We start from the raw sequence: 57,671 nt of genomic DNA on the forward strand, positions 1-57,671 counted from the left end.
TTCATATACCCAATAATTCCCAATCAATAATGGGAAATATTCAATGGAGGGATCCATTTGGGGATCTTCAATTTCTCTTTCACATCCCAATATCAATCCAGAAGTGAAAAGCAGATAAAAAACAAGACGGAAATTGTGTTTCATGAACCCCTAAAAATAGAAGGATTCTATCAAAAAACCTTCTTTCCAATGAATCCTTCCTGATATTTACCTTCCCAAAACTGAATTGTTTTTACCTTAGCGGAATAATTTCAAAAAATGGCATTAAGTACTTTTGTAAAAATAGGTGGTATCACCAATCTGAGTGACGCACGCTACTGTGCAGGAATGTATGTTGACGTATTGGGTTTTTGTTTGGAAGAAAGTTCAGACAAATTTGTTCACCCCACCCAATTTGAGGAGATAACCGGATGGATTTCAGGAATAGAACTGGCCGCAGAGTTTGAATCCGAGGAAGCAGATTACATCCTTCAGAAATTGGAGAAATACCCAAATATTTCCTGGATCCAACATCAGCGACTGGAAACCCTAGTGGAATTGGCTGATTCTGGTAAAAACTTAATCTATGAAGTCAATGTCAATGAGCTAAAGCATTTAGAAAATCAGGTGGCCGATCGTCTAGCCAATTTGGATATTTTTATGTTGGTCCGTGGTCCTCATGATAAATTGACTAAAGAAGAGGAAGAGATTATTTTAAAGATTTCTGATAAAGCATCTGTTATTTTAGGCTCGGGAATTTCCGAATTCAATGTAAAGTCACTTGTATCAAGTCTCAATTTGTATGGAATCGCATTGGAAGGTGGAGAAGAAATCAAACCGGGATTAAAGGATTTTGATGAATTGGCAGACATCTTAGAAGAATTAGAAGTAGAAGATTAAATACATGCAAAAGGCTCCTTTCGGAGCCTTTTGCGTTTACATTTCAAATAAGTCAGATTTTTTATACGGACTATGATCTCCTGCAAAGAGGGAGCCGTCCAAAAAACGATGGGAAATCCCTATGTCTTTTAATTCCATCAAGTCATGTTCTGTCAACTTAACATTGATAGAATCAAAATTCTCCTTAATTCTACTTTGGTTAATCGATTTTGGAATCACTATTACATCTCGTTGAATAGACCAAGCAATCAATACCTGTCCTGCAGAAACACCTTGACGATTGGCTATTTCTTGTACTACTGGATTGACCAATAATTTAGGATCGTTTTTATGCCTCTCAGCTCTAGAATCTGAGGTACCCAAAGGACTATAAGCAGTCAAAAGAATTTCATGGTCTCTACAAAACTCTACCAATTTTTCCTGTGGAAGAAATGGATGCATTTCAATCTGATTCATTTCAGGGCCTTCTCCTTTCATTTTCAGCAATTCTTTCAGCTTAGCCTGATTGAAATTAGAAACTCCAATGTGCTTTGTCTTACCCAATTCTTTTTGCTCTTGCATGGCTTCCCAAGTCTGAGTCAAAGGCACATCTTTATAGGTATAAAATTCTTCTCGAGTTCTAGCAAAACCAACACCATGCTTAAAGGCCACAGGCCAATGCATTAAATACAAATCAAGATAATCTAGGCCCAGTTCTTTCAAAGACTTTTCTAAAGCCGGCCCCACGTCTTCATGTCTATGAGAATCATTCCAAAGTTTTGAAGTGATGAATAGGTCTTCCCTTTTCACCAACCCAGCCTTGATAGCATCAGCTATTCCCTCTCCCACTTCTTGCTCATTGCCATAAGCAGCAGCACAATCAATATGCCGATAGCCTGCTTCGATTGCCCAAAAAACAGCTTGTTTTACTTCACCAGGGCTACTTTTCCAAGTTCCCAACCCCAGGATTGGAATTGGATCTCCATTTCTGAATTGTAAGTTTTTCATTTGTTTCAAAAAGAATTTTAAATCATATACGAAATGACAGCATGTGTCATCCTATAAATCTTACTTTTTTCTCTAGATAATTTTTAAATCGATTCATTACCCATAAATGAATCTTTGCTTGGGTATTCACATAAATAAACCAAGGTAATCGAGGAACAAAATCATGGATGGCAGTTAGAATATACCTGTCATCCAAAACACCCCGAAATTCAAGCCAACCAGAATCATATCTCTTGACTAGCCATCCACCTGATATGTAAAATAATTCCCTGTGCTGATCACTCCTATCATGTACAGGAGTTAATTCCAACATTGGCATTCTTCCATTCATTAAGAAAAAGCCTACCCCTTCCTGACCACTCATTTTTCCATTGATCAGAAATTTAAAAAACCAGGGCAACCAGACTCTATATCTCTTGGCAACCCAAGGTATCGAATAGCCTGATTCATTAGAAAGTCGCTGGATACTTCTAACTGTATTTTTTATCCCCTTTCTCTTATAAAAAGTGGGCAAATATGGTTTTTCATTAGAATTAATGGCTTCTGAAACAGATTCCTCATAATTGAGATAATCAATTTTTTTATCCTTCAGAGCCAGTTTAGGGTTTACTGTCAGCGTATGCTTCAAACTTTCAACCAACGGAGAAACCAACTGTGATGGACTTTCCCCAAAAAGACCAACCCAAAATTTACTCAAGCCTAAGGAAAAGAAAGGTACCGATAAGATCATTCTTTTTTTACCTAAAACTGTCGCCGTTCTTTCAAGCATTTCCCGGTAAGTCAATATTTCAGGACTTCCGATTTCGATTGCTTGATTGTAAACATTTGAATTTCCAATACAGTGATCTAATATAGTCAAAGTATCCCGAAGGGATATGGGTTGTGTCTTACTTTCTGTCCACTTTGGGCAGATCATCAGGGGAAGTTTTTGAACCAGATTTTTAATCATATCAAAGCTTGAACCACCCGGTCCAACAATGATTGATGCTCTTAAGGCCGTCAGGTTGTTTCCTCTCGAACCCAAGACTTGTTCTACTTCCAGTCTGCTTCGGATATGTCTGGAAAGTTTCTCTTCGAAATTATCCGGAATAATCCCTCCTAAAAAAATGATCTGACGGACTCCATTTGCCTTTGCTGCCCTACTAAAATTATCTGCCAGTAATAAATCAGTATCTTCAAAACTCCCTTGATTCAATCGAGTGGAAGAATTCATAGAATGCACCAAATAAATTGCCACATCTACTCCCTTGAGTGCTTCTACCGTGGAAGAAATTGAATACAGCTCTACTTGTCTCCACTCTACTTCCGATTGCAAATTTGCTTTTACCTTTCTCCTACTCAGACCAATAATATCATATTGATCGTGATAATGATGAATAAACCATCGTCCGATATATCCACCAGCTCCAGCTATTGCAACTTTCAGCTTTCTATTTTCGCTTTGGGTAGTAGGCATAAAAAAAGGGATTGAATATATTTTTAACTTCAATCCCTTCATTCTGTTTATTTCTTTACCATCTATTTTTCTTGAGCCAAAGAAAAAGCTGCTGTTGTGGTGAAATACTTGGTAATCATATTCGGAACCTCCCAGTCTGGCATATTTCTACTTTCATAATATTCCAAAAACTGCTCAGTCACTTGAGCAAAGTGTGCTTCATGACCATTGTGGTATTCCTCAGGGATCTTCACCTCAATTAGTCCAGATGATTTTTCTTCCAAAGAAATTCCAGGATACTTAGCCTGTAAAATTTCAGAGACCGCTTTTTCTAGTGCCTCTTTATTTTCTCCCAAAAGCTCTACATAAAGAGCCGGCTTATAATTTTCCTCAGCACCTTGACGGATAATTAGATTAGCTTTGGTTCCTCTCATTTTACTGTAATGAGTATCGGCTGTTCCTTCTGGAGCTTGAAAATTCCAAATAACAGAGACTTTTGCATGAACTCCTTTCAAGGTATAATTCATCACTCCATTTGCCAAGACGTCCAGTTTGCCATCTTGACCAAAAGGAGCCGTTTTACCGGTAACTTTTTCGTATTGTTCGGCATTCAAGGAAGTTGGTAACAACTCGGCTTCGAGCATAGCCACGTCTGTGGTATCCAATATTTGCTCTGGGAAAAGCTCCCACTGTACCAAATCTACAAGGTGGGTCGTCACGTCGACAATTCCTGAACCTTCGATTTCAGTGTCAAAAAACCATTCTGGTCTGATCAACGGCTGACCGGAAACATATTTAAAAAAGTGATGAACTGATTCTTTTGTAATAGCTGGGTTATCTAATGTTCCTGTTTCCACAGTTCCAAAAACACCTTCAATCATGGAAAGCTCTCGCTGCAATTTGGTAGTAATCTCAAATCGCTCAGTCATGATATCATAAAGCAAAAGGTCTTGCTTTTCTGCAGAATCAAATGCTTTCAAAAGCTTTTTAAACCCATCATGATTAATCACCAAAGGCTTATCAGCATAGACATTGATTCCATTATCAATAGCAGCAGAGATGTAGTCAATTTTCCGATCATTCTTCCCTGCTACCACCATCACATTTCCAGGTTTTCGAGAAATCATCTGATTGACGAAATCCGGCCCTTCATAAATTTCCAGTTTCCAAGCAGTTGGATCTTCAGAACGAGTATTATAGGATTCAATTCTTTTGAGATATTCCTGTAATTCCTCCCCTTCAGGTGCAAAGACATGAATCGTAGAATCAACATTTGGATACATGGATTTATGAATCAGTCCAGCATGAAAATGTCCCGGATCCAAAGTCATAATTTTCACCTCCGTATTTGATACTTCAGTTTCATCTTTCATTTCAGGTGAAGAACAAGCTGAGAAAATAAGGGCTCCTAAGAGCCCTATTTGTAGTTTTTTCATATTATAAAATAATCTAATTCAATCAGACATTGACATAATCAGTTCCCCAAGGTCGTCTTTGAGGTCTACTTAGATAAGTATTTGCTTCAGGGTCATTAATGAATTCTTCCTTCACAGGATCCCAAGCCAATTTTCTACCCAACTTCATAGCAATATGACTTACCAAGCAAACAGAACATGCTCTATGGCCTATTTCTACAGGGGAAAGCAATTCATTATTCCCTTGAATAGCACCCAGCCAGTTACCATGGTGTTCGGTACTTTTTGTCAAATGAATTTCATCTGGTCCAATTACCGAAGTTAAGATTTTTGGATCAGAAGCATCAAGAGCTTTTGCATTGTTATCCTGAGCAACTGGATCAGAGGATGAAGCTTGGTAACTACCTCTCGATACCCAAATCCAACCATCAGAACCTTCGTAACGGATACCATTTGGATAGCCTCCAGATGTAAATACATTCACGCCATTGTCATATTCTTGTTTGACCATGAAATCTCCATGAACATTCCACAGACCAGATCTTGGAAATTCAGCAACGGCTTCAACATATCTCGGGCCTGTCAATTCGGTATCCATACCCCAGGCTGCTGAATCATAATGATGTTGACCCCAACCTGTAATCATACCTGCACCGTAATTTTCAATTCTCAACCAGCCTGGTCTACTGTAATCATGCTGAGGGTGTACTCCGATTTCAGTATATGGTACTTCTGGAGTGGATCCTAACCACATGTCAAAATTCAAATTAGAAGGAATAGGCATCTCAGGAGCTTCAGGACCTGCAGGATCTCCAGGAAGACCAATTCTTACGGTATGTAACTTGCCAATTCTTCCATTTCTTACTAATTCAGCCGCAATTCGGAATTGCTCGCTGGATCTTTGCTGGGTTCCAAGCTGTAGGACTACTCCGGTTTTATTCACAACATCTACTAATTGACGACCTTCTTTAATCGTCAAGGAAGTTGGTTTCTGTACATAAATATGCTTTCCTGCCAATGCTGCTTCCATTGCAGGTTGAGAATGCCAGTGATCGGGAGTTGAAATAACCACGGCATCGATATCTGGATTCAAAAGCATTTCACGGTAATCTCCATATTGCTTTACATCAATATAAGGAGTGCCCATTTTCTTGGTATAGTATTCTTCTACATACTTCTTACCATCAGCCATCCTTTTACTATCCAAATCTGAAACAGCAATGATTCTAGCTTCATCGTGTCTCCAAGTTCCTGGCATATCATGATCTCTCGCAATCCTGCCACATCCTATTTGACCTATATTGATTTTATTACTAGGGGCATTTTTACCGAAAACAGAAGCGGGTACGATAGTCGGGAATCCGAAAGCGGCACCTGCTACAGCCGTTTTCATAATAAAGTCTCTTCTTTTCATAATTTGTGAAAAAGGTATTAGATAAATTTAAGGGTTTCTTATTTAACGAAGGCTCTCCAATAAGCCTCAGCCTCCTCAGCACTCATGGTTCCATCAAAAACAATCATTCTGTACTTCAGGCTATATTTTTTATTAGGTAGAATCTCCCAAGATTCATGGCGAATAGGAGTAAATTCCACAAAGACATTTCCTTTTCTGTCGTAATTTTCTTCTGGCCAAACTCTTAAAGGCTCAGGATGAGCTTTGTTGGTATTATGACTTAATATTAACAATCCGCTTGTTCCTTCTGGAGCATCTGTTTCACCCGTGATTAATACCCATTTAGCTTCACTGCTATCGGCATTTTTGCGGTCTTTTCCTTCGGAAGTCAAGATCACACTATTATCAGATCCCCACACTTCTGTGGCTCTGAATCCTAAACCTCCTCCATATCTATAGTCATCCAATAGTATTCCTCCCGGATTTTTGGTAGAAATCGTCGAGGTGTAATCCACCATGTATCGCCCTTTGTCAGCAGGCTTTACTTTGATCCTTAAATCCTCCTCGATTGCGATCTTTTGAGATTCGGGAGCTTTCAGATCATAGTGATTTTGACGGACATTCAACTCCGCAGCACCACCTGCTTGCTTTTTGGAAATAACATGAGAAAAGTCCACTCGGCCCTTTCCATCTCCCAAATTCCAAAAATCCACTTCCCGCCCATCAATAGTCGCTCTAGTCCAAGGGCCCCAAATCCCATAGTGATGGTAATGATCCTTGGGCTGGATTCTGGTTAAGACCTGACCGCTTGGTGATGTGAGTGGATGGATAAATCCAGATTTACTGTAGTCTTCTTTAATTCCTTCAGGAACTGGAACTTTGGATTTTTGATAGGTCAAAACAGTCTGACCATCGATAGTAAAATCAACTCCATCAGGAGTCTCATTCATGGCTACTTTTTGCGAAAACGATAGCGTAGAAAAAAGTAGAAAAACAGGTGCTAGAAGTAATTTCCTTTTGAAATTCATGCAAGATTCAGGTTATTAGGCATTCGAATTCAAGTTATAAATTCTCTATTAAAACCCATTTAAAGTTTAATTGAATACCCCATGAAGAAATCTATTTTCTACGGAATCGTTTTCCTCTTAAGTGCACAATTTAGCTTTGGACAAAGCATGTCTGAAGTTGAATTGACTGATGCATGGAAGGATAAAATCTATTCTCTGGCTCCAGAGAAGCCTACTTTTCCAACTTCCAAACCAAAAAAGGTTCTAGTTTTTTCACTACACACTGGATTCGTTCATTGGGTAAATCCTCACACAGAGGAGATGTTCAAAATCTTGGGTCAAAAAAGTGGTGCTTTTGAAGTCACATCTAGTACTGACATCGACATGTTTGAAAAATCAAATCTGAAAAATTATGATTTGATCGTTTTGAACAACACCAATTCCAAACCTGAATACAGAAACCTTTTTGTAGACAAACTAAGTGAAGACCAGCATTCTGATAGTGTTGCCGTTTGGAAAAAAGCAGGAGAATTGGAGAATAACCTGATCAACTTTGTGAAAAAAGGAGGAGGTTTATTTGTCATTCATGGAGGGAATACCACTTTCAACAATTCTCAGGAATTCTCTGAATTATTGGGAGGAAGCTTTGATTATCATCCTAAACAACAAGATATCAAGGTAAGATTGGTTGATCCGAATCACCCATTAGTGCAAGCATTCCCGAAAGATGGATTTGTTCATTTTGATGAGCCTTATTTCTACAAAAACGCTTATGAGAATCTTGATTTCAAACCTCTTTTGTATTTCAACAATGCTGAAATTGAAGGTCAGAGAAAAGAAAAAGAATTGAAGGATGGAGTGACTTATGTGGCTTGGATCAGAAAAGAGGGAAAAGGTCGGGTGCTTTATAGTTCACCTTCTCACAATGCCCAAAGCTTCGAAAACGCAGATTTGCTTCAGTTTTTCTTAGACGGAATGCAATACTTAGTCGGAGATGTCAAAGCCGATGACAAGTCAATCGGAAAATAAAAACAAAAAAGGGTACAGAAATCAATTTCGTACCCTTTTTCAAATATATTTTTTGGCAATTAAGCCTTCTTTACAAATTCACTTTTCAAGGCCATTGATCCAAAGCCATCAATTTTGCAATCAATATTATGGTCTCCTTCCACTAGCCTGATACTTTTCACTTTCGTTCCTGCCTTAATCGGCTTTGGAGCTCCTTTCACAGGAAGATCTTTTACAATCACTACAGCATCGCCATCCGCTAACTGAGTTCCGTTGGCATCTTTGACAATCAGTCCTTCTTCAACTTCTTCCTCAGATGAAGGAATCCATTCATAAGAACATTCAGGACAAACTAACTTATCGTCCATTTCATATCCATACGGAGAACCGCAGGAAGGGCAAGGAGGTATATTCATGGCGGCAAAGATACGCTTTTTTGGAAGCTATTCCTTTGCAAGTCCTCAATGAGTCGGCATATAAGAATGGATGATGGACTCTGCTGCAATTCTACCAGAGCGCATAGCAGCGTTAATTGATCCATTTAACAGATAATCTCCAGCCAAATATACCTGATCGGTAATCTGACATTCACTTATCGGAATACTGTATTTCAAATCGTCCAAAACAGGCAAAGCATAAGGAATATGATACAAATGAACGAACTTGAAGTATTCGCTTTTCACTCCAGAAACTTCTTCTAATTCATTTTGAACTTCTTGAATCAACTCTTTGTCATCCAATTCATTTTCCAAAACCGTAACAGAAAGTAACGCTCTACCATTTTGACTGTATTCTTCGGAAACATCATCCATGAAAACCAGATTATTTACCAATTTTCCATGAGGCAACAATCCTATCATTGGCCGAGCCAAAAAAGACTTTTGCAAAGAAAAATAGAGATTAGTAACCTTCCTAGGAGAAGCAAACTGACCCTGAAGCTGTTTCATGATTTTATCTGGTTGCACAGCGATAATTATCCTATTTGCATGCAGCTCATCCCCATTTTTCAGTTGGATTTTATCTCCTTGAACTTCCTCTACAGGACTATTGAAGAAAATCTGAGTAGTGCTCAATTGCCTTCTCAACATTTCTGCCACCTCTCCCATTCCTTTAGCCGGAATCGCTGCATGTCCCATGGAAAACATTTTGAAAACATACTCAAACATCCTGGAGCTGGTATTCAAATGCTTTTCTAGGAAAATACCTCTGAAAAAAGGAGTGAAAAAATTAGTGATAATCTGATCCGAAAAACCATACTTTTTGAGATATTGGTGCGTTGGGATCGAAGGAGAGTCAAAAATCTCTTCAAAGGTCTTTTTCTTCAATTCTTGCGTCAAAGAAAACATTTTAATCTTATCCAGTAGAGTTCCAACTTTAGAAAAAGCCATCCCCATAACCTTCAAAGGGTTTCTAAGAGGATCCGTGATGATATAGGATTCCTTCCCATCCATTATTACAGCTCCCGGATCAAAAGTCTTCAGGTTTAAAGCCTGAAAATCCAAATACTTTTTTGCCTCTGGATAGGCTGTATTGAGTACCTGAAACCCATGATCTAATAAAAATCCGTCCACTTCATCCGTTTTCATCCTTCCCCCAACACGACCTGAAGCTTCCAAAATAATTGGAGAAAAACCTGCTTTTTCTAATTCCAAAGCAGCTACTAATCCGGATAAACCGGCACCGATGATATATATTTTATCTTCTTTCATATTTAAAGGCTGGGTAAAAACATTAAGATTTCTTAAAAAACGAAGAGTTATAGGAATCCTAAAGAGGTAACCAGAAAGTGTTCAAAGAGTTTTGAAGAATTTCCATTTTTCAAATCCACCAATGGCAATGCATTGGAGCAGGAATTTTGTAAAATCGCAATAAATCACCTAAACATGAAAAAAATAGCCTTACTTCTATTATTTATTGCCTTTGCATTTCAAACTTCTTTTTCTCAAACCTACTTTCCTGAAAAAGGAAACTGGGAGAAGAAATCACCGACAGATTTGGGACTTAACTCCCAAAAGGTTCAAGAAGCCATCGATTTTGCGATTGCTCACGAAAGTGATGCTAATCCAAATTTGAAAATCGCTCATTACGAATCAGCTTTCGGTAGAGAACCATTCGGTTATCCTGTTGGTCCTATGAAGACTCGTGGTCCAGCGACGGGATTGATTATTTACAAGGGATACATTGTTGGCCAGTGGGGAGAGCCTAACAGGGTCGATTTGACATTCTCAGTTGCAAAGAGCTTTTTATCTACCACAGCTGGGTTAGCAGTAGCTGAAGGATTAATCCAAAGCGAGCAGGACTTGGTTTACCCTTACATGGCACCAATTTACCCTTATGAGCCAGCCAAGCTAATAGTGAATAAATCGGATCACTTAATGGACGATGATGTATTTGAACTTTTTGACACAGATCATAACAAAACAATCGCTTGGAATCATCTATTGAGACAAACTTCAGATTGGGAAGGAACTCTTTGGGGAAAACCGGATTGGGGGGACAGACCAGCTGAAGGAGTTGCTGAAAAAAGAGCAAGACCACAAAACAGTCCAGGTTCCAAATATGAATACAATGATACCAGAGTGAATGTCCTGGCTTTGGCACTATTGAATGTATGGAGAAAACCGTTGCCAACAGTCCTGAAAGAGAAAATCATGGATCCTATCGGAGCAAGTGATACTTGGAGATGGACAGGTTATGAAAACTCCTTCGTGATTATTGATGGTCAAATCATGCAATCTGTAAGTGGCGGTTCACATTGGGGAGGTGGAATGATGCTTTCTGCTTATGATCAGGCAAGATTTGGATACCTAACAATGAACGAAGGTAATTGGGCTGGAAAACAATTGATTTCCAAAGATTGGATTGCAAAATCTAAAATCCCAACCCCTGCCAATCCTGGATACGGATTTATGAATTACTTCTTAAATGAAGATCAAAAACAAGTTCCTGCTGGTCCAAAATCAGCTTTTCTACACATCGGAGCAGGAACGAATATGATTTATGTCGATCCAGAAAATGAATTGGTAATCGTAGCTAGATGGATTCCTAATAGTGATAAAGCGGAATTGGTTAAGAAAATCTTAGAAAGCCTACCTCACTAATTCAAATGATTTCATAAAACAAAACCCCGGCGGGGAGCCGGGGTCAGGAGTGATTTAAACAACTTTTCACTATTCCCTTTTTAGAACTCGGAAGGATAACCGTTTTCGAATGCCTGTGTTCATCAACCTAACAACCCTTATGAAACCTTTACTAAAGAAAGATATCAGACATTCTTAACGAAATAATATTTGGTTTTACATTCTGAATTACTCGTTATGCATACAAATATACGGTAAGAATTTTAGAACAGTTGTCCTAATTTTAATTAATTGATTTACGTCAAAAGATTAATAATCAGGCTATAATAAAAAAACAGATAAGGCACCCTGAAAGTGCCTTATCTGCTTATTGAGAACGTTAAAATATTTTAATTGAAAATCTCAATTGATCCGCTGCTAACAGAACCCTGAATAGTATAAGGTGAACCATTGTGGATTTCTAAACTTCCAGAAGAAGAACTATCTCCTACTTTCACTTTTCCACTTCCTGCTTGAAAATCATAATTGTAAGCAGTCAATTCAGAATAAGTTTGAATTTTAATCCTACCAGAAGAACTACTCAAACGCGTTTTTGCACCTAAGCCAATATCTTCACCTTCAATGGAACCCGAACTCACTTTTAGTTCTTCGATTTCATTTATTCTTTCCATGTAAAGGTTACCTGAACTTAATTGAGAATTCAATTTCCCTGTAATAGACTTAACTCTAATAACACCACTGGAAACATTCAGTTTAGCATCTCCCTCAATTTGATCAAATTCTAATCTACCAGAACCTGCTTCACCTTTCACATTTCCTATCAAATTATAGCCTTTAATCGTCCCTGAACCAACCTCAAGATCGATAGTATTGGCAGCAACATTATACAATTCCAATCTTCCAGAACCAGCATCCAATTCCATTTCTGAGGATTCAACATTGGAAATTTGAGTTGTCCCTGATCCTGATTCTACATCCAATTCAATTGACACAGGTCCACTGATATAAAGTACACCTTTATGTCTACCAGATCCAATTAAATTTTTCTGATCCAATTCAATTTTCAATTCGTCTCCTTCCATTTGGTATTTTACCTTATATGCTCCAGGTCGTGAAGATTCTAAAGTACCCGTCAATGTCACTTCAGTTTTACCCTCAACTCCTTCATAGACTACCTCCAAAAAGCCTGATTCAATATCAATCTTTTGTACATCAAAAAATTCCTCATCAATAGTTTGGACAACTTCCAATTCACCATATCCGCAGGAGAAAAGCATTGGAGCCAATAGTAATCCCAGGATAAATTTTAAAACAGGAGGTCTTTTCTTTACAGTTTTCATAATTGCTTGCATTAAAATGTTGGTTTAGTTTTCTCTTTTTAGATCGGATTTGAATTCATTTTTTGAGCAATTTGACTCATTCAGATTCAAATATTTTGATCAACTTTATACTAAGACAACTGAAAAGATCCTCCCCCCTATTGATCCCAGAAAAAAAATGATTGCCAAAACTCCTTCTCCTCCTTACTACGCTGTAATTTTTTCAAATATTAGAACTGAAATAGAGGAAGGTTATGCCCAAACAGCTGATCATATGGTAGAATTAGCTGAGAAAATGCCTGGATACCTGGGGCATGAAAGTGTCCGGGATGGATTGGGAATTACGATTTCCTATTGGAAGGATTTGGAATCAATCAAATTTTGGAAGCAGCAACAAGAGCATTTGGAAGCTCAAAAAAATGGAAGGAAAATGTGGTACAAAGCCTATAAAACTAGAATTTGTTTGGTAGAAAGGGATTATGGGTTCGAGCTTTAAAAAGCATATCCAATCCCTATCCCCCCAAATAAAGGCCAAAAACCATTATTGTTGAAAATTGGGTTGACATTGATTTTCCACATAAATCCTCCGTCAACTGGAACTTTGCGGTATCCAAAATTCATGGTCCCCATTACACTTGGCGATCCATCGACATCAAGAATGAAATTATAGTCACTATTTTCATATGTGCCACAGATATATTGACCGGTATTCTGATCGTAATATCCATCTATACAGTAGGAATATGAATCATTATTAAAAGCAAAGAATGTAGCCCCAAAACCCAGTTCGAAATAATGTGGTCCATTTCCATAAAGTTTATTGACCATCAGGGGAATTGAAAAAAAAGAATCCCCATCAGAAACTGTATATCCACCAGCTCCCACTCTCATTCCCCAAGAATTCATATCCTGAGGATTAAATCTGAAATCATAATTGAAACTATAAGGAAGACCTGCACCACCCAATTCTAAATAAACAGATTTTGAAGGGATTTTTTCCTCTTGAGCAACGCCTTGAAAAAAGAAAGAAAAAACAAAAATCAGGACAAAAATTAACTGCTTCATAAGTATCGAATTTTAACTTCAATACGTCAAAATTAAAGAAACGATACATATTTAAGCTAAAGTTTTAATATTAAAAATTTGTAGTCTAAAAAATAAGCCTCTTAAATCAGCTCTGTCATGAATTTAAATCTTAAGCCACTAAAAACAACCTTTAGCCTTTGCTTGGGATATTTAAGTTTGATGGTGATCGTATCTTGCGTTGAGGAACCATCCCCATATCCATTCGGTAAATGTCCTGATCCAATTGATGCCACTTTACAAGATTTAAATGTGAATTTCACTCCCTTCATTGATGATAGGTATGCGATTGAGTCAGATACTGTTTCTTTTGACGAATTCAGTCTTGTACTTGAATTTAAACCAGAGGAAATAACTTCAATTTTCAATTCAAATTCATTTCCCGGAAAAGCCTATGCTCTTTCTTGTGCCTTAGCTTATAATTTTTCTAACATTTCAAATATTTCTGTTACTCTTACTGAAGCCTATGGAAATTTGCAAAATGGGATGAATATCACCTACCTATTTGAAGATTCGGCTGGCAAAAAACTTTCGGAATTAAAAGATTTCAAAAGTATTCCGGGGTTTTTGGGCTTTAATTTCAAAGGAGAAGTTGAAAATTATTCGAAGCTAAAATTCAGAACCACTATTTTTTTGAAGAATGGAAGTCAAATCGTTGTAAATTCGAACTCTCCAACATTGAAAACAACCTGATATGCTTCGTAAAATTTTCCTAGGATTATTTGCCACGGCGATGGTCTTGGTCATAGTATATATGCTAGGTCCCAAAGTCGAAACTGAAAACCTTGAAATTCATTTTCCAGAAATTCCAACTCGGATAAATGAGCTGGAAGCATACCTTGCCCAAAGAGAAGACAGTGTTAAAGGGTTAAAGCCAGATAATGAAGCATATATCCAATGGGCAGATCCTACCAATAAGCGAAAAACACCTTATTCGATTGTTTATATCCATGGATTTGGAGCAAGCCCCATGGAAGGAGACCCAGTGCACAGATTTCTAGCAGAGCATTTTGGAGCAAACTTATATGTGACTAGACTTCCCGAACACGGCATAAAAAGAGAAAATGGGATGGAATATCTTACCGCTCAAAAATTAGTCGATGCTGCGGGTGAAGCCTACCAAATAGGAAAAGTATTGGGAGATGAGGTAATAATTATCGGCACGTCCATGGGTGGAGCTTTGAGTACCCTGCTCGCAAGTCAAGAACCTGACATCAAAGCGCTGATACTCTATTCCCCAGCATTCAGAGATCGAGGTGAAGTCCTAGGCAAATTGTTTACGCCTTGGGCCAAGTTTATGATGGAAAAATTCGCTATGAAGAATAAAATGATGCATAGGGAAAGAGACGAAACCAAAGCCGCCTATTGGTCCGAAGACTATCACATCAATGGTTATCAAAGCTTGGCAGTATTGATGTATAGCATGATGAATAAGACTACTTATGAAAAAATTCATCAACCCTTATTTTTAGGGTATTACTACAAAAATGATGAAGAACAAGATGGAACAGTCTCTGTCCAAAGAATGCTGGAAATGTTTCAGGAAGTATCCACTCCAGATAACCTTAAAGTGGAAAAGGCATTTCCAAAATCAGGGGATCATGTAATATCAAGTTCAATTACATCCAATGATTGGGAAGGTGTCATGTTTGAAACCATCAATTTTCTTGAAAATGTAGTTGGATTAGCTCCAAAACCACAATTTCAAGAAAAAGTAGATGAAATGATGGAAGTTCAGGACATCAAGTCCCAAAACTAATTATTCCAATTCCATTCGAAAAGGTTGGGCGGGTAAACCTTCGGAATTAATCAAATTCACCTCAGGATTATCTGCCCAGGCGTATCTAATTTCCACAGGATTAAATCCATCAGGCAGTTTGATTTGAATTTGATCTTTCCCAACAATTTTCCCATCCGCAGTTATCCATTTATCAGATTCATTTTTTAGGATAAAGCCTTTTACTTCACCTTCGACAATCAATTGTAATCCTTCACCAATAGAAATAAAATCTAGTGTGATAGTTGCACCGGTTTTACTGGCACTCTTGATGATTGGACCTGAAGAAATGACTTCATCTTTGAAGGCTACTTTTCTGGCCTGAAGCCATAACCTTTCTCCTACATCTTTTTTGTTTCTTGGATGGATGTCATCCGCCTCACCGATATCAATTATCACCGCCATCCCTGTTTGAGGCAATTCTAATGTTTCTTTTTGAGCCTCTCTCAGAAATGCCCACTGACTATCTGGTTGGAGTTCTACCCTTTCCATATAGTTCGCAAGTTGAACGAAAAGAAATGGCATTTCAGGTTGGTTCCAGATTGTTCTCCAATTGGTTATCATCGTCTCAAAAAGCTCCTTGTACTCCCCTGCTCTACCTGCATTACTTTCTCCCTGATACCAAATAGCTCCTCTGACTCCATAGTTCTTCAGTGGGTATATCATGGCATTGTACATAGCTCCAGGTTTCCAGTTTTGCCAGGTTACCTCAGGCAATTTTGGCTCAACAATAGAATTGGAATAAGACCAAGTGCCTTCCAATTCAACTTTCTTTCCTGCCTGAAGCAGATACATTTGATCTTTCGCGCCAATGACAGGCCTATTATTCCAAGTATTGACAGCACGGATACTGATCACATTTTTTCCTTGGTAAAGCAAATCTGGAGAAACCGAAACTTCAGGCATCGCAGCTCCCCAGTCTTTATGATGAACCAATTCCCCATTGATGTAAATAAACGCCATTTGATCCAAGGTTGGGAAGATCAAGGTGACATCCTCCGTAGAATTTAATTGAAAAGATTTCCTAACCCAGGCAATATCACTCAGTGGGTTTCCGGTAGGCAAATTGATTTTAGACCATTGAGAATCATTGTAATCCACTGAGGCAACTTCTCTGGCAGTAGCCGAATCAGGATGATGAACCATGATATCTCGCATTTCTCGCCTCTTGTCATTGGCCTGAAAATCTCTATCCCACTTTTCTTGATTTTCAATCATATCTAGAGCCTCTTGTTGAAATGACATCTCCTTCATTTCTGCAAGAATTTCTGCATCTGTCCATCCTTCAGCTGGTGTTCCTCCCCAATTGGATTCAATTATTCCGACGGGCACATCTTTTTCCTGAGCATTCTTTTTAGCGAAAAACCAAGCTACAGCTGAAAAGTCAGGCATGTTGGATGGGTTTGCTATTTTCCAATCCCCTTCAGGAATATCAGCCTTTTTAACAGCTGAATAAATTCTGGGAACTTTAAAAAATCGAATTTCTGGATTCCCTCCTTCATCATATTCTGCATCTGCTCCGATCACGCCTGATTTGAGAGGCCATTCCATATTGGATTGCCCGCCGGCTAGCCAAACATCTCCAAAATAAACATCCTTGATTTCTGTTTGATTCACTTTCATCACAAAAGGACCACCCGCTGTGACAGGTGGAAGTCCGACTTTCCAAGTACTATCATTTTCCACTTCCGTACTGGACATAACTCCAGCGACACTTACACGGACATTTTCGCCAGGAATCCCTTTTCCCCAAATCGAAACTGGCTGATCCCTTTGTAAAACCATACTCTCAGAAATAATTCTCGGTAAGGTAACTTCAGATTGAAATTTCTCTCCACAGGCAAAAAACAGCATTGGGAGAATTGCAAGGAATACAGAAATCTTTTTCATAAAGGTCAGTGATGGATTGGGAAATTGATGAAAATTTCTGAAACTACATGCTGAAATCCCAATTTTTCCATCAACAGAAATTATTCTGCTTCAATGGCTTGCAAAGCGTTAACCAAATAAGCCAAAGCCGCATTCCAATTAATGGCGATCTCATTGCTCGCATAGCTTTCTTGGACATCCAAATAGGATTCATCCGGAAAAGCACTGAAATACAAAACCTTATCTTGCTGTTTTGGATTTGGACCCCCTACTAAAAACCCGGGAATAGGCCCAAGGCTGTCAATTTCGGCCATCAATCGATGATGCGGGTACTGCGGATATTTCAGACCAAAGCCGGTCACATAGGAGTAGCCTGTAGCATTTCTACCTAAAATATAATCTAGGTTATCAAAAGCCCCATCCAAATAAGCAGTTTCACCAAATAGTCGATAGGCTTGGATCAGCAATATTCCTTGGTTTGAAGCGACAGCATTACTACCCCAAACAAAATTACTTTTTTGGGTCTCCATAGGGTTCAAAAAGGCAGTTTTCAATCTTTTCTTTAAAAGATCTTCAGCAGCCAGATTCAAATGCATCCTTACTTCATCAAACCATTTTTGTGAGACACCTCCAAGGTCTTGGTGATTCCGAAGCAAAGAATAGAATCCAAGCCATTTGACCTTAGACCATGAAGGCAAGACAAATTCTGGACTTGCTCCCTCAATTACTTTCCAATATTCCAAATTGTGTGTTGCGATAAATAACTCAGAAGCAGCCCAAATCCGTTCATCTTCGAGATTTTTATCTCCATAGGCTCCTGTAGAAATCGCAGGTGAAAATTGTTCGTTCAGTGCCGTTTGATCATAAATCACCGAAGGATTTTTTTCAGCCCAATGCCAGGCTTTTTCTGCAGCTTTTAGGTACCATTCACTGTTTTGTGGTGAATAATTTTTAAAAATTCGATGGGCCTGTGCCATGACAGCAGCAAAATCCAATGCAGCCGCAGTACTTTTCTGAACCACAAAACGCTCATGAGTCGCATGAACAGGCTGTACAAACCCTTCAAATTTGGCTGTAGTTAACTTGTGATAAACACCTCCATCCGATGGATCCTGCATCCCAATCATCCAGTCCAAATTCCATTGAATTTCATTCAAAACATCCGGAACCTTGTCATGGGACTCTGGAATATTCAAGTCCAAGGATCCCAAATATTTTGGAAAATCCTCCAACAGGGACAAAAGAGTAGCTACAGTAATACCGCTGTTCACCACATATTTATTATAATCCCCAGCATCATACCAGCCTTTGGAACCATCTATTTTATAACTCTCCGGACGGTAAGAATCCGCAGCCGAAGAATGAATGGAAATTTGGTGGTCAGGATGGGCAAAACTTCTCTTCCATTTTCCTGCATATATAGAATCAATTGAAGTGGAAGCTCTTTGAAAATAAAAAGCTTTCAGAGTAGCCTTTCCCAAATCTTTCAGCAAATTATCCTGAACTTTAAATGGATGAGACTTTCCTATTTCAGGCAAAATGATTTCATATTCGCCTGAATCGGTAAGGGTTGAAAAATCAATTACATGAACTTTCTTTCCTGAAAAAGTAGAGGTAAGATTGTGGCTAGTTTTTCCTTTTAAAATCAATTCTTGGCTTTCCTTTTCGATCAACCAAAACTCCCTCTCATCACCTTCATTTATCCAAATCGCAATTTTCTTTTGGTCGGGTAGGAAACCTAATTGATTTAGTCTTAGGTTCTCTAATACTTCATATCTATCTAATTCAACTTTTGTTTTACAAGAAAACATCATCAGAATAGCTACTATAAAAACACAAGTCTGAATGCTATATCCTGCAAAATCTGATTGGGATTTGCTTTTCGACATAGCTCTAAAAACATTCATTCTGGTTGATTCTTTATGGTTTGGAATCATTTAGTCTTTTGATACTGGATAATTTTTCCATTTGCAGTACTCACCCAAAGCACTTCATTAGCAAGAATAGCATCTACCACTTCCTCATTGAGATTTATTCCCGTTTTCTTAGAACTGTATGCTTGAACTTTCTCTCCTTTTTGGATTGAGAATTGAATTCCTGGATTAGCTGTCAGCTTTCCGATTTTAAGCCTGGTATTTTCCAAATTCCCCAACAGCAATACCTCACCAAGTGAATACTCTATAAATCTGGAATTGGGAGAAAATTGAAATTGCAAAGGCATTTGAATAGGTTCCCAGTTTGAGCCTACTTTCTCAAAAGCAAGGCTGGCTAATGTATCGACTTGAAGAATCGAGGCCCTTTCCAATTCTTTTTCATCAAGAATCCCCGACATTTTCACACTAGCAAATCCTTCATAATCGGGGAATTTGGCCCTCTTTCTATAAAGTTGACTAGTGAGTTCATCTCTTGAGAAAAAAGGATACATTTCTCCTTCTATTTGAATTTCCATCAAGGGGTCTACCGAACCATTTTCGTCAAAATCTGCAAAATAGAGAGACAAAGGATTGCTAGAATCGGCCTCAAGTCGACTATTCATCCCCCAATTGCCCAAAAACAATAAGTCATTTCCCTCTTTGTTTTTGGTGAGGATCATATTTCTCCAAAGACCTCGACTTTGGACAGGAAGATTTGTTTGGGCCCAAGAAAACTTACCGGATTGAAATTGAAGTGCCCGAATGGGTTCAAACTCAGAGGCTATCCATAACTCTTCGATCTCATCTCCATTTTGATCCCAAAGCATAAGGTTATTGACTCGCTTGATTTCATCGAATAAAGGAGAAGATCGGAGTTGGAATTTTCTATTTCCTACATTTTCAAATACTCGGGTATGACTTGATTCAGGCCATCTAGCTAAAATATAGCTACCCGCAAAAACGAGATCCAAATCACCATCCCGATCAAAATCCCAAGGAATTACATTAGAATAATAATTCCCGCTACCATCATTGGGCAATTCTACTTTTTCAAAACCTAAGTTATTTCCCTGGAAATAAATGCCCCCCCCACTTTCTCCTTCGGTAGAGACCAACAAATCGAGCTTTTCATCTGAATCCAAATCGACCAAAACCAAGTCAGTAACTCTGCCATTAATCCCTGAAATTAGGATCCTTTTATTTTGAAAAGACTGATTTCCCTTCTCCATTAACCAGACATTCCCCTCTCCATCGCTAAAAATCAAATCTTCATGTTCTCCACTAGTTAGATTTCCTTTTGCAAAATGAATTTTAGAATTCGACCTAGCGTACAATAATTGGTTTTGGCTTTTAAAGTCTTCAATGGATGAATTGACTTTGCTGATATTGTATTCATCAACTAACTCCCAGAGTGGCTTATCTTCCGACCGAGTGTATTCAAGGGGAACAGAATTTCCATGGTTGACTTTAATTAGTTGATTTGATTCGAGCTTATCAATCAATTGCGTTTTCCCATCTGGCCAAAGTATTTTAATAGAGTCCAAAGGTCTTTTTCCAAGGCCAAAATGTAGAATCTCGGATACATTTCCCTGATACCCTTTGTATATCATTTGCTCCTGATATTGGAGTTTTCCCTTGGAAAAAAGCCAAACCTTGGCACCTATTCCAGATGGATTTCCCTGGGGCCCCTCCAATTGAATTTGAAGAAAATCATTTTCACCCATGGAGGACGTATTTTCAAAAATCTGAGAAGGTTCATTTAGGTTATTAACCACCAAATCCAAATCCCCATCGAGGTCTAAATCAGCATAAACAGCCCCATTGCTATTACTGGGAATTGCGACACCCCATTGTTTGGACACATCTTCAAATTGAATCCCATTCATATTTTTAAATGCAAAATTCCCCACCTTTGTAGCGGGCATTTTTTGGATTAAATCCTGAATCGTTTCTGTGGTTACATGGGTATTCCCCAGCTGGGTATTTCGATAATTGATGAAATCCAGATTCGTAAAATCCTTTAGAAATCCATTGGAGATAAATAAATCCGACCTACCATCATTATCAAAATCTGCTGCCAAAGGCGCCCAACTCCAATCGGTCGCCTCAATGCCTGAAAGGTTTCCAATTTCAGAAAACGAACCATTTTGACTATTCAATTGAAGCATATTGCGCATGACTTGATGATGCAAGCCTGCTCGAACAAATAGCTGATAATGTTCGTAGTTTTCTGGACTATGAAGGAGTTTTTGTCGTCTATTACTTGCAGGAAGCATATCCAGGGAAATAAGATCAGACCAACCATCTTGATTAAAATCGGCGGCATCTACCCCCATGGTGTAATGGCTGTTAATAGAGAATGATTGTTCCAGTTCATTTCGAAAAGTTCCATCTCCTTGATTGACATAGAAATAATCGGGTGATGAATAATCATTTCCAAGGTAAATATCCGGCCAGCCATCTTGATTAAAATCAGAAATAATTGCTCCTAAACCGTAACTCAAGGGACTACCCGAAAGACCAACTTCTCTACTGACATCTCGAAATTCACCATCTTCATTCCAATAAATCTTGGAACTGCTCATGGGGTCATACTCCTGAAGCATAGCTTTGAATGCTTGCGCATTAAGGTTCGTAAACAGGCTTGGATTATGATTTAGCAAAAGCATATCCAAGTCTCCATCTTTGTCAAAATCTGAAAAATAAGATGCTACCGAATAACCTGCGTCTGCCAATCCAAACTCTTCAGCCATCTCTTTGAAATAAGGGATGCCCTGCCTATCCAACCCTTGGTTAACAAAAAGTTGATTCTTCCTGAGAGACTCTTTCAAGTTCCCAGAATAACAAACATAAATATCTTTTAAGCCATCTGAATTGATATCAACTATGGCCGCACCTGTGGTCCAGCCTCCATCTCTGCCGCCTACTCCGGTTGCAAGAGTAATATCCTTGAATTTTAGGCGTCCCTGATTTAAAAAAAGTTTATTGGTTTGTTGATTGGCTGTGAAAAATAAATCTTCCAATCCATCATTATTGATATCCCCAACTGCGACTCCTCCTCCATTGTAGAAATATTGATAGGAAAGAACATTTGCTATTGCAGTTTCATGAATCTGATTGGTAAAGATTAAACCTGTAGAATCTGGTGACAACAGGGTAAATAAAGTCTTCTCCTCTGCATTTTCACTAGTATGACTTTTGCAAGAAATAAGTGAAACGAAGGAAATAAAAAACGCAATAAAGCGAAGAAAAAGAAATTGATTGGGGTGATTCAAAGTGATTCTTTTCTTGAAAACAAAGAAAACTCCGGGGCACAAATGCTACCCCGGAGATTTTATTAGCATGGAAATTCTATTCTACTGCTCTGATTAGGCGAACATTGTCAAAACCCATCACAGCCTTAACATCATTTGCAGTTGGATTGATTACAACCAAACGAATCTGTTTCGCCCAGCCATCTCCATCCAACAAATCTTGATAGGTACTTAGACGAGTCGTTCCATTTGTCAACTGACTGGCATTCATGGATACGGTGTACCAAGACCCATCAGTTTTCCTTACAAAATCTGTAATCGGAACATTATAACTCAATTCGTTTCCATTTTTGTCTGGAAACCAGAATTGTAGCAGTAATCCTTCAATAGACTCTGTCGTACTAACTGCCATTTCAACCCTAAAATCAAATTTATTCGCAGGAGTAGAAGGACTATAGTCTTCACTTGGTGCTGTTGGGAAAATCTGCACACCTCCCCAATTTGTCAAGTTGATTACTTTGTCATTGTTCCATCCCCAATTGGCAGGAAATGCTTGGTTCATGCCGGCAAAGCTTCCTTCAAGACTTTCTATTCCCGGTTGGGTAGGTTTGATCATTTCACCTGACAGTCCCCATCCCCAGTTCCAAGGCCATTCCAGTGCCCCATTGGTATCAAAATCTGCGATCATTCCTTTTCCGGCATAAATCTGTGAGGTACGCCCAGGCACAGATCCACCGCTTTTGGTGACTACAGAAATTGACTGACTTTCAGAAAAGTCCATCCCATCAGGTACAGTTAGTTTCAAAGTTGTACCAGAAGCATTTGTTTCAAAACCAGAAGTGACATACACATCATCTCCTGGGAAATAAACAGTATCAACGAAATAGAAATATCTGCCATATAATTCAAGCTCGTCCCCAGGTTTTACATATTGATTTTTCACTTGCAAAATCTGTGGAGCTGGTGGTAGGGTCTGAAAACTGATTACTGATTCACCGGATTTGGTGACCAATCGTAATGTATTGGGCACATCTGGATTGGTGGCAACGGTAGGGACACTATCCGTAACAGTTACGATTACAGCGTTATTGGTAACATAAGCACTATTAACTCCCAAAGGGTAATCATTTAGATACACTTGCTGTGTACCTAGAAAATTGGTTCCCATAATGGACAAGGTCGTCCCCAAAGTAGCAGAAGTCAAAGAGCTATCAGCTGTGGTTGGGTCGGTTGTTCTCACCCTTTCAATGGTCGGAGGACCAACACTTATTTTATCTTCCTCTTGGCAGGAGCCCAATCCAATTGCCAAAGTCAAAATGGAAGCAACCACCAGAGAGTGAGATAGGTTTTTTGGATATTTTATAAGTTTCATCATTAGATCTTAATTAAACATTGAAAATCACTCTCCAGAAGAGAAATCATAAGGCACTGGAGGTTTTCTCAGGTTAGGAGCTCTGGATAATTCAGAGGAAGGAATCGGAATCAAGAAATTCGATTCGTTTACATTGAAGAACCTTGGTGAGGTATCATCACTCGGAATTTCGACATCCCACAAAGTCGGATCTGGTAATTTATCTGGATAGATGCGGAATGTACCTCTATCTTGTTCAGACAGTATCTGGTAGGCTAATTCAGGATTGTAGTAATGCAATCTTGTAAACTCATACCAAGCCTGGCCTTCCATGGCAAATTCCCGCATTCTTTCTTCGAAAATATCCTCCCAGCTTACTGAGCTAAGTGGACTTACTCCAGCTCTTTCTCTTACCATATTGACATAGGTTAGAGCAGCGGAAGGATCTTTGGAAAGAATGGCTTCTGCATAGACCAAATAGACATCTGAAAGTCTCAAGATATAAGTGTTGATCTCAGTCCCTTGCTGTACTACTTTACCATCATTGTCTTCCGGTCTTCCTACCACATACTTCTTCACCCAAGCTCGACCATTGTAGTCTCTAGCTCCATCATTACTTCTCGCAGGTACTCTCAACTCCTGTGCGGTACCTCCTGCAGGTACTTGGGTGATGTAGGAATAATGGTCACCAGGAAACATGAACGTAGCTTTCCTTCTGGTATCGAATGTGTAGTCGTCATACAAGTCCAACATCCATTTAGATGCTCCAATATCACCTCCCCAGCCATCGCCGAAACCGGTAATTTCAGAACCAAAGGCCAAAAATGCCTGAACGGAATTTTGAGCTCCCCAAGCACCAGCTTGACCTGCATTGTAGGTCCATTGCAAGGCAGCTAAAGTCTCTTCATTGTTGTTGTTTGCTATTTTGAAGAGATCTTCATAATTCTCCATCAAACTAGCTCCACTATTATCAATGACTCTTTTGGCGAAATAGGCAGCAGAGTCCAAGTCAGACTGATTTCTTGAGCCTGAAACACCAGCTCTTGTCAAATACATTTTTGCCAAAAGACCTTCTGCACTCCATTTATTCAATCTTCCGGTTTGCACGCTGGATTCAGGAAGGTTCTCAGCAGCAAACCGGATGTCCTTGATAATAAATTGCCAAACAGACTCTTCGGTATTTCTGGTCAGAGTAGTATCCTGAAGAAGAGTAGTGTTATTGGTAATGATTGGCACTGGTCCCCAGTTTTGAACAAGGTAAGAAAAGGCCAAGCCTCTCATAAATCGACCTTCAGCCAAACCATGATTTTTGATTCGGTCTGTTACTTCCTCTCCAGCAAAGCTTTCAATATTATTAATTAAAGAATTTGACTGAGCGACCACATTGTAAAATGCTCTCCAGGCGGCTCCATTTTCAGGAGTTTCACCAGTTGTATTAAATCGAACATTCTCCAATTGATAAGATCCAGAGGTCAAAATCCCACCTCTCGCATCTCCGATTCCATGACTTGCCTTATCATTGTAGGCAAACCAGACAATATTATAAAGCGGCGCAGAAGCAGCCAGAATTTGGTCATCATTCTGATAGAAATTCGCATCAACGATTGCATCTAATGGAGGCCTGTCCAAGAACTCATCAGAGCAACCCGATAATCCCAAACTCAAAGCTGCTACACCCGCCAGGATATTCCTGATATTTATATGTTTTTTCATTTGATTCTTCTTTTGGGTTTAAAAGTCAATTCCTAAGCTGATGGTATACATTCTTGTTTGAGGATACCTTGCAAAATCAACTCCGATCAACTGGTTTTCTGCAGATACATTGTTTCCAACATAGGCACCAACTTCAGGATCATAACCTTTGTATTTTGTCCATGTGAAGGCATTTTGAACCCCTACCATTAGTCTTCCTCCGCGGATTACATTTTGGCCACCTAAAAGCTCACTTGGAATATTGTAGCTCAGTTGAATGTTTTTCAATCTTACAAATGACCCGTCTTCCACATACTTATCTGAAATCCTTGTACTGTTACCATTCAGATCAGTTACAGTGATTCTTGGGATATTGGTATCAGAGTTTACGATAAAAGGATTACCGGATTCATCCATTTCGATTCTGGCATAATCATAGGTCTCAGCCAGCATATTTCTTCCCAAGTAGATGTTATTTGGAGCGATATTTCTGAATCTATTGAAGTTGTAGATATCGTTTCCAACTGCACCTGTCAACAAGATATCCAAGGTGAAGTTTTTGTAAGAAAACTGCTGAGTCGTACCAAAAGTCAATTTTGGCCAAGGGTTACCGATGAATGTTTGATCTCTTTCATCAATGACACCATCACCATTCAAGTCTTTGAATTTGATATCTCCAACATAGATTCCGTCCTCACCTACTGGCAATGGACTTCCAGAGTTGTCAACAGGTCTAGCACTTGATTCGACTTCTTCCAAGGATTGGAACAATCCATCAGAAACATATCCGTAGAACATCCATGGCGCCTGACCAATTACTGCTCTCTGCGTAAAGTCATTCATGTACCAAGCAGTTCTATCGATAAAGGCAGTCTGAGAGAAGAATTGAGTAACTTTCGTCTTAAATCCAGAGAAGTTGAAGTTAGAAGTCCAGCTGAATCCACTTGCTCTGTTATCAATATTGATGGTATTGATGGTGATCCCAAAACCACGGTTTTCCAAAGCTCCGATATTCACAGTTGGAGTACCGATACTTCCTTCTGCTGATGTCCCCATGTACCAAGGCAGTGGGTTTGGAAGAAGAAGGTTATCAGTTTTCTTCAGGTAAAAATCCCCCTCCAACTGAATTCTGTTGTTAAACATATTCAAGTTGAAACCCACATTGTAGGTTTGTGTTTCTTCCCATTTCAAAGAAGGATTTCCAAATCTTGAAACCAAAAATCCACCTCCCCAAGGGGTAGGAATACTCGGAGAACTCAAAGGAGCAAAAATCGCATTCGCATTCCCTTGGTTCCCTGTCAAACCCGTTTCAAAACGGATTTTTAACTCATCCATCCATTCTACATCATTTAGGAAATTTTCTTCAGATACTCTCCATGCTGCTGAAACTGAAGGGAAATACCCCCATCTGTTTTCAGGACCGAAATTGGCTGATCCATCCGCTCTGAATGCTCCTAAAATGATATACTTTTCATTAAAGGTATAATTAACTCTCCCGAAGTAGGACTCCATCGCCCAATGGCCAGCTCCACCACTGTTTGTAGCGCCCTGAGCAGAACCCAACCCAAGCTCCGGAAGGTCATTGGAAGGAAAATTAACACGGGAAGCATTCATGAATTCATACTGGGAAGCTTGAGCTTCGTGACTGACCATCGCATCGATGGAATGCTTTCCAAAAGTCTTGCTGTAAGTCAAGATTTGGTTCCAGTTCCAATAGAAACTGTTATCAGAATTCTTCGTCAACTGATTGACATCATTGCTGATCACACCCAAAGTATAGGTTGGTGTAAAGAAATGGCCATTGTTATAATTGACATTTCCATTGACCATCGTTCGGAATTTCAAACCTTCGATGATGTCCACCTCTACATTGAAACCACCAAGAGCTCCTCTTCTTTTATAATTTCTATCCAAAAGATTAGCCAATGCAATCGGGTTTAATGGAGTAAACTGAAGGCTGGAACCGTTAATCGGGTCTGCACCACCCCAAGATCCATCTGGATTGGTTACCGGGATATTTGGGGCCATCTGAATCGCATTACTGATGACATCTGAGCTTCCTGTCGCCAACTGCTCATCTGTATGGAAAAGTTGAAGGTTTACACCCAACTTCAACCACTTTCTGGTTTGATTATCCAGATTGACGCGCATCGAATATCTTTCAAATCCAGATCCAATCGCCACACCTTCCTGATTGAAATACTCTCCGGAAATGTAGAATTGTGTTTTATCGTTTCCTCCATTTAGATTCAAAGTATGCTTATTCAAAGCTGCAGTTTTGAAAAGTGCATTTTGCCAATCAGTCCCCGGACCTAAAAGAGAAGGATCCAAAAAAGCAGCAGGAGGTTCACCACCTGAAATCTCATTGATTTCATTGGTCATTGTCGCATATTGCTGAAGGTTCATCACTTCCAAAGGTTCTGGCTTATCCTGAAGTGAGAACAAATAGTTGTAGCTAATTTTGGTATCACCGGATTTCCCTCTTTTCGTGGTAATCATGATAACACCATTCGTTCCTCTTGAACCATAAATAGCAGTTGCTGAAGGTCCTTGCAAAACCTCCATTGACTCGATATCGCTCGGGTTAAGACCTGCCAGCGGATTTGTAGAGGAAGTATTTCCATAGGAAACAGTTTGAGGCTGGATTTGTACTCCATCGATTACATAAAGAGGTTCATTGGTACCTCCAATGGAATTAATTCCTCGGATATTAACAGAGATTCCTCCGCCAGGAGCACCTGTATTCTGAGTCACGTATACACCTGCAGCACGCCCTTGCAAAGCCTGCTCTATAGTGGTATTGACTGTTCTTTCGATATCCTCTGAAGAAACTGAAACCTGCGCGCTGGACATGTCTCGTTTTTTCATTGTACCATACCCGACTACTACGACCTCATCTAGGGAAGACATATCTTCTTCCAGATTGACATCAATCACTGTCTGATTTCCTACTTGGATTTCCTGAGATTTGAATCCAATGAAACTAAAAACCAATACAGAATTAGAAGAAGGAGCAGTTATACTATAGCCACCATCTGCATCGGTAGCAACACCTGTTGTGGTACCTTTGACCAGCACAGTCACTCCGGGAAGAGACAGTCCATCAGCAGCAGAGTTCACGGTACCTTTGACCGTGACTTGTGCATGAACCATTCCTGCCAAGAGGAAAAGCCAAATCGGTAATAGTTTTTTCATCATAAAGGGTTTAATTGTTTAAACTAGGTAATAGGTTTTTCGAGGGAAAAGGCCTCAAATAAAAATGCTGTGAATTGGGAGAAGATCGGATATTCATAGTGTTTAAAGCTGGTTGTAAATGGGCTTAGCAAACACCAAAAAATTGAACAAGATCCGTTAAGAGAAGGCAATGCTTCAAAAAGATTCAAGACTGGATTTTGGGTTTACTAATTGTTCAGGGAAAGTAGAATACTAATCCTTCGAAGAGGGGATTCAAATGTTTTTAATAAGGGTAACAAATGTTAACTCCATGTTAAATCGGCCTAAAAACGATTTAATAGCCATTTTTTCTTACTCAATTGTGAACCTTTAAAAATTTCAATTTCCAAAATATCGGTTTTCAATTTGATCACTTCTTAAATACTCACGAATATATTTTCCCCAAATATTCAAGTCATCTTCCTCCCATCTTCCAAAAGAGGAAGCGGATTTAAGAAGCATAGAACAAGTTTCATCTTTATCTGAAATGGACCAGGCAATTCTGCTAATAGCCATGGCGTCCATCCATTCAGTCCAAGCCTTCCAAGAAGCCCAATCAATTGGTCCATTCCCATCGGAATTCATTCCTGCACTTTCCGAGACGAAAATTGGCAAACCGCTTTCCAAGGCCTTATTGGCTTTGCTTCGTAAAGACTCCTGATGGGTTCCAGCATAAAAATGTAATACATACATCAAATTACTAAACCCAGTAAGCGGGTGATCAGAAACTACATCCACATCCTGGCTCCAAGTGGGAGTACCCACTAAAATGAGGTTATCTAAATCATACTTTCGAATCTCGTGAATTACTTTTTCACTGTAATCTTTGATTTCACTCCATTCCAATTCCACTGGTTCATTGAAAATCTCATAGATAACATGAGGTGACTCCCCATACTTTTGCGCCATTTTCCCAAAAAACTCTATGGCTTCTTTCTCAACCAAATGGTGACTATGCCAATCTATGATCACATATATATTTTCAGCAATTGCAGCATCCACAACAGCTTGGATTTTTTCCAGAGCAAATTCTGGATTTTCTAAAAATCCTTTGGAAACATCAACACCGATAGATGCTCTTACAACCTGAGCATTCCAATCATTCTTGAGCCAAGAAACCGTTGATGTATTGTAAAACCTAGGCCACCAATTATGCCAGCCTAAACTAACTCCCTTCAGAATTACGGGCTTTCCATCTTCACCTACTAACTGGCTTCCTTCTACGCGAAGGGCACCTGGAAACACTTTTTCAAAGTCCGATATAGTGTCTTTTGCAAATGCCTGGAAAATGGACAATTGAAAGAAAATTAGTCCAAAAAGGGTTAAGAAGGTTTTCATTTTTTGGGTAGGTTAATTGGACTCAATGTTAGAACCATTTTCCAAAAATGAAGGGGAAGGAATGTTTCGATATTGGGGGATAAATCGTAAAACCTTAAATCTTTATAAATTTGAGGAATATTCGGAAGGTAGCACGCCAAATTCATTTTTAAACTGCTTGGTGAAGTATTTGGCATTGTTGTACCCCACCATATAAGCTACCTCATTGACATTAAGCTGACTTTTCAATAGAAGCTGGGCAGCTCTTTGCAATCGTATTAAGCGAATAAATTCGATAGGGCTTTTCCCGGTCAGAGATTGGAGTTTTTTATAAAGATGTACCCGACTCATACCTAACTCTCTTGCCAGAAACTCCACTGAGAATTCAGAGTCATCCAGATGTTTTTCCACTAAAGTAACTGCCTTTTGAATCAACTGCTCATCCAAAGAAGTTACTTCAACAGAAGATGCATTTACTTGAATCAACTTCCTATTCTGTTCTTGAAATGCCTTTCTTTCCTTTAAGAGGTTTTTTATAGAAAGTTGAAGTACTTCCAGATTGAATGGCTTAGTTAGATAAAGATTACAGCCACTATCCAATCCCTGAAGCATTTGTTCCTCGGATTTTTTAGCTGTCAACAAAATCACAGGAATATGTGACGTACTGATATCCGATTTGACGTTTTGACAAAACTCATTTCCATCCATAACTGGCATCATGAGGTCAGAAATAATCAAATCCGGAATTTGTTGTTTTGCAATTTCCCAAGCTTCAGCTCCATTAGAGGCCAATAAAACTTGGTAATTATCAGACAAACAATCTTTGAGATAGGTACGGAAATCTGCATGATCCTCAGCAATCAAAACTACTTCTTTTTGATTTTTGGTCAATTCGTCCAACATCTCTTCCCGCTCCTCCAATTCTTCCAAATGAATGAGAGTCAGAGGAATTTGAAGAATAAAAGTAGATCCAACATTCTCCTCACTTTGAACAAATACCTCTCCTTTCATTATCCTAACAAAATCCCAAACCAAAGAAAGACCTATCCCACTCCCCTGATTCAATTGATTGGTAGGGGCATCTGTAGAATAAAAGCGATCAAAAATCCTCTGCTGATTTTTGGGAGAAATTCCTACTCCAGAGTCAGAAACGGACAATTCCATCATCACCTTTTCTTCGTCTTCTTGATGGAGTTCCAGTTTTACTTTGATCACTCCATCTTCAAAGGTGAATTTGAATGCATTTGAAAGAAGATTGAAAATCACTTTTTCCAATTTATCTGCATCGAAAATCACCTGCTTGGATTCTACATTACTTTCAAATAGGAGTTCTTTATTCTGATTTTCAGACAATTCCTTGAAATCAAAGACTACATCTTTAACAAAATTGACAATATCTCCTTCACTTGGATGAAATGCAATCGCACCTTTTTCGATGTTTTTGACATCCAAAAGCTGATTGATCAGCTTTAATAATCTTCTGGCATTTCGCTGAATAATCTCATAATGAGTTTTCAGATTTTTATCATCCGTTGTCGAAAGCAAATGATCTGCGGGAGTCAAAATCAAAGAAAGTGGAGTTCTAAATTCATGACTGAGATTGGTGAAAAATTTGGTTTTTAATCGATCCAACTCTTGGATTCTTTTGGTTTCCAGAAGGGTCTGCTGTCTTTCAAACTGTTCTTTCTGCCTCCTTATCAGCTGATTTCTTGAATAGATTATAACTGCTACCAAAACCAAAAGGTATAGAAAATAGGCAATTGGAGTTCTCCAGAAAGGGGCTAAAACCCTAATTTTCAAGTCAAATTCTTGAGGACTCCATCCTTCCAATACACTCCCTGGCTGAACTATCAATGTATAGTTTCCAGGGTCAAGATTCGTGAAATTTACCCGAGAAACATTTTCATCCAAATAAATCCAATCATCATTAAAACCTTCCAGCTTGTAGCGGTATTTATTCTTTTCTGGATACAAAAAATTCAACGCACTGAACCCTATTGAAAACATATTTTCATCATGTCTCAAAACAAGTTCATCGGTATATTGAAGATTCTTTTGGAGCAAAGCTCTTTTCCCAAACATCTCCCCAACTTCAACTTCATTGTTGAAAAGGAATAAGTCGGTGAAAACGACTTTTGGATAGTTTTGCTCAAAGGCGAAATTCTCGGACCTGAAAATATTATATCCATTGGGTCCTCCGAAAATAAATTCACCCTCTTTCGTTCTGATTGCCGAATTTTTATTGAAAAGTGAAGCTTGTAAACCATCTTTCTGATCGAAATTCTGAAAAGAAATACCAAACGGTTTCTTGCTTCTATCCACCTCAGCATAGCTGATTCCTTTCTGGCTACTAATCCACAAATTCCCTTTTTGATCTTCCAAAAGATCTACCAAATAGGCCGAAGGAAGTCCTGAATCAGTGGAGTATTGAAAAAAAGTAGAATCTTGGCTATCAAAATAATGAAGCCCATTAATAGTGGTCAGCCATAAAACCCCTTTAGAATCCACAAAAAGATCAGTGATATTAGGTTCTCCAAGCCCTTCGCCCGTTTCTTCAGAAAAGTACCTTTGAAAACCCGTTTCTAAATTCAACACATTCAAACCGCTTCCACCTGAAACCCAAATATTTCCGGCAGTATCCTCTGCAAAACCAGTGATGTACTGATTATGTATAAAATAGGGAGCATCACCGGTTTTGAAGCTTGTAAATGAATTTCTACTGGAATCCAATATAGCTAGTCCAGAACGAAGAGTCCCTATCCAAAGCCTTTGTTTGCTGTCCTCAAATACTTTCCAAACATTTGGTCCTGGGATACTATTTTCCCCTTCTCCTTTAAATTGATAAGACTGAAAATTTTCACCATCAAAACTGCCAAGTCCATTAAGGTAGGTCCCAATCCAGAGAACTCCTCTTTTATCCATTGTCATATCGACAATGACATCTCCAACCAGGCTATTTGGATTAGTAGGTGAGCTCAGAAATTGCCGATAAGATCCGGTCTTTCTATTTTCAAATAATAGTCCTCCTCCATTGGTACCGATAAAAAGATTACCAAGGCTATCTTCCACAAATGCATTTACATCATTGTATGGTAGAGAATTGGAATTGGTCAGATTTTTCTGAATATGAGAAAACTTCAGAAGTCCAGGATGATAATATGACACTCCTCTTTTGTGAGTACCAACCCATAATATCCCCTCTTTATCCTTGTAAAGTGCATAAACAACATTTTGAGGAGAGTCTTCATCATTAGGATTCTGATCATATAGATATTCTATTTCTCTTTTCTTCTTGTTGAGAATATTGATTCCTCCATGATCTGTTCCTAACCAAATTTCCCCTTTGACATTTTCAGAAATGGCCTTCACCATGTTATTATTCAACTTCAATGGAGAGGTCGAACTAGTGATTTGTTCTGTTTCCAGTGTAAGCCCTTGAACCCAAATCAATCCCAAATCTCTATCTGGGTCAAAAATCCACCCGTCTCCATCAGAATCGATCATCAATTCAAAATTGGAAACACCAAAGTTCTTTTGTTCTTTGATCCAAATAGAGCGAGTAACAATCAGCCTATTCGGATCGACCAAATCTAAATACCCATCTCTACTCAAAACCCATATCAAACCGTCTGAATTTTCCTGAACTGATGCTATCCTATCAGAAGATAAACCGCCGGATTCTTTGGAAGAGGAAAGGAAGCGGGATTCTCCACTTTCGGGATCAAATACAGTAATTCCTTTTTCAGGGTGAGTAAACCAAAACCGGTTTTGACGGTCTTGTATAATTATGCCAATGGAGTCAGATGCAAATTCTATCCGATTGCCAACCAGGGAAAGGCCGCGGTGGATTTGCTCCAACATAGGGTCATATAAATCAAACTGACCATTTACATTTTTAATCCAAAGCAGTCCAAAAGGACCGTTGAACAGTTTTTGAATGCTATTATGGCTTAGTGAAAGGCTATCTCCTGAGTTTAAAAAAGTTTTGATCCGTGTGCCATCATAGCGATAAAGTCCATACCCAGTTCCAAACCATACCATTTCATCAGGTCCTCTGACAATAGACATGACATTGGAGTTGGACAAGCCCAAATCCGGATCTAGACTTCTGAAAACAAGGTTGTCGGGTTTTTGTTGGGCATACAAAGTTCCCCACCCTAAAAGCAAAATGAAAAAACAATATGTAATTTTTGCTTTCAACAAATTTCTTCCCGGTTTTGATTTTTTACAAATACCCACTGAATAAAAAGTCTGGCACCTTTGCAGGGCCAGACTTTATAGATATAGGTTAATTAGTATTTAGATAAATCTATTCAATAGATTTTCATAGTATTCTTGCTTACCGCTGATTTGAGTTGGTTCACCTGCCTCAGCAGCATAATTTCTCAAATCTTCCAAAGTCAATTTGCCCTCTTCGAAATCTTTTCCTTTTCCGGCATCATAACTTGAGTAACGTTGCTTTCTTCTCTCTAGATAATCAGATTTCTCTAAGATATCAGATGCGATCAACATACCTCTTGCAAAGGCATCCATACTTCCGATATGCGCTAGGAACAAGTCATCCATATCTGTTGAGTTTCTTCTGATTTTGGCGTCAAAGTTAACACCACCACCTTGAAGACCACCTGAAGTCAAGATTACCAACATTGCTTCGGTCAATTCCTGAAGGTTCAATGCAAATTGGTCGGTATCCCATCCATTTTGGTAATCACCTCTGTTGGCATCGATACTTCCAAGCATACCTGCATCTGCAGCTACTTGTAGCTCATGTTGGAAAGTATGTCCAGCCAAAGTCGCATGGTTCACTTCGATATTCAATTTGAAATCTTTGTCTAATCCATGATTTCTCAAGAATCCTACAACGGTAGCTGCATCATAGTCATACTGATGTTTGGTTGGTTCCATTGGCTTAGGCTCGATGAAGAAGGTTCCTTTGAAACCATTCTTTCTCGCATAATCTCGCGCCATAGTCAGGAATTGAGCCAAATGCTCAGTCTCACGCTTCATGTCGGTATTAAGCAAAGACATATAACCTTCTCTACCACCCCAGAATACATAATTCTCTCCAGACAACTTGATTGTAGCATCAATGGAATTTTTCACCTGGGTACCTGCATAAGCCAATACATCAAAGTTAGGATTGGTCGAAGCCCCATTCATGTAGCGAGGGTTGCTAAATACATTTGCAGTTCCCCAAAGCAATTTCACTCCTGTTTCCTTTTGTTTTTCCAATGCATAATCCGTGATGATTTGCATTCTTTTCTCATACTCAGCAACAGATGGTCCCTCATCTACCAAGTCCACATCGTGGAAACAGTAATAAGGAGCACCAATTTTAGTAATGAATTCAAAAGCAGCATCCATTTTATCCTTGGCTCTTTGCACTGGATCTGCACTTGTATCCCATGGATGAACAATCGTACCGGGTCCAAATGGATCAGCTCCGGTTGCACAGAAGGAGTGCCAGTAAGCAATAGCAAACTTGAAATGCTCCTTCATGGTTTTTCCACCGATTATGCGATTCTCGTCATAAAAACGAAATGCAAGTGGATTGTCGCTTTCTTTTCCTTCGAAAGGTATTTTGTCAATACCAGAAAAATAAGTCTTAGCCATAATAGGTTCTTAGGTTTAATTATTTTGTCACAATTATAAGTTCATTTTTTGGATACTTTCCAATTGGTTTTTCCAGCGGAGATAAACTTCTTCATAAGGTTCGAAGAAATTCTCGTTTGGTTCGAAAGTTTCCAACAAAGTCAATCCGGCAAAAGCCTCATCCTCAGACGAGAAAATACCGGCACCGATTCCAGCCCCTCTTGCGGCACCTTGAGCACCGTCTGTATCATATAATTCAAGATTTACCTGATTCATATGGATAAAAGTCTTTCTGAAAATCGGACTCAAAAACATATTCGCTCTTCCAGCCTTTACTGTTTTCAAATCCAAGCCCATATCCTGCATGATTCTAAACCCAAAGGTCAAGGCCGAAACGATTCCCTCTTGGGCCGCTCTGATCACATGCCTTTTATCATGTTTCAACAAGTCCAATCCCAATAGGTGGGCTCCGACTTGCTTGTTTTGCATGATTCGTTCTGCTCCGTTTCCAAAAGGAATAAAGGATAGTTCTTCAGCCCCAATCCCGGCAGATGAAGCCAGGGTATTCATCTCATCATAATCGATATGATTTCCTCCCATGACTTGCTTCAACCAGCTATTCAATATCCCCGTTCCATTCACACAAAGTAAAACTCCATAGGATGGCTTTTCTTTTTTATGGTTGACATGGACAAAAGTATTTACGCGGGATTTTGGATCATGGAGAGGTGTATCACAAACACCATAAACGGTTCCAGAAGTCCCCGCAGTTGTTGCCAATTCGCCTGGTTTCAATACTTGAAGTGAAAAGGCATTATTAGGCTGATCCCCAGCACGGTAAGACACCGGAACACCTTCTTCAATTCCACTTAGTATGGAGCCAGCAGTATTTACTTTTCCCTGAATAGAATAGGAAGGAACTACCTCAGGAATCCAGTCAGGATTGATTCCATAATTGGAAAGCACTTGATCGCTGATTCCATTCTTTTGAAAATCCCAGAATATCCCTTCAGATAGTCCTGTTTCTGATGTCAAGATTTCTCCTGTCAATTTCATAGCAATAAAATCACCAGGGAGCATCATTTTATGAATTTTGGCAGCTGTTTCAGGCTCATTTTCGATCACCCATCTCAACTTGGAGGCAGTGAAATTACCTGGAGAATTCAAAAGATTATTTAAACAATAATCCTCTCCTAGATTTTGAAAGGCCTTTTCTCCAATTCCCACTGCTCGGCTATCACACCAAATGATAGAAGGTCTCAAGACATTTTGATCTTTGTCTACAATGACCAAACCATGCATCTGATAGGCAATCCCGATTCCCTTTAATTCACCTTTTTTGACTTCAGCTTTTTGATGGACAAATTTGCTTGCCTCCATCACATACTTCCACCACATCTCAGGATCTTGCTCGGCCCAACCGCTCTTAGGTGATTCTATGGGCAGTTCTTGATCAGGGAATGCTTTTGAAATAATTGATTTTCCTGTATCTGCGTCTAATAAGGAAGCCTTTACTGAAGAACTTCCGATATCAAGACCTAATAATAGTTTTCTCATTTTACCAGAAGATTGTATAAAGTGCTGCAATAATTCCTGTGATCAAAAAGGCTCCAACCTTAAACTGGGTACTGGTTTGGAACAATTCTTTATTGATCTCGATACTGTTAGGATGATCCTTACCTTTCCCTTCTACCAACGAAATCACAATCATCAAAACTGCCAAAATAAGGAATACAATCCCCATTCTATCAATAAATGGCAATGCAGGGAATACAATTTTAAGAACTACGGAAAGAGGAATACTTAATGCAGCTCCCACCAATGCGGCATTGGAAGTGGTCTTTTTCCAGAAAACTCCAAAGAAGAAAATCGCAAATACACCTGGGCTAATGAAGCCTGTATATTCTTGGATAAATTGGAATGCTTGATCAAGCTGACCGAGTGCAGGTGCAACAATAGCCGCAATGATAAATGCAACCAAAGCGGTAATTCTACCAACCCTAACTTGTTTTACTTCAGAAGCATTTTTACCAAAATACTTCGTATAGATATCCATTGTAAAAATGGTGGATGTACTGTTTGCCATGGAAGCCAAAGAAGATACAATAGCTGCTGTCAAAGCGGCGAAAGCAAGGCCTTTCAGACCAACTGGAAGCAATTGAAGCAAGGTTGGGTAAGCTCGATCTGATTTGATGATAGCTGTAGCTGGATCTTTCATGGATTCAATGAAGCCCGTATCCATTCCTTTATTTACAATCACCAAAGCTGCAATTCCAGGAATTACCACGATCAATGGCATCAACAATTTTAAGAAACCTGCGAAAATCATCCCTTTTTGAGCCTCATCTAAGCTTTTAGCTGCCAAAGCTCTCTGAGTAATGTATTGGTTAAAGCCCCAATAACTCAAATTGGTAATCCACATTCCTCCTATCAACACACTCAATCCTGGCAAATCCAAATAAGCATCTCTAACTCCACCAGATCCATCTGGAATCATCATTTCTCCTTTAGAAAGAATCATTGAAAAATGTCCAGGAACTTCTTTTTTCAATAAGCTAATCCCTTCCCAAACATCTCCATCACCTACCAATTGTAATGAAATGTAGGTAGTAGCCAAACCACCAACGATCAAGAAAACAACCTGAACAACATCAGTCCATGCTACTGCTTTCAAACCTCCATAGATGGAATAAATCATTGCGAAAGCTGCCAATCCAATGATTCCATAAGTTAAAGGAACATCTAGAATAGTATTTAAACTCAGTGCCCCCAAATAAAGAACGGAAGTCAGGTTTACAAATACATAAAGCAAAAGCCAGAAAATAGCCATGGTGGTTCTTACACGTGAATCATAGCGATCCAGCAAGAACCCAGGCATCGTGTAGATTCCTTTTTTGATGTAAACGGGCAAGAAAAAGATCGCTACTACCAAAAGGGTAGCGGCAGCCATCCATTCGTAAGTAGAAATGGCCAATCCCAGCGCAAAGCCAGAACCTGACATTCCAATAAATTGCTCAGCTGAAATATTCGAAGCGATCAATGAAGCCCCTACTGCCCACCAAGGAAGAGCCTTGGATGCAAGGAAATAGTCTGAAGAGTTTTTGACATGGCCTTTCTTCTCTTGGGAAACAAATAGGCCCATGCCGACAATTAACAAGCAGTATCCAATGAATACCGCTAAGTCTAAGGGTTCTAAGAGCATAGGTTAGGTTGGGTTTTTACAACAGTTTTTGGTGAATTGACTAATTGATAAAATATAAGCCGTTAAATATAAGACTTTCATTGAAAGGACTTAAAATCTCAAATCTAATTTTCGAGAACAATTAGAGTAATCCTTTGAGAAAATCCGGCATTTCAGTATCAAATTCACTGTTTTCGATGGATTCAATCATACTTATTCCAGAAACATTACTAACCCAAACAGACTCAGCCTGAAGCAATTCCGACAACGGATACAATCCTTCTGAAACTTCTTTTCCTTTTCCAATTAGCTCTTTCATTAGTACTCGCCTGCTTATACCGGCTATACATCCAGATTCCAAAGAAGGAGTATAAACTATTCCCTTTTTCAACCAAAAAATATTGGAGGCTCCTGATTCTGCCACATTTTTAAAAGAATCTAACAAAATCACTTCATCAGCTTTCTGCTCTTGTCTCTCTTTATTTGCCATTACATAGTCTAAAGATGAGGTAGTTTTCAAATGAGAGAAACTATTAAAACTGAGCCGAACTTTCTTGGAAACTATGGCTTTGGACTTGATTTTAGGAGCTTTATCAAGCTTTGTCAAATGAAGAATTTGAGTAAAACCTTCTGATATCGGCGTATATTTTCCTACCCCATCTCTAAAAATTGTCAAGCGGACTCTCAATGGCTCACCTTGATAAATTGACTTACAATGCTCGATAATTTCAGAAGGACTTATTTTAGACTCATTCAATCCCAGGAGTTTCATTCCTTCCAACAAGCGGTCCAGATGGAAGCCAAAAAATCTCAATTCATCATTTTGATATACCATTGTTTCGAAAAGTCCATCCCCAAAATAAACGCCCCTATTTGGAGAGGTTAATGTCTTTTCTTTATTCCATTCTGTTGATTTGTATGCTTTTGTCAAAATTGTTTCGAAAACGCTCATTTTGTCGTTCATTATCGTACAGTATTAAAAACTGTCAATTTAGAATACTATTAAATTTGTAGAAATTACCCTCTAATTTTTCATTTAATCACTCAATTATTATCATTTTTGGCAGGAATTAATAGTTTTCCTAAGATTAGCATCATAATTGGACATTTGGGGCGATGGCTGGTAAAAGTAGTATTTTTGATATGATTGGTCCGGTAATGATAGGACCTTCTTCATCCCACACTGCGGGTGTAGTTCGTATAGCTCGTGCAGCTATCCGAGTTTTAGGCGGTATGCCTGAAGAAACATCAATCACTTTTTATAATTCATTTGCCAGAACTTATGAAGGTCATGGAAGTGATAGAGCAATCATAGGCGGACTGATGGATTTCAAGACCGATGATGAACGTATCAAACAGGCACTTCAAATTGCTGAAGAGACCGGATTCAAATATTCTTTTAAATCAATTGGAAATTCCTCAGTCCATCATCCTAACACAATCAAACTCAACCTAAAAAAAGGAGATAGAAAAGTTGAAGTAGTAGGAGAAAGTTTGGGTGGAGGATTGATTAATATTGCTGAAGTTGATGGCTTCGTGGCCAACTTTTCCGCTCAAATGCATACGCTCATCATCAAGGCAGATGATGTGTCTGGTGCGATTGCCTTTATTTCATCGGTGATTGCTCAGGAGAAAACCAACATAGCCACCATGTCAGTTTCCCGAAAAGGAAAAAATGATCTAGCTTGCCATGTAATCGAAATGGATTCAGGAATCCAGCCCATTACATTGGAATATCTGAGATCCCTGCCATGGATTAAAGAATTAATTTATATTCCTGATATTGACCTATAATTACCACATGAAAAGACTTTTATTAAGCCTCATTTGGGTCGCAGGTTCATTTTCTTATGCTTTTTCTCAAGAAGTTTCTGGTCCAATTGACCTTGAAACAGCTGTTGGGATAGCACTGGAAAATAACTTAACGCTTAAGAGGAGTGAGTTGAACCAACTTACAAACGAGGCCACATTACTACAAAATCAAGGAAACAGATATCCATCTCTTTCAACCGGAGCAAGTTCCGGCTATCGATGGGGTAGATCAATCAACCCCGTTACTAACCTTTTTGAAACTGAAAGAATTGGAAACATCAATTTATCCGCTTCTTCTAATTTGACATTGTTTGCAGGAGGAAGAATTGGCAACAATATCAATCAAGCAAAAGCTAGTATTGAGGCGGGTGAATTCAATATTCAAACCACTCGAAATAACATCACTTTAAATATCATCAATTTATTTATTAACGTGGTTTTTAATCGGGAACAGGTAAAAATTGCAGAGAATCAATTGAAGACTACTGCCGATCAACTATCGAGAACCACAAAATTGGTCGAAGCGGGTTCCCTTCCATTTTCTGATCAATTGGATTTACAAGCGCAAAATGCTTCAAATGAACTTGAGGTGATCAATGCAAGAAATGCTTATAAAATTTCCAAACTCAACTTGGCTCAAGCAATGCAGATTCCTTTTACTGATGATTTTGAAGTTATTGAACCAAAATTGGAAATAAATGAAGCCTTGATGGCAACTGAAACACCAATGATGATCTATGAATCTGCTTTAGACGTCATGCCTGAAATTCAGGCTGCCTCCAAAAACATTGAAAGTGCAGAATATGGAGTAAAAGCAGCTAAAGGCGCATACTATCCAACTTTAGGGGTAGGTGCCAATATTTTTTCAAACTATGTTGATAGAGTTTTTGGAACGGAAAGACCAAACTTTGGAACTCAAATTGAAAACAACCTGTCTCAGTCTGTCAACCTGCAATTAAGCATTCCAATTTTCTCTCAACTCAATAATAAAGCATCTTTACAAAGAGCTAGAGTTCAAAAACAATTAGCTGAAGTAACAGAATTGGAAACAAAAAATCAATTGAGACAAGACATTGAATCTGCCTATAATTCAGCATTGGCAGCTCAACAATCCTACAGTGCTTCAGTCACTCGTGTAAACAGCTTAGAGGAATCTTTAAGAATTGCACAACAAAGATTCGATTTGGGAGCAATCAATTCGGTGGATTTCCAAGTAGCTCAAGCTAATTATTTCAACGCACAGGCAGAACTATTAAATGCGAAATACACCTACATTTTCAGAGTAAAAGTTTTAGATTTCTATTTGGGTAACCCCATCAACCTCAACTAAACCATGGCCAATAAAAAATCAAATAAGTTACTATACTACCTCCTGGGAGGAGTTGGATTAATCATCGTAGTCGCAGTCATAGGTCGATCAATGGGATGGATTGGCGGTGAAAACGTGATCAATGTGGAGGTATCCAAGGTGGGAAAAAACTCAATCGTTGAAAAAGTAAGTGCTTCAGGAGAAATTCAGCCGGAAATTGAAGTTAACCTAAGTCCAGACGTTGCTGGTGAGATTATTGAATTGAATGTTCAAGAAGGAGATTCAGTGGCAGTTGGAAAGCTTTTAGTAAAAATCCGTCCTGACAACTTCATTTCTGCATTGGATAGAACCAAAGCAAACTTGAACCAACAACAGGCAAATTTGGCACAATCCAAAGCCAGTCTTCAAAGAGCTGAAGCACAGTTTACCAGAACAGAATTGACTTACAATCGTCAGAAGAAACTATATGAGGAAAAGGCGATTTCTCAGTCAGATTTTGAGCAAGCTCAAGCGGATTACACTTCTGCTCAAAAAGATCTAGAAGCTGCAAAACAAAGTGTTGTTGCATCTGAATTCATTGTAAAAAGTTCCCAGGCCTCCGTAAATGAGGCTGCAGAAAACCTTCGTCTTACCAACGTTTATTCGCCTGTGAATGGAATCGTATCCAACCTTTTGGTGGAACAAGGTGAACGTGTAGTTGGAACCCAGCAAATGGCAGGTACTGAAATGCTAACCATAGCTGACCTGTCCATGATGGAAGTTAGAGTAGATGTCAATGAAAATGACATTGTAAGATTGAGCAAAGGAGATACTACTATCATTGATGTGGATGCCTACTCTTTCTCAGGGAAAAGATTCAAAGGAATCGTAACCAGCATTGCGAATACTGCTAACACCAAAGCTTCTGCGGATGCAGTTACAGAATTCGAGGTAAAAATCAGAATCTTGAACAGCTCCTATGCTGACCTGGTAGCCGAAGGAAATATTTATCCATTTCGTCCAGGTATGACTGCTTCTGTTGAGATCATTACCACACAAAAAGACAATGTTCTTTCCATCCCATTATCAGCGGTTACCACTAGAGAAGATCAATTGGATACATTATCTGATGGGACTACCAAAATGAAGGAATTGGTTTACATCATGGACAATGGAGAAGCCAAAATGACTCAAGTAAAAACAGGAATTTCTGATTTCCAAAACATTGAGATTTTGGAAGGACTACAGGAAGGGCAAGAAGTGATTTCAGGTCCATACTTTGTAGTTAGTAAGGAACTCAAAGAAGGAACAAAAGTAAATAATGCTCCAACTCCTGCTGCTGCTAAAAAGTAAATTACCTCAAACAAAGCATAAACCCCGGCCTCTCACTCAGTCGGGGTTTTCTTTTTCTAATTTTCAAAAATTTTCAAAAAGAAACTTTTGTAATTAGAAGGTATATATTCATTTCTGCTTTTATCTTGGGGGTTTAACAAAATCCAAGAAATGCAATTGATCCAAAATGCCGCCAAATATTCTTCAAAGACTGCTATCGTTGACTCTCTAGGTTCCTATACTTATTCCCGATTGCTCGAAGAATCAAAAAAAGTAGCCTTTCAACTGCTTCAACATTACAAAAAATCAGATTTAAATGAAGCGAGGGTCGCATTTTTGGTTTCTCCTGGCTTTGATTATGTCAAAATCCAATGGGGCATTTGGATGGCTGGAGGAATCGCTGTTCCCCTCTGTATTAGCTACCCTCTCCCCTCTTTGACTTATGTCATAGATGACACTTCAGCTTCCATTTTGATGTATGGATCAGAATATAAAGAAGTCCTTCGGCCGCTATTGGAAAGAGACAACCTCATTGGGATTGAGGTATCTAAAATTGAGAATATTGAAGAACAAAACAGACCACTTCCTGAAGTTCCTTTAGACCGAGGAGCCATGATTTTATATACTTCTGGAACAACCAATCTCCCAAAGGGAGTCTTGACTACACATCGGATCATCCAATCTCAAATCAAAACCTTGGTAGATGCCTGGAATTGGTCTCAGGAAGATTATACGATAGGGATTTTGCCTCTTCATCATGTCCATGGGATTATCAATGTGCTATCCTGTTGCCTTTTTGCTGGTGGAACTATCGAATTCATCCACCCTTTTTCTGCAGAAAAAGTACTGGATGCTTTTGTATCTGGCAGAGTCAATGTTTTCATGGCAGTTCCAACCATTTATTACAAGTTGATTACAGCCTATGAAAACCTATCCAAGGAAGCTCAAGAATTACTTTCTTCCCAGTTGGCCAAATTCAGGTTAATGGTTTCTGGTTCTGCGGCTCTGCCTGTTTCTGTGATGGAAAAATGGAAGCAGATTTCTGGGCACTATTTATTGGAAAGATATGGAATGACAGAAATTGGGATGGCCATAAGTAATCCATATGAAGGAGTCAGAAAAGCAGGACACATCGGTTTTCCTCTCCCAGGAGTAGATATTAGACTGGTCAACGAAGAAGAATTGATCGTCCTGCCAGGTCATCCTGGTGAGATTCAAGTAAAAGGTCCCTGTGTTTTCAAGGAATATTGGGGTAAACCCGAAGCGACAGCAAAAGCTTTTACAGAGGACGGCTGGTTTAAAACTGGCGACATAGCAGAAGTTGAAGATGGCTATTTCAGAATTCTCGGAAGAGACTCTGTAGATATCATTAAATCAGGAGGATATAAAATTTCAGCTTTGGAAATAGAAGAGGTATTGAGAAAGCATGATCATATCAAGGACTGTGGAGTAGTTGGAATTCCAGATGAAGAATGGGGAGAGCTTGTGGTTGCAGGTTTGGTCTGTGATCAAGAACTAGATACTCATGAATTAACCGAATGGCTCAGAGAACGAATGCCTGCCTATAAGACACCCAGAAAGTATATTTTCTTGGGAGACCTTCCAAGAAATGTCATGGGCAAAGTCACCAAAAATGAACTCAAAAAACTCTTTTAGGTATGATTAAGGGCTTAGCACTGTTAGCTTTTTCTTTCTTGCTCGGACAATGGATGGGAGAACTATTAGGTTCTTGGCTAGGAATCAATGCCAATGTCGGTGGAGTGGGTTTCGCAATGATCATACTTTTACTTTCAAAAGAATGGTTGATCAAGCAGAAACTCCTCAATCCTGAAATGGAATTTGGGATCGATTTCTGGGGAAAACTTTACATCCCGGTAGTAATAGCCATGGCAGCCAGCCTCAATGTAAAGTCTGCTGTTTCTGCGGGAACACTAGCCATTTTAGCTGGAATAATTCCGGTTTTCATTAGTCTAATGATTTTCCCTATCCTCATCAAGAACTTCGACAAATCGGCTCATGGATGAATTGTTGAAAATCGTTGATAAAAACGGATTAATCTTAGCCTTCCTATTTATTGGATTATTGACTCTTTTGACAGATTTTCTATCCAGAGTCCTTTTCAAAAAGAGAATCCCGGGTTCAGCTATTGCTATTTTCATGGGATTGATACTTGGGTACATTGGAGGTGAAATTACAGGAGGACAAAAAGGCTTTTCTGATGTACCTCATTTTAGCGGATTGGCTATTTTAGGTGGATCCATGTTTCGGGATTTTGCCATCGTAGCCACAGCCATGGGAGCTAGTTTTTTTCTCATTCGTAAAAGTGGCCTATTGGGTTTTATTTCTCTTCTAGTGGGAATATTTCTCTTTTTCATAGTCGGAGTAGCTATTGCCTGGGCTTTTGGCTACCGGGATCCTGTAAGTCTTTGCACAATCGGCGCAGGAGCATGCACCTATATTGTAGGACCGATCACAGGTGGAGCATTAGGTGCCAGTTCAGAAGTGATCGCTCTCAGCATAGCTACAGGTGTAGTTAAAACCATTGCTGTTACCATCTTCACCCCAATTTTTGCAAAAAAAATTGGATTGGAATCCCCTGCTTCTGCCATGGCCTATGGAGGAGTAATGGGTACCTCCAGTGGAGTAGCCGCCGGATTAGCAGCAACAGATCCCAAATTGGTACCTTATGGAGCTGTGACCGCTACATTTTATACCGGTCTGGGATGTTTACTCTGTCCTTCTCTCCTTTTTCTGATCCTTGAACTTATTTTTGCCTAAGCCCTGTTAACTATTTAATCACAGGAAAAATGAGCTCAGAAATCAGAATAAAAAACATGGTTTGTCAGAGATGTGTCAGCGCTGTCTCAGACCTATTTCAAAAACTTCAAATACCTGTACAAAGAATTGAATTGGGAGGAGTTTGGATAGAAAATTCTTTAACTCAAGAGATGAAAAACACCTTATCCCAAGAACTTAAAGCTTTGGGATTTGAGCTTTTGGAAGACCAGAGTGCCAAAATAATTTCTCAAATCAAAGATTTTATTATTGAGGAGATTCAGCATAATGATTCCAAAAGGAATGAGAATTTTTCTACCCTGATAGCTCAGAAACTCCACCATGATTATTCTCACTTGAGCCGGTTATTCTCCACGGTAGAAGGGATTACCATCGAAAAGTTTATTACAAAGCAAAAAATCGAAAAGGTCAAAGAATTGATTTCTTATGGTGAATTAAGCCTCTCGGAAATTTCAGATTTGATGGATTATAGCAGCGTTGCCTATTTATCTTCACAGTTTAAAAAAGAAACAGGAATGACTCCTTCTGAGTTTAAAAAACTCAACTCCAAACCACGGACTTTTTTGGATAAGGTATAAATCAAAATCTTATAAAACTCATCTAAAATCCTATAAACAGCCATTCCCTATTTTTTCGGAAATTTGAATCATGAATAAAGAAATGATTCAGAAACAGACTTTTCCAGTTACGGGAATGACCTGCGCAGCTTGCGCCTCCAGTGTTGAAACCATCCTTACTCACACAGATGGAGTCCAGTCTGCCGTTGTCAATTTTGCGACTAATACTGTTCAGGTAGAATATAATCAAACCACCAATCCAGATCTTCTCAATGAAGCTCTTACCGCGATAGGCTATGGGTTGATTATCAATTCAAAAGATATCAATGAAAGCATTGAAAATGAACAGGATAAAAAATACCAGGACGTCAAAAAAAGAACAATTGGCGCTGCTATTTTAACCCTTCCTATTTTCATCTTAGGAATGTTTTTTATGGATTGGGATCCGGGAAAATGGATATCCTTGGCACTTTCAATTCCAGTCCTTTTCTACTTTGGAAAAAGTTTTTATATCAACGCATGGAAGCAAGCCAAAAATGGAAAAGCCAACATGGATACCCTTGTAGCTCTCAGTACAGGAATAGCTTTTCTTTTCAGCTTGTTCAACACATTATTCCCAGAGTTTTGGACCTCAAAAGGACTAATGCCTCATGTTTATTATGAAGCTGCTACTGTCATTATCACTTTTATTTCATTTGGAAAAATGCTAGAGGAAAAGGCCAAATCCAACACTTCTTCAGCGTTGAAAAAACTGATTGGACTACAACCAAAAACTCTAACGATAATAACTGAAGAGGGTGAAAAATCAATTCCAATCAAGGAAGTTCAAATTGGTGATAGGATCTTGGTTAGACCAGGAGAAAAGGTACCAGTAGATGGATCCGTAAGTGCTGGAAGTTCATTTATTGATGAAAGCATGATCAGTGGCGAGCCAATTCCTGTGGAAAAAACAAGCGGGAATCCAGTATTTGCCGGTACGATAAACCAGAAAGGGAGCTTTCAGTTTATTGCTGAAAAAGTAGGTGGTGCTACACTCCTTTCCCAAATCATTCAGCGTGTTCAAGAAGCCCAGGGAAGTAAGGCACCAGTTCAGAAATTGGTCGATAAAATTGCCGGTGTTTTTGTGCCGACAGTCTTAGGAATCGCTTTTCTCACATTTATTATTTGGATGGCATTTGGTGGTGAAAATGACTTTACACATGCTCTATTGACATCTATAGCTGTTTTGGTAATTGCATGTCCTTGCGCATTGGGACTTGCTACACCAACTGCAATCATGGTCGGTATGGGAAAAGGCGCCGAAAACAACATCTTAATCCGCGATGCTGAAAGTCTTGAATTGGGCCATCGCGTAAATGCAGTAATCTTAGACAAAACAGGAACAATCACCGAAGGAAAACCTAGCGTTAAAACCATTGAATGGCTTCATGAAAATGATAATTCTGATGAATCATCCATTCTATTGGCTCTGGAAGGCCAGTCGGAGCATCCTCTCGCCTCTGCCGTCGTCCGATATCTCGAAGTAAAAGGAAATAAGAAAGTTTCCTTAGAATCATTTGAAAGCATCACTGGACAAGGAGTAAAAGCAAAATATCTAGGCAAAGAGTTTTTCGTTGGCAACCTACGTCTGCTCAAGAAGTTTAATCTTTCGCTTTCACAAGAATGGAAAGACAAAGCTGAAAATTGGGAGCAAGAAGCCCAAACAGTGGTTTATTTTGGAAATGAGGACGAGTTGATTGCTATGATTGGAATTCAAGATCAGATAAAAGCTAGTTCAAAGTCCGCTATCAAGCAATTACACAAAATGGGAATTGAAGTCCACATGCTGACAGGAGATAATCAGCATACGGCAGAATCAGTTGCCAAAGATCTGGGAATCAAACAATTCAAAGCTGGGGTCCTTCCTTCTGATAAATCCGAATATGTCAAGCTCCTCCAATCCCAAGGAAAAATTGTAGCTATGGTTGGTGACGGCATTAATGATTCAGAGGCTTTGGCTCAAGCAGACGTCAGCATTGCCATGGGGCATGGGTCAGATATTGCGATGGATGTGGCAAAGATCACATTGATTACCTCTGATCTTCAAAAGGTTCCTCAAGCCTTCAATCTCTCCAAACTGACTGTTAATGGAATTAAGCAGAACCTTTTTTGGGCTTTTATTTATAACCTTATAGGTATTCCTGTAGCCGCTGGAATTCTATATCCAATTAATGGATTCCTTTTGGATCCTATGATTGCAGGAGCGGCGATGGCCATGAGTTCTGTCTCTGTAGTTGCTAATAGTTTGAGATTAAAAGGGAAGAAAATCTGAGTATTTCAATTCCTAATTTTCCTTAAATCCAGTAGAAAAGCGCATCTAATTAGGTAGCGAAGCAAAACTGGACTGCGTTTTGAAGATATGATCACATTACCAAAATCAACACATATGAAAGCATTATTGACATTTCTAGTGGCAACAGGCTTGGCATTTTCTTTACAAGCCCAAGAAGTTCAACAGGTACCTCTTATTGAAGTACAAGGGTATTCAGTAAAATCAGTATCACCAGACGAAGCAGTATTCTATATCAATTTGGAAGAAAAGTCCATGAAAGTGACTGATGCAACCAAAATGTTGAACACCAAAACTGAAAACCTTGCAAACCAACTCAAAAAATCCAAAATCAGAGACTATAAATTAGTAGCAGATAATTATTCAGTCAATATAAATCGAATCTACAGAAGTGGAGTATCTAGGGATAGTGGATACGTAGCGAGACAATCCCTTCAAATCATCACCAAAACCACAAATGAAGACTTACAAAAGATTTCTGATGCCATACAAGATGCAGGAGATATGAGTTTCAATTTGAGTTTTAGAGTTTCTGAAGCGACTACCAAGTCAATGGAAAACACATTGATGAGAGAAGCACTTTTGGATGCTCAGTCAAAAGCAAATTTGATTGCCGAGACCTTAGGAATTAGAACAATTCGTGTATTTCATGTTTCCCTGGATCAACCAGCATCTCCGCTTCCAGTTATGAGAATGATGGCAGATGGAGCACAAGCCGAATCGGCCAAAATGATGATTGCACCAGATGGACAAAAAATAGAAAAACGAGTTTACGTCAAATTCACGTATTAAGAGAAGCCGCCTAGAGCGGCTTTTTTTATGACATTAGTTGAGTTAAAAAAGCTAAAGCTCCTATTACAACTCCAATTGAAAAGGCCAAATAGGCATATCTGAGAAGTCTGTATTTTTGATTCAACACCATGCTTTGATAATACAAAGAGGTGGACATCTGATCCATAATATCCTGTCTCGAGGACATTGTTTTTTTAAGATGTGAGAAATACTCATCTTTCGTCAAATGTGATACTGATCCAAAAAATATCAAAGATGGATTTTCTGTTTTTTGACGGGGTTTCCCTACGATTTTTGGTTTTGCTGCTTGAATAGCCAAAATGGTCGAAGCCAAACAAAAAACTACAAAAAGCAGAATCGGAATCTGCATCCCTAAATTAGAATCCTCAATCTGATTGGAAATAGAACCATAACCAATCAAGGCAGCCATAGAGGAAATTACCAAGGCATTGATACTGATGATAATATTTGCCTTATTATCAGCAATTTTCAACAATTGAGAATTATTATTAAAAGTCACCCTGTAGAAGGTTTGTCTTTCTCTGGATGTCTTATCCTTGGACTCCTTATGTATGATTTGCTCTTCCATTCGATGTTAATTTAACAATTTTTCGACATAGGATATCAAAGCATAAGTTTTGAATATTTTAAATAATCAAAAGTCCATTTTCTTTTAAAATCTGCCAAACTTCAGATTCTATCAATTCCTGAAAATCACCATAATTAGCCTCGTATTTTTCACGAATTACCTTAAGTCTATTTAATGGCTGTTGATAGCTAATTTCTTCCAGCATTTCCATGACCCATTCCCCAAAATCTACCGGTAATTCCAAGGCAAAATCTTCCTTTTTCCCCGAAAAAATCAAATCAACATTTTCTTCATCCAAATAAACCAACTCAGGCAACTCTCCTATCCAAATTATTCTCAATTGGTCTTTGTAAACCAATTCTGGCTCATCGTTCACCTGTCTCTGAATATATTTTTTAGGAATGCTCGTAGGAGGAACTTTCGTTTCAAACCAATCACTTAGAGGAATCTCAAAACCTACTCCATGCATGTAGTTGAACAGAGACTTTTTCAAACCCACTCCAAATAAATCATGATTTGCTCCACTTGGATCCTCATGTGCCAATTCATTATTGGCAAAGGTGCCGGGGTGTGGATACAAGTTTTTGACTTGAAAACCTTGAGGATTGAGTCCAACAGGGCTATGAGTGGTCATAGCAAATCGATGCCAAAATCCAGATTGAAGAACCCCTGATTCGAATAATTGGCGAACCATTTCCAATGAATCAATGGTTTCCTGGGCCGTCTGAGTTGGAAAACCATACATCAAATAGGCATGAACCATTATTCCAGACTGGGTAAAGTGATTGCAAACCTGTGCCACTTGAGCGACTGTCACCCCTTTTTTGATCAGATCCAATAAGCGATCAGATGCTACCTCCAAACCGCCAGAAACTGCTATACAACCAGAAGCACGAAGCAAACGGCAGAGATCCGCTGAGAAGCTTGATTCAAAGCGAATATTCGTCCACCAAGTAACAGAAAGTCCTCTTCTAAGGATTTCTATTGCCAAATCTCTCATCAAAGCAGGCGGTGCTGCCTCATCTACAAAATGGAATCCATTTTGACCAGTTTGAGCTATAATCTCTTCAATTCGATCACAGAGAATGGAAGCACTGATAGGTTCATAACGCTGAATATAATCAAGGGAAATATCGCAGAAAGTACATTTCCCCCAATAGCAACCATGGGCCAAAGTCAATTTATTCCATCTCCCATCTGACCAAAGTCTGTGCATGGGATTAGCCACTTCGATAACCGATAAATAATCACGAATTGGCAAATCAGAATAATCAGGCGTACCTGTTTCTCTTTGAGGAATATCCTTGACTTGACTACTATTGACCCATTTGACTTTTCCATCTTTCCGCAGGAAAGTTCTTTTCAACTCTTCTTGAGGTATGTTTCCAACAATATGGTCCAACAAAAGCCTTACAGGAGCCTCTCCATCATCGAGCGTGATATAATCAACATAATCAAATACCCGTGGGTCTTTCAAGGATCTCAATTCTGTATTTGGGTACCCTCCTCCCATCCAGACAGAAATATTGGGATAATTTGATTTGATAAATTGAGCGCATTTTAAAGCTCCATATAAATTCCCTGGAAAAGGAACTGAAAAGGCAACTGACCTAGGTTCAAACAAGCGAATCTTTTCATCCAATAACTCCCAAAGCCAGTCATCCAACAATCCATTTGGATCTTGAAGTGCTTCCTCCATTTCATCAAATTCCTGAGCACTGATCGCCAATTGTTCTGCATATCGACTAAAGCCAAAATGAGGATCAATAGCCTCTGAAATCAAATCTCCCAAATCCTCTAGATACAGGGTTGACAGATAACGAGCTTTGTCTCGAATACCCAATGTTCCAAAAGCCCAATCCGTATCATCCTTCTGCTCAAATCGGGAAGCTTCTGGTAAATAATCTCCCTCCACAATTCGATAAGCAAGAGTGGGATTTTTATCCTGAAGGAAGCCGATAACAGAATCAATTGTCTGCAGGTAATTCTTTTTCAATCGGAAAATCCTAGACGCATTCTCTGATAATTCCAGCTCTTGAGATTCTATCAAATCAAAAATTTCTATCAAACCTTCTTTTGAAAAAATTCTCAAGATCAACTCAATACCCAAATCTGCCTGATTGGAAGGGATCGTAAGAGTATTCAAAAACCCCTTCAAATAGGCCGTTGCAGGATAGGGAGTGTTAAGTTGGGTAAAAGGTGGAGTGATAAATAAGACTTCGGTCACAGCAATTGAATTAGGAATCAAAGATCAGGTTAAAATTTGGCAAAAACCTTCCTCAAAACCTAAAAGATCAATCTCAGACCATTCACCTTTCAAAAAAGCCTTAAATTCGCCCACCAAACAGAATCAAATGAGCAACAACGACATTCTAAAAACCCTTCGCTATTCTTTCGATTTCAATGATTTTGAGATGATCAACCTATTCAATGAAGGTGGAATGGAAGTCAACAGGGAGCTTGTTAGTAACTGGCTCAAGAATGAGGAAGACCCGGCATATCAAAAAATCATCGACAAAGAACTCGCTGCATTTCTGAATGGATTGATCATTTTGAAGAGAGGAAAAAAGGATGAAAATCCACCTGTTGCTGAAAAATCACTTAACAATAACATGATCCTTCGAAAGTTGAAAATCGCACTTTCTATGAAGGACACCGATATGTTAGAGGTTTTTGAATTAAGAAAATTCAGAATCAGCAAACATGAATTGAGCGCATTTTTTAGAAAACCTGATCAGCACCAATACAGAGAATGCAAAGATCAGATTCTCAGAAACTTCCTTATGGGATTACAATTGAAGCTGAGAGGTTAATCAATCCTCCACCTTTCATCGAATCTATTTCTCAATTCCTCACTTTCACCATGGAAATCTGCGATTTTTTGGGCATCTTCCTATAGCTCAAAACAACAACAACCATGGATAAACTCAAAAAAGAAGACATCCCTCAGGAAGTCTTTGATCTGTATGACTATTACGCCCATAATAAACTTGAAAGAAGAGTTTTTATGGAAAAACTTTCTGCTTATGCTGTTGGTGGAATCACTTTGACTACGCTCATGAGTACCATGATGCCTGATTATGTCACCACGGCAACTATCCTGGATAATGACGAGCGTATGCAAAGCTCTGATTATGTCTTCTATGACTCTCCAAAAGGAGGCGGAGAAATCCGAGGGCTTCTTTCCAAACCTGCCGGCTCTGGTAAATTTCCAGGAATTGTAGTGGTTCATGAAAACAGAGGATTGAATCCCTATATCGAAGATGTCGGAAGGAGATGCGCTGTAGCAGGATTTATTTCCATTGCTCCAGATGCACTTTGGCCATTGGGAGGATACCCTGGAAACGATGACAAAGGACGCGAAATGCAGCGGGAAAGAGATAGGGATGAGATGTTGGAGGATTTTATAGCAGCCTATAATTATTTGAAAAACCATCCAGACTGCGATGGAAATGTTGGTGTTGTAGGATTCTGCTTCGGAGGATGGATATCCAATATGATGGCAGTAAGGCTTCCAGAATTAGGAGCTTCAGTACCATTCTATGGCGGTCAGCCTTCTGCAGAAGAGGCTGCGCAAATAAAAGCTCCATTAATGATTCAATACGCGGGATTAGATGAAAGAGTCAATGCCGGATGGCCTGCTTATGAAGAAGTTTTGAAAGCAAATGGAGTGGAATATCAAATGTTTATGTACCCTGATGTCAATCATGGTTTTCATAATAATACTACCCCTCGCTATGATGAGGCAGCTGCAAATCTAGCTTGGGATCGAACCATAGCCTTTTTTAAAGAACATTTGAAGTAAAATCAAACTGAGGGGCCAAAAGCCCCTTTTTTTTTGGCCTCCACTGAAGCATTTCCTAACTTAATCCCTTAATTAAATCATAATCAATTTTGGATTGATTCATTTTTATGAGAGAAAACAAATTCAATATTGCCGTCTTGATCGATGGCGACAATGCACAAGCCAAGCTAATCAAAGAAATTCTAGAAGAAGTTTCCAAATACGGAAAGGCCACAATTCGGCGAATCTATGGAGACTGGACTACTCCTCAAATGAACAGTTGGAAAGAGGTAATCAACCAATATTCCTTTAATCCCATTCAGAAATTCGCCTATACAACCGGGAAGAATTCAACAGACAGTTCGCTGATCATAGATGCAATGGACATCCTCCACAGCAATTCGGTAGATGGGTTTTGTATCGTTTCATCAGATTCAGATTATACAGGGCTAGCAAAGAGAATCCGTGAGGAAGGGATGTTTGTAATGGGAATAGGCAGAAGAATCACCCCTCAGGCCTTTGTACAGTCTTGTGAGATTTTCACATTTGCCGAAAACTTGGGTGAAGAAGTGGAAGAAGAGAAAAAACCTGAAAAAACAAGCTCAAGACAAAATGTGGTAGCGGCAGAAAGTCCCACAAAGAGCTCCCATCCTAAAATTGACTTGCGTTTAATTGATCGGGCATTTGAGATTTCTTCAGATGAGGAGGAAGAAATACATATTGCCAAAATCGGAGCCTCCCTTAGAAAAATTGATCCAAGTTTTGATCCCAGAACTTATGGTTTTCGAAATCTGACTGATTTATTCAAAAGCCTCAATAAATACGTCGTCGTCCGAAACGAAGTGAATGGATTGAATTATCCCTTAGTAAAGCTGAAGTAGGCAATAGAGACTCTCAAAAGCACTAAAGGTCACATTGAGCGAAGTCGAAATGTAATTAATGCCATTAATATAAGGCTTCGACTCCGCTCAGTCTGACAAATTTTAAGAATTTGAGACATTCTACTTGCTATTTACTCTCCTTGATATAACCCCACCCTTCTTTTTGCTTTTGGATGATCTCCAAAATACCGTCGGGTACAGTTCCAATCCCTTCGATCAAATCTTCCTTTGCTATCTCATGTCTTTTCAGAGTCATCTCACAGACAACCATAGAGACATTTTCCCTTTTTAACAGGTCTACAAGAGCTGCTGAAACAGACGACGTATTCTTCAGAGCCATATTGATTGAACTGCTATACAAAACCAACTCAAACTCTGACTTAGGATAAGCCTCAGACATCATATTGACATGACGAATAGCCGATTGATGTACGCCCTCATCAGGGCTAGTGATATCAAAGACAATTTGAACCTCGGGACTCTGTCCAAAAGCATTCAACACTAATATGAAAGCAATTCCAAATACTAAGAGCTTTTTCATAATCTAAGAATTAGCCCCCTGCAAATACATATGCGCATCCATGTTTCTGGGCCCTTTGCAAAGCCCAAACACCAGAAGGAACGATTTGGATCCCCGGTTCAACAGCAGCTTTAAAATCAGCATATACATCAGCCGCTTCCAGTCCCATTTGACCCGCAATGACACCGCTGTAAAAGTTCATTGCAAGATCACAAACGCAGAACATAGCACCACGAGCTTGAAGATCTTTAATCCCTTGAATAGCAGGAATTGGGAAATCCCCTTCAGTTGGCGCATAAAAAGGATTCCTTTCCGAAGGTTGCTGGGTTTTAGGATCATTGATTCCATAAACTGTTCCTAGTTTATATTTCTTCCAAACTGAGCTGTTCATTGCAAATGGAATTGCAGAGTGCCTTAAAACTGTCATAGCTGTCATATCAGAATCTGGCACGTCAGTTTGATTATTGGTCAGGTAAAATGCCCAGTTCCAGATTATTGGAAATCCATCATGCGGGGTAGAACCATCATAAACTATACGGTGGGTACCTTTCACTCCTTTAAACCATTCTTCAGCATCATTTAGGATCTTAGTATCAGATTTGGTTTCAGCTTGGACAATTCCACCGGAAAATGCAGTCAATCCACCAATTGCGGCCCCATAGCTAAGGTCTCAATAAAACTTCTTCGAGAATTACAATTTTCTTTGCTCATTTTAAAAATATTTAAGTTGAACATTCAATAAATATCGTAGAACTAAATAAAAATTGGCTTAGTTAATATAAGAAAAATACAACATAAATAACCACAAACAACTCATTTAAAGGTTTTTAAAATTACAATTCTCAAAATAATTAAATTTAACTAAATAATATTTTAACTTAACTATCAGGAATTTTACTAGTTAAAATATTACTATTTTTTAAGTACAATTAAATAAAAAAAGTACTATTTAATCAGAGAAATAAAAGTTTTTAAAAAAAAACCAACACCTCGTTACCACTTTTTAATGCTTTTGTCGCCTTTAGAAATACAACCAAAATTCTATTCGCCATGAAAGCAAATTTTCAAATTTTCAAAAAGGCCATTTTTGCCTTTACTATGGGGATTTTTATGTATTCCTGTGATTTCGGAAACAATGACGATCCGATCAAAATATCTCCAGATGCTGAGACAATTGGAGAATATCTAAAAGGGTTAAATAACGACCCAAACAACGTTTTAAATGTTCAGAGTATCACTGGTTCTTCGCAAAGGACTCAATTAGGAACCAATACCCAGAGCACCAATTTTAGCGGTGGATATACAGAATGTAAAACTGTCACATATGACCTTAGAAACAATTTTGAAGACATCGCTATCCTAAGACCTACCAATGGGATAATTTATCCCGGAGCATTGGTAATAGCTGATGAAGCAACTTTAGGAGGATTACCTACACCTGCAGGAGTGGATAGAGCCCCAGTGGATTTACGAATTGATCTCCCAGGCATTGGTGAAGAAGGAAGCTTCACCGTCGATAGCCCTAGCAATTCCAATGTCCAATCAGCATTGGATGGGGTTTTGGAATATTGGAATGCAAACGCCTATCAGGAAGGCTATGTAAATGCAGCAAATTCAAGCTATGTGGCTAAAACTTCCTATAGTTCTCGTCAATTAAGCATGGATCTTGGGCTAAATGTTGAATGGGCAAGAGGAGACGTTTCAGCACAATTCAGCTATGAATCTACCAATACAGAACGGGTGGCCATGATGGTATTCAAGCAAGTCTTCTACTCAGTAACTATGGATCCTCCTACTAACCCAGGAAATGTTTTCGGCCCTTCTGCTACACAAGCAGACATAGAGGCTAAGTTTGGACCTAACTCCCCTCCTGCATATGTTCAAGCTGTGAATTATGGCAGAATTATCATGTTTAGAATGGTTACTACTGAAAGTGCTACTGATGCGGAGCTGGAAGGTACTCTCAACTATGCCACAGGACTCACTAATGTATCTGGAACAGTAGAAACGAAGTACAAAAGTATTTTGAACAAATCCTCGATCACAGTGGTAACCATCGGAGGAAATGCATCTGTCGCTTCCAATGCAGTTGAAGCAAAGACTTTCGCAGATTTGAATTATATCATCACTGGAGATAATGCTGTTTATTCCAGAAATAACCCTGGAGTCCCTATCTCCTATAAGCTTCATTATCTCAAAGACAATACGACAGCCAAACTAGGCTAT

General features: G+C 39.0%; 45 protein-coding genes (2 of these 45 running past the window's edge). 19 read left to right on the forward strand and 26 right to left on the reverse strand.

Annotation, left to right across the window (positions count from 1 at the left end):
• On the reverse strand, positions 1–144 hold the start of the coding sequence (locus tag O0V13_RS03930) for a hypothetical protein (protein ID WP_268033687.1). 525 nt of this gene lie to the left of the window's left edge; only the first 144 of its 669 coding nucleotides appear in the window; it begins with the start codon at positions 142–144; its stop codon lies beyond the left edge, outside the window.
• A gap of 114 nt (positions 145–258) precedes the next feature.
• Between O0V13_RS03930 and O0V13_RS03935 the strand changes: the two genes are divergently transcribed.
• On the forward strand, positions 259–879 hold the full coding sequence (locus tag O0V13_RS03935; protein ID WP_268033688.1) for a phosphoribosylanthranilate isomerase: 621 nt from the start codon (positions 259–261) through the stop codon (positions 877–879).
• A gap of 36 nt (positions 880–915) precedes the next feature.
• On the opposite strand, the gene O0V13_RS03940 is transcribed toward O0V13_RS03935, so the two are convergent.
• From O0V13_RS03940 to O0V13_RS03960, 5 genes are all read right to left on the reverse strand, one after another.
• Complete coding sequence (locus tag O0V13_RS03940) at positions 916–1,866, reverse strand: aldo/keto reductase (RefSeq protein ID WP_268033689.1); 951 nt, start codon at positions 1,864–1,866, stop codon at positions 916–918.
• Positions 1,867–1,912: 46 nt separating this feature from the next.
• The gene (locus O0V13_RS03945) at positions 1,913–3,322 is read right to left on the reverse strand and encodes an NAD(P)H-binding protein (protein WP_268033690.1); all 1,410 of its coding nucleotides are present in this window, start codon (positions 3,320–3,322) and stop codon (positions 1,913–1,915) included.
• 62 nt (positions 3,323–3,384) lie between these two features.
• Positions 3,385–4,737 carry a putative oxidoreductase C-terminal domain-containing protein gene (locus tag O0V13_RS03950; protein WP_268033691.1) on the reverse strand — a complete coding sequence of 451 codons (1,353 nt, stop codon included), beginning with the start codon at positions 4,735–4,737 and terminating at the stop codon, positions 3,385–3,387.
• A 22-nt stretch (positions 4,738–4,759) separates the two neighbouring features.
• A complete protein-coding gene (locus O0V13_RS03955; protein ID WP_268033692.1) occupies positions 4,760–6,130 on the reverse strand; it encodes a Gfo/Idh/MocA family protein in 1,371 nt (456 codons plus the stop codon).
• A 38-nt stretch (positions 6,131–6,168) separates the two neighbouring features.
• Positions 6,169–7,137 (reverse strand): PmoA family protein, encoded by a 969-nt coding sequence (locus O0V13_RS03960; protein WP_268033693.1) that lies wholly within the window; start codon positions 7,135–7,137, stop codon positions 6,169–6,171.
• An 81-nt stretch (positions 7,138–7,218) separates the two neighbouring features.
• Between O0V13_RS03960 and O0V13_RS03965 the strand changes: the two genes are divergently transcribed.
• Positions 7,219–8,145: a ThuA domain-containing protein gene (locus O0V13_RS03965; RefSeq protein ID WP_268033694.1), complete on the forward strand. Its 927-nt coding sequence runs from the start codon at positions 7,219–7,221 to the stop codon at positions 8,143–8,145.
• Between the two features lie 59 nt (positions 8,146–8,204).
• On the opposite strand, the gene O0V13_RS03970 is transcribed toward O0V13_RS03965, so the two are convergent.
• Both O0V13_RS03970 and O0V13_RS03975 read right to left on the reverse strand, forming a co-directional pair.
• A complete protein-coding gene (locus tag O0V13_RS03970) occupies positions 8,205–8,540 on the reverse strand; it encodes a zinc ribbon domain-containing protein YjdM (protein ID WP_268033695.1) in 336 nt (111 codons plus the stop codon).
• Positions 8,541–8,585: 45 nt separating this feature from the next.
• A complete protein-coding gene (locus tag O0V13_RS03975; RefSeq protein WP_268033696.1) occupies positions 8,586–9,833 on the reverse strand; it encodes an NAD(P)/FAD-dependent oxidoreductase in 1,248 nt (415 codons plus the stop codon).
• A 174-nt stretch (positions 9,834–10,007) separates the two neighbouring features.
• On the opposite strand from O0V13_RS03975, the gene O0V13_RS03980 reads away from it, so the two are divergent.
• Positions 10,008–11,225, forward strand: a complete 1,218-nt coding sequence (locus tag O0V13_RS03980) for a serine hydrolase domain-containing protein (RefSeq protein WP_268033697.1) — start codon at positions 10,008–10,010, stop codon at positions 11,223–11,225.
• Positions 11,226–11,593: 368 nt separating this feature from the next.
• On the opposite strand, the gene O0V13_RS03985 is transcribed toward O0V13_RS03980, so the two are convergent.
• Entirely contained in the window at positions 11,594–12,556 is a 963-nt protein-coding gene (locus O0V13_RS03985) for a DUF4097 family beta strand repeat-containing protein (RefSeq protein WP_268033698.1), read from the reverse strand.
• A 145-nt stretch (positions 12,557–12,701) separates the two neighbouring features.
• On the opposite strand from O0V13_RS03985, the gene O0V13_RS03990 reads away from it, so the two are divergent.
• Positions 12,702–13,019, forward strand: a complete 318-nt coding sequence (locus O0V13_RS03990; protein WP_268033699.1) for an antibiotic biosynthesis monooxygenase family protein — start codon at positions 12,702–12,704, stop codon at positions 13,017–13,019.
• Here O0V13_RS03990 and O0V13_RS03995 read toward each other — a convergent pair.
• Positions 13,016–13,588 (reverse strand): hypothetical protein, encoded by a 573-nt coding sequence (locus tag O0V13_RS03995; RefSeq protein ID WP_268033700.1) that lies wholly within the window; start codon positions 13,586–13,588, stop codon positions 13,016–13,018. The two genes, O0V13_RS03990 and O0V13_RS03995, sit on opposite strands and share 4 nt — an antisense overlap.
• 117 nt (positions 13,589–13,705) lie before the next feature.
• Here O0V13_RS03995 and O0V13_RS04000 point away from each other — a divergent pair, with 117 nt between their 5' ends.
• The gene (locus O0V13_RS04000; protein WP_268033701.1) at positions 13,706–14,299 is read left to right on the forward strand and encodes a hypothetical protein; all 594 of its coding nucleotides are present in this window, start codon (positions 13,706–13,708) and stop codon (positions 14,297–14,299) included.
• 1 nt (position 14,300) lies between these two features.
• Entirely contained in the window at positions 14,301–15,365 is a 1,065-nt protein-coding gene (locus O0V13_RS04005) for an alpha/beta hydrolase (RefSeq protein ID WP_268033702.1), read from the forward strand.
• Here the strand turns inward: O0V13_RS04005 and O0V13_RS04010 are convergent, their stop codons facing one another.
• From O0V13_RS04010 to O0V13_RS04065, 12 genes are all read right to left on the reverse strand, one after another.
• Positions 15,366–17,273, reverse strand: coding sequence for a sialate O-acetylesterase (locus O0V13_RS04010; RefSeq protein WP_268033703.1), 1,908 nt, complete (start codon positions 17,271–17,273; stop codon positions 15,366–15,368).
• Between the two features lie 80 nt (positions 17,274–17,353).
• The gene (locus tag O0V13_RS04015) at positions 17,354–19,159 is read right to left on the reverse strand and encodes a glycoside hydrolase family 9 protein (RefSeq protein ID WP_268033704.1); all 1,806 of its coding nucleotides are present in this window, start codon (positions 19,157–19,159) and stop codon (positions 17,354–17,356) included.
• A gap of 26 nt (positions 19,160–19,185) precedes the next feature.
• On the reverse strand, positions 19,186–22,440 hold the full coding sequence (locus tag O0V13_RS04020) for a VCBS repeat-containing protein (protein ID WP_268033705.1): 3,255 nt from the start codon (positions 22,438–22,440) through the stop codon (positions 19,186–19,188).
• 76 nt (positions 22,441–22,516) lie between these two features.
• A complete protein-coding gene (locus tag O0V13_RS04025; RefSeq protein WP_268033706.1) occupies positions 22,517–23,794 on the reverse strand; it encodes a glycan-binding surface protein in 1,278 nt (425 codons plus the stop codon).
• A gap of 24 nt (positions 23,795–23,818) precedes the next feature.
• On the reverse strand, positions 23,819–25,483 hold the full coding sequence (locus O0V13_RS04030) for a RagB/SusD family nutrient uptake outer membrane protein (RefSeq protein WP_268033707.1): 1,665 nt from the start codon (positions 25,481–25,483) through the stop codon (positions 23,819–23,821).
• Between the two features lie 18 nt (positions 25,484–25,501).
• Positions 25,502–28,657 carry a SusC/RagA family TonB-linked outer membrane protein gene (locus tag O0V13_RS04035; protein WP_268033708.1) on the reverse strand — a complete coding sequence of 1,052 codons (3,156 nt, stop codon included), beginning with the start codon at positions 28,655–28,657 and terminating at the stop codon, positions 25,502–25,504.
• A gap of 357 nt (positions 28,658–29,014) precedes the next feature.
• A complete protein-coding gene (locus O0V13_RS04040; RefSeq protein ID WP_268033709.1) occupies positions 29,015–30,013 on the reverse strand; it encodes a glycoside hydrolase family 5 protein in 999 nt (332 codons plus the stop codon).
• A gap of 102 nt (positions 30,014–30,115) precedes the next feature.
• Positions 30,116–34,195: a hybrid sensor histidine kinase/response regulator transcription factor gene (locus O0V13_RS04045; protein WP_268033710.1), complete on the reverse strand. Its 4,080-nt coding sequence runs from the start codon at positions 34,193–34,195 to the stop codon at positions 30,116–30,118.
• 96 nt (positions 34,196–34,291) lie between these two features.
• Positions 34,292–35,605, reverse strand: coding sequence for a xylose isomerase (gene xylA / locus O0V13_RS04050; RefSeq protein ID WP_268033711.1), 1,314 nt, complete (start codon positions 35,603–35,605; stop codon positions 34,292–34,294).
• Positions 35,606–35,638: 33 nt separating this feature from the next.
• Positions 35,639–37,141 carry a xylulokinase gene (locus O0V13_RS04055; protein WP_268033712.1) on the reverse strand — a complete coding sequence of 501 codons (1,503 nt, stop codon included), beginning with the start codon at positions 37,139–37,141 and terminating at the stop codon, positions 35,639–35,641.
• Position 37,142: 1 nt separating this feature from the next.
• Positions 37,143–38,786: a sodium/sugar symporter gene (locus O0V13_RS04060; RefSeq protein WP_268033713.1), complete on the reverse strand. Its 1,644-nt coding sequence runs from the start codon at positions 38,784–38,786 to the stop codon at positions 37,143–37,145.
• 121 nt (positions 38,787–38,907) lie between these two features.
• On the reverse strand, positions 38,908–39,717 hold the full coding sequence (locus O0V13_RS04065; protein WP_268033714.1) for an aminotransferase class IV: 810 nt from the start codon (positions 39,715–39,717) through the stop codon (positions 38,908–38,910).
• Positions 39,718–39,881: 164 nt separating this feature from the next.
• Between O0V13_RS04065 and sdaAB the strand changes: the two genes are divergently transcribed.
• From sdaAB to O0V13_RS04110, 9 genes are all read left to right on the forward strand, one after another.
• Complete coding sequence (gene sdaAB, locus O0V13_RS04070; RefSeq protein WP_268033715.1) at positions 39,882–40,559, forward strand: L-serine ammonia-lyase, iron-sulfur-dependent subunit beta; 678 nt, start codon at positions 39,882–39,884, stop codon at positions 40,557–40,559.
• Between the two features lie 7 nt (positions 40,560–40,566).
• On the forward strand, positions 40,567–41,907 hold the full coding sequence (locus tag O0V13_RS04075; protein WP_268033716.1) for a TolC family protein: 1,341 nt from the start codon (positions 40,567–40,569) through the stop codon (positions 41,905–41,907).
• Between the two features lie 3 nt (positions 41,908–41,910).
• Positions 41,911–43,218: an efflux RND transporter periplasmic adaptor subunit gene (locus O0V13_RS04080; RefSeq protein WP_268033717.1), complete on the forward strand. Its 1,308-nt coding sequence runs from the start codon at positions 41,911–41,913 to the stop codon at positions 43,216–43,218.
• Between the two features lie 150 nt (positions 43,219–43,368).
• Positions 43,369–44,853, forward strand: a complete 1,485-nt coding sequence (locus O0V13_RS04085) for an acyl-CoA synthetase (RefSeq protein ID WP_268033718.1) — start codon at positions 43,369–43,371, stop codon at positions 44,851–44,853.
• A 2-nt stretch (positions 44,854–44,855) separates the two neighbouring features.
• Complete coding sequence (locus tag O0V13_RS04090; protein ID WP_268033719.1) at positions 44,856–45,221, forward strand: malonate transporter subunit MadL; 366 nt, start codon at positions 44,856–44,858, stop codon at positions 45,219–45,221.
• On the forward strand, positions 45,214–45,975 hold the full coding sequence (gene madM / locus O0V13_RS04095) for a malonate transporter subunit MadM (protein ID WP_268033720.1): 762 nt from the start codon (positions 45,214–45,216) through the stop codon (positions 45,973–45,975). The genes O0V13_RS04090 and madM overlap by 8 nt, the downstream gene beginning before the upstream one ends.
• 29 nt (positions 45,976–46,004) lie before the next feature.
• Positions 46,005–46,571: a helix-turn-helix domain-containing protein gene (locus O0V13_RS04100; RefSeq protein ID WP_268033721.1), complete on the forward strand. Its 567-nt coding sequence runs from the start codon at positions 46,005–46,007 to the stop codon at positions 46,569–46,571.
• Positions 46,572–46,641: 70 nt separating this feature from the next.
• Positions 46,642–48,861, forward strand: coding sequence for a heavy metal translocating P-type ATPase (locus O0V13_RS04105; protein WP_268033722.1), 2,220 nt, complete (start codon positions 46,642–46,644; stop codon positions 48,859–48,861).
• A gap of 114 nt (positions 48,862–48,975) precedes the next feature.
• On the forward strand, positions 48,976–49,671 hold the full coding sequence (locus O0V13_RS04110) for an SIMPL domain-containing protein (protein ID WP_268033723.1): 696 nt from the start codon (positions 48,976–48,978) through the stop codon (positions 49,669–49,671).
• 25 nt (positions 49,672–49,696) lie between these two features.
• On the opposite strand, the gene O0V13_RS04115 is transcribed toward O0V13_RS04110, so the two are convergent.
• Together O0V13_RS04115 and O0V13_RS04120 are read right to left on the reverse strand one after the other, a co-directional pair.
• Positions 49,697–50,260, reverse strand: a complete 564-nt coding sequence (locus O0V13_RS04115) for a Pycsar system effector family protein (protein ID WP_268033724.1) — start codon at positions 50,258–50,260, stop codon at positions 49,697–49,699.
• Between the two features lie 58 nt (positions 50,261–50,318).
• Positions 50,319–52,487, reverse strand: a complete 2,169-nt coding sequence (locus O0V13_RS04120; RefSeq protein WP_268033725.1) for a B12-binding domain-containing radical SAM protein — start codon at positions 52,485–52,487, stop codon at positions 50,319–50,321.
• Positions 52,488–52,614: 127 nt separating this feature from the next.
• Here O0V13_RS04120 and O0V13_RS04125 point away from each other — a divergent pair, with 127 nt between their 5' ends.
• The 3 genes from O0V13_RS04125 to O0V13_RS04135 all read left to right on the forward strand — a co-directional run bounded on the left by O0V13_RS04125 (position 52,615) and on the right by O0V13_RS04135 (position 54,925).
• Positions 52,615–53,073: a DUF1456 family protein gene (locus O0V13_RS04125; RefSeq protein WP_268033726.1), complete on the forward strand. Its 459-nt coding sequence runs from the start codon at positions 52,615–52,617 to the stop codon at positions 53,071–53,073.
• A 104-nt stretch (positions 53,074–53,177) separates the two neighbouring features.
• Positions 53,178–54,065: a dienelactone hydrolase family protein gene (locus O0V13_RS04130; RefSeq protein WP_268033727.1), complete on the forward strand. Its 888-nt coding sequence runs from the start codon at positions 53,178–53,180 to the stop codon at positions 54,063–54,065.
• A gap of 107 nt (positions 54,066–54,172) precedes the next feature.
• Positions 54,173–54,925 carry an NYN domain-containing protein gene (locus O0V13_RS04135; RefSeq protein ID WP_268033728.1) on the forward strand — a complete coding sequence of 251 codons (753 nt, stop codon included), beginning with the start codon at positions 54,173–54,175 and terminating at the stop codon, positions 54,923–54,925.
• A gap of 127 nt (positions 54,926–55,052) precedes the next feature.
• Here the strand turns inward: O0V13_RS04135 and O0V13_RS04140 are convergent, their stop codons facing one another.
• Positions 55,053–55,466, reverse strand: a complete 414-nt coding sequence (locus tag O0V13_RS04140) for a DsrE family protein (RefSeq protein ID WP_268033729.1) — start codon at positions 55,464–55,466, stop codon at positions 55,053–55,055.
• A gap of 10 nt (positions 55,467–55,476) precedes the next feature.
• Positions 55,477–56,085 carry a Tat (twin-arginine translocation) pathway signal sequence containing protein gene (locus tag O0V13_RS04145; protein WP_268033730.1) on the reverse strand — a complete coding sequence of 203 codons (609 nt, stop codon included), beginning with the start codon at positions 56,083–56,085 and terminating at the stop codon, positions 55,477–55,479.
• Positions 56,086–56,495: 410 nt separating this feature from the next.
• Here O0V13_RS04145 and O0V13_RS04150 point away from each other — a divergent pair, with 410 nt between their 5' ends.
• On the forward strand, positions 56,496–57,671 hold the 5' portion of the coding sequence (locus O0V13_RS04150; RefSeq protein ID WP_268033731.1) for a thiol-activated cytolysin family protein. The gene runs 354 nt beyond the window's last position; 1,176 of the gene's 1,530 nt are visible here — the first part of the coding sequence; it begins with the start codon at positions 56,496–56,498; its stop codon lies beyond the right edge, outside the window.

The organism is Algoriphagus sp. PAP.12 (assembly GCF_026652115.1).
Classification (GTDB): Bacteria; Bacteroidota; Bacteroidia; order Cytophagales; family Cyclobacteriaceae; genus Algoriphagus.

Bases quoted from the DNA above. Each gene is read 5' to 3' on its own strand.
- O0V13_RS04055 (WP_268033712.1), bottom strand. From the start codon at position 37,141: ATGAGAAAACTATTATTAGGTCTTGATATCGGAAGTTCTTCAGTAAAG.
- O0V13_RS04085 (WP_268033718.1), top strand. From the start codon at position 43,369: ATGCAATTGATCCAAAATGCCGCCAAATATTCTTCAAAGACTGCTATC.
- O0V13_RS04015 (WP_268033704.1), bottom strand. From the start codon at position 19,159: ATGAATGTTTTTAGAGCTATGTCGAAAAGCAAATCCCAATCAGATTTT.
- O0V13_RS04105 (WP_268033722.1), top strand. From the start codon at position 46,642: ATGAATAAAGAAATGATTCAGAAACAGACTTTTCCAGTTACGGGAATG.
- O0V13_RS03980 (WP_268033697.1), top strand. From the start codon at position 10,008: ATGAAAAAAATAGCCTTACTTCTATTATTTATTGCCTTTGCATTTCAA.
- O0V13_RS04090 (WP_268033719.1), top strand. From the start codon at position 44,856: ATGATTAAGGGCTTAGCACTGTTAGCTTTTTCTTTCTTGCTCGGACAA.
- O0V13_RS04040 (WP_268033709.1), bottom strand. From the start codon at position 30,013: ATGAAAACCTTCTTAACCCTTTTTGGACTAATTTTCTTTCAATTGTCC.
- O0V13_RS03985 (WP_268033698.1), bottom strand. From the start codon at position 12,556: ATGCAAGCAATTATGAAAACTGTAAAGAAAAGACCTCCTGTTTTAAAA.
- O0V13_RS03955 (WP_268033692.1), bottom strand. From the start codon at position 6,130: ATGAAAAGAAGAGACTTTATTATGAAAACGGCTGTAGCAGGTGCCGCT.
- sdaAB (WP_268033715.1), top strand. From the start codon at position 39,882: ATGGCTGGTAAAAGTAGTATTTTTGATATGATTGGTCCGGTAATGATA.
- O0V13_RS04115 (WP_268033724.1), bottom strand. From the start codon at position 50,260: ATGGAAGAGCAAATCATACATAAGGAGTCCAAGGATAAGACATCCAGA.
- O0V13_RS03995 (WP_268033700.1), bottom strand. From the start codon at position 13,588: ATGAAGCAGTTAATTTTTGTCCTGATTTTTGTTTTTTCTTTCTTTTTT.
- O0V13_RS04140 (WP_268033729.1), bottom strand. From the start codon at position 55,466: ATGAAAAAGCTCTTAGTATTTGGAATTGCTTTCATATTAGTGTTGAAT.
- O0V13_RS04135 (WP_268033728.1), top strand. From the start codon at position 54,173: ATGAGAGAAAACAAATTCAATATTGCCGTCTTGATCGATGGCGACAAT.
- O0V13_RS04065 (WP_268033714.1), bottom strand. From the start codon at position 39,717: ATGAGCGTTTTCGAAACAATTTTGACAAAAGCATACAAATCAACAGAA.
- O0V13_RS03965 (WP_268033694.1), top strand. From the start codon at position 7,219: ATGAAGAAATCTATTTTCTACGGAATCGTTTTCCTCTTAAGTGCACAA.
- O0V13_RS03935 (WP_268033688.1), top strand. From the start codon at position 259: ATGGCATTAAGTACTTTTGTAAAAATAGGTGGTATCACCAATCTGAGT.
- O0V13_RS04080 (WP_268033717.1), top strand. From the start codon at position 41,911: ATGGCCAATAAAAAATCAAATAAGTTACTATACTACCTCCTGGGAGGA.
- O0V13_RS04130 (WP_268033727.1), top strand. From the start codon at position 53,178: ATGGATAAACTCAAAAAAGAAGACATCCCTCAGGAAGTCTTTGATCTG.
- O0V13_RS04110 (WP_268033723.1), top strand. From the start codon at position 48,976: ATGAAAGCATTATTGACATTTCTAGTGGCAACAGGCTTGGCATTTTCT.
- madM (WP_268033720.1), top strand. From the start codon at position 45,214: ATGGATGAATTGTTGAAAATCGTTGATAAAAACGGATTAATCTTAGCC.
- O0V13_RS04035 (WP_268033708.1), bottom strand. From the start codon at position 28,657: ATGAAAAAACTATTACCGATTTGGCTTTTCCTCTTGGCAGGAATGGTT.
- O0V13_RS04025 (WP_268033706.1), bottom strand. From the start codon at position 23,794: ATGATGAAACTTATAAAATATCCAAAAAACCTATCTCACTCTCTGGTG.
- O0V13_RS03960 (WP_268033693.1), bottom strand. From the start codon at position 7,137: ATGAATTTCAAAAGGAAATTACTTCTAGCACCTGTTTTTCTACTTTTT.
- O0V13_RS03975 (WP_268033696.1), bottom strand. From the start codon at position 9,833: ATGAAAGAAGATAAAATATATATCATCGGTGCCGGTTTATCCGGATTA.
- O0V13_RS04010 (WP_268033703.1), bottom strand. From the start codon at position 17,273: ATGAAAAAGATTTCTGTATTCCTTGCAATTCTCCCAATGCTGTTTTTT.
- O0V13_RS04005 (WP_268033702.1), top strand. From the start codon at position 14,301: ATGCTTCGTAAAATTTTCCTAGGATTATTTGCCACGGCGATGGTCTTG.
- O0V13_RS03970 (WP_268033695.1), bottom strand. From the start codon at position 8,540: ATGAATATACCTCCTTGCCCTTCCTGCGGTTCTCCGTATGGATATGAA.
- O0V13_RS04125 (WP_268033726.1), top strand. From the start codon at position 52,615: ATGAGCAACAACGACATTCTAAAAACCCTTCGCTATTCTTTCGATTTC.
- O0V13_RS03990 (WP_268033699.1), top strand. From the start codon at position 12,702: ATGATTGCCAAAACTCCTTCTCCTCCTTACTACGCTGTAATTTTTTCA.
- O0V13_RS04060 (WP_268033713.1), bottom strand. From the start codon at position 38,786: ATGCTCTTAGAACCCTTAGACTTAGCGGTATTCATTGGATACTGCTTG.
- O0V13_RS04100 (WP_268033721.1), top strand. From the start codon at position 46,005: ATGAGCTCAGAAATCAGAATAAAAAACATGGTTTGTCAGAGATGTGTC.
- xylA (WP_268033711.1), bottom strand. From the start codon at position 35,605: ATGGCTAAGACTTATTTTTCTGGTATTGACAAAATACCTTTCGAAGGA.
- O0V13_RS04000 (WP_268033701.1), top strand. From the start codon at position 13,706: ATGAATTTAAATCTTAAGCCACTAAAAACAACCTTTAGCCTTTGCTTG.
- O0V13_RS03950 (WP_268033691.1), bottom strand. From the start codon at position 4,737: ATGAAAAAACTACAAATAGGGCTCTTAGGAGCCCTTATTTTCTCAGCT.
- O0V13_RS04030 (WP_268033707.1), bottom strand. From the start codon at position 25,483: ATGAAAAAACATATAAATATCAGGAATATCCTGGCGGGTGTAGCAGCT.
- O0V13_RS04075 (WP_268033716.1), top strand. From the start codon at position 40,567: ATGAAAAGACTTTTATTAAGCCTCATTTGGGTCGCAGGTTCATTTTCT.
- O0V13_RS03940 (WP_268033689.1), bottom strand. From the start codon at position 1,866: ATGAAAAACTTACAATTCAGAAATGGAGATCCAATTCCAATCCTGGGG.
- O0V13_RS03945 (WP_268033690.1), bottom strand. From the start codon at position 3,322: ATGCCTACTACCCAAAGCGAAAATAGAAAGCTGAAAGTTGCAATAGCT.